At 44.7% G+C, this 57671-nt stretch carries 45 protein-coding genes and 3 pseudogenes (1 of these 48 running past the window's edge); 40 read left to right on the top strand and 8 right to left on the bottom strand.

Annotated features, from left to right (window positions below):
* Window positions 1–578: pseudogene (locus tag BTR1S_RS10530) on the bottom strand (glycosyl hydrolase); it reaches 356 nt to the left of the window's first position.
* 301 nt (window positions 579–879) lie between these two features.
* Between BTR1S_RS10530 and BTR1S_RS10525 the strand changes: the two are divergent.
* On the top strand, window positions 880–1926 hold the full coding sequence (locus BTR1S_RS10525) for a 2,3-butanediol dehydrogenase (protein ID WP_006637362.1): 1047 nt from the start codon (window positions 880–882) through the stop codon (window positions 1924–1926).
* 65 nt (window positions 1927–1991) lie between these two features.
* Here the strand turns inward: BTR1S_RS10525 and BTR1S_RS10520 are convergent, their stop codons facing one another.
* On the bottom strand, window positions 1992–2831 hold the full coding sequence (locus BTR1S_RS10520; protein ID WP_029419890.1) for a TetR/AcrR family transcriptional regulator: 840 nt from the start codon (window positions 2829–2831) through the stop codon (window positions 1992–1994).
* A 146-nt stretch (window positions 2832–2977) separates the two neighbouring features.
* Between BTR1S_RS10520 and BTR1S_RS10515 the strand changes: the two genes are divergently transcribed.
* Window positions 2978–6133: an efflux RND transporter permease subunit gene (locus BTR1S_RS10515; RefSeq protein WP_029419889.1), complete on the top strand. Its 3156-nt coding sequence runs from the start codon at window positions 2978–2980 to the stop codon at window positions 6131–6133.
* A 21-nt stretch (window positions 6134–6154) separates the two neighbouring features.
* Here the strand turns inward: BTR1S_RS10515 and BTR1S_RS10510 are convergent, their stop codons facing one another.
* Window positions 6155–6712, bottom strand: a complete 558-nt coding sequence (locus tag BTR1S_RS10510) for a GNAT family N-acetyltransferase (RefSeq protein ID WP_006637365.1) — start codon at window positions 6710–6712, stop codon at window positions 6155–6157.
* A gap of 14 nt (window positions 6713–6726) precedes the next feature.
* Window positions 6727–7677: a nucleoside hydrolase gene (locus BTR1S_RS10505; protein WP_029419888.1), complete on the bottom strand. Its 951-nt coding sequence runs from the start codon at window positions 7675–7677 to the stop codon at window positions 6727–6729.
* A gap of 198 nt (window positions 7678–7875) precedes the next feature.
* Here BTR1S_RS10505 and BTR1S_RS10500 point away from each other — a divergent pair, with 198 nt between their 5' ends.
* The 16 genes and pseudogenes from BTR1S_RS10500 to BTR1S_RS10440 all read left to right on the top strand — a co-directional run bounded on the left by BTR1S_RS10500 (window position 7876) and on the right by BTR1S_RS10440 (window position 28290).
* Window positions 7876–8787, top strand: a complete 912-nt coding sequence (locus tag BTR1S_RS10500; RefSeq protein ID WP_006637367.1) for a diacylglycerol kinase — start codon at window positions 7876–7878, stop codon at window positions 8785–8787.
* Between the two features lie 52 nt (window positions 8788–8839).
* Window positions 8840–10228 (top strand): 23S rRNA (uracil(1939)-C(5))-methyltransferase RlmD, encoded by a 1389-nt coding sequence (rlmD, locus tag BTR1S_RS10495; protein ID WP_029419887.1) that lies wholly within the window; start codon window positions 8840–8842, stop codon window positions 10226–10228.
* Between the two features lie 270 nt (window positions 10229–10498).
* Window positions 10499–11068 (top strand): restriction endonuclease subunit S, encoded by a 570-nt coding sequence (locus BTR1S_RS10490; protein WP_029419886.1) that lies wholly within the window; start codon window positions 10499–10501, stop codon window positions 11066–11068.
* A 20-nt stretch (window positions 11069–11088) separates the two neighbouring features.
* Complete coding sequence (locus BTR1S_RS10485; RefSeq protein WP_029419885.1) at window positions 11089–12681, top strand: type I restriction-modification system subunit M; 1593 nt, start codon at window positions 11089–11091, stop codon at window positions 12679–12681.
* Complete coding sequence (locus BTR1S_RS10480) at window positions 12671–13915, top strand: restriction endonuclease subunit S (protein ID WP_029419884.1); 1245 nt, start codon at window positions 12671–12673, stop codon at window positions 13913–13915. The genes BTR1S_RS10485 and BTR1S_RS10480 overlap by 11 nt, the downstream gene beginning before the upstream one ends.
* Before the next feature lie 22 nt (window positions 13916–13937).
* Complete coding sequence (locus BTR1S_RS10475) at window positions 13938–17096, top strand: type I restriction endonuclease subunit R (RefSeq protein WP_029419883.1); 3159 nt, start codon at window positions 13938–13940, stop codon at window positions 17094–17096.
* Window positions 17097–17278: 182 nt separating this feature from the next.
* Window positions 17279–18424, top strand: coding sequence for a hypothetical protein (locus BTR1S_RS10470; protein ID WP_029419882.1), 1146 nt, complete (start codon window positions 17279–17281; stop codon window positions 18422–18424).
* A gap of 264 nt (window positions 18425–18688) precedes the next feature.
* On the top strand, window positions 18689–19804 hold the full coding sequence (locus tag BTR1S_RS10465) for an MrcB family domain-containing protein (protein WP_029419881.1): 1116 nt from the start codon (window positions 18689–18691) through the stop codon (window positions 19802–19804).
* 305 nt (window positions 19805–20109) lie between these two features.
* Window positions 20110–20214, top strand: a pseudogene (locus BTR1S_RS23710) (hypothetical protein); the annotation flags it as partial.
* 252 nt (window positions 20215–20466) lie between these two features.
* Window positions 20467–22332, top strand: coding sequence for a beta-glucoside-specific PTS transporter subunit IIABC (locus BTR1S_RS10460; protein ID WP_029419880.1), 1866 nt, complete (start codon window positions 20467–20469; stop codon window positions 22330–22332).
* A gap of 5 nt (window positions 22333–22337) precedes the next feature.
* On the top strand, window positions 22338–23804 hold the full coding sequence (locus BTR1S_RS10455; RefSeq protein WP_006637376.1) for a glycoside hydrolase family 1 protein: 1467 nt from the start codon (window positions 22338–22340) through the stop codon (window positions 23802–23804).
* Between the two features lie 29 nt (window positions 23805–23833).
* Window positions 23834–24682 (top strand): PRD domain-containing protein, encoded by an 849-nt coding sequence (locus BTR1S_RS10450; protein WP_029419879.1) that lies wholly within the window; start codon window positions 23834–23836, stop codon window positions 24680–24682.
* On the top strand, window positions 24683–24808 hold the full coding sequence (locus BTR1S_RS23220) for a hypothetical protein (protein WP_255265711.1): 126 nt from the start codon (window positions 24683–24685) through the stop codon (window positions 24806–24808).
* Between the two features lie 79 nt (window positions 24809–24887).
* Window positions 24888–24974, top strand: a pseudogene (locus BTR1S_RS21875) (PhrK family phosphatase-inhibitory pheromone); the annotation flags it as partial.
* Between the two features lie 167 nt (window positions 24975–25141).
* A complete protein-coding gene (locus BTR1S_RS10445) occupies window positions 25142–28015 on the top strand; it encodes an AAA domain-containing protein (RefSeq protein ID WP_029419878.1) in 2874 nt (957 codons plus the stop codon).
* A gap of 20 nt (window positions 28016–28035) precedes the next feature.
* The gene (locus tag BTR1S_RS10440; RefSeq protein WP_006637379.1) at window positions 28036–28290 is read left to right on the top strand and encodes a hypothetical protein; all 255 of its coding nucleotides are present in this window, start codon (window positions 28036–28038) and stop codon (window positions 28288–28290) included.
* A gap of 17 nt (window positions 28291–28307) precedes the next feature.
* Here BTR1S_RS10440 and BTR1S_RS10435 read toward each other — a convergent pair whose 3' ends face one another.
* A complete protein-coding gene (locus BTR1S_RS10435) occupies window positions 28308–29183 on the bottom strand; it encodes a DMT family transporter (RefSeq protein WP_029419877.1) in 876 nt (291 codons plus the stop codon).
* Window positions 29184–29315: 132 nt separating this feature from the next.
* Here BTR1S_RS10435 and pdxR point away from each other — a divergent pair, with 132 nt between their 5' ends.
* The 5 genes from pdxR to BTR1S_RS10410 all read left to right on the top strand — a co-directional run bounded on the left by pdxR (window position 29316) and on the right by BTR1S_RS10410 (window position 33184).
* A complete protein-coding gene (gene pdxR / locus BTR1S_RS10430; RefSeq protein ID WP_029419876.1) occupies window positions 29316–30764 on the top strand; it encodes a MocR-like pyridoxine biosynthesis transcription factor PdxR in 1449 nt (482 codons plus the stop codon).
* Between the two features lie 38 nt (window positions 30765–30802).
* Window positions 30803–31708, top strand: a complete 906-nt coding sequence (locus BTR1S_RS10425; RefSeq protein WP_029419875.1) for a DMT family transporter — start codon at window positions 30803–30805, stop codon at window positions 31706–31708.
* 109 nt (window positions 31709–31817) lie between these two features.
* The gene (locus tag BTR1S_RS10420; protein WP_006637382.1) at window positions 31818–32537 is read left to right on the top strand and encodes a YebC/PmpR family DNA-binding transcriptional regulator; all 720 of its coding nucleotides are present in this window, start codon (window positions 31818–31820) and stop codon (window positions 32535–32537) included.
* 130 nt (window positions 32538–32667) lie between these two features.
* Complete coding sequence (locus BTR1S_RS10415) at window positions 32668–32877, top strand: helix-turn-helix transcriptional regulator (protein ID WP_006637383.1); 210 nt, start codon at window positions 32668–32670, stop codon at window positions 32875–32877.
* Complete coding sequence (locus BTR1S_RS10410) at window positions 32870–33184, top strand: DUF2178 domain-containing protein (RefSeq protein WP_029419874.1); 315 nt, start codon at window positions 32870–32872, stop codon at window positions 33182–33184. Before BTR1S_RS10415 ends, BTR1S_RS10410 begins: the two co-directional genes overlap by 8 nt.
* 39 nt (window positions 33185–33223) lie before the next feature.
* Here BTR1S_RS10410 and BTR1S_RS10405 read toward each other — a convergent pair whose 3' ends face one another.
* A complete protein-coding gene (locus BTR1S_RS10405) occupies window positions 33224–34177 on the bottom strand; it encodes an AEC family transporter (RefSeq protein WP_006637385.1) in 954 nt (317 codons plus the stop codon).
* A gap of 252 nt (window positions 34178–34429) precedes the next feature.
* Between BTR1S_RS10405 and BTR1S_RS10400 the strand changes: the two genes are divergently transcribed.
* From BTR1S_RS10400 to BTR1S_RS10365, 8 genes are all read left to right on the top strand, one after another.
* The gene (locus BTR1S_RS10400; protein WP_029419873.1) at window positions 34430–35872 is read left to right on the top strand and encodes a DASS family sodium-coupled anion symporter; all 1443 of its coding nucleotides are present in this window, start codon (window positions 34430–34432) and stop codon (window positions 35870–35872) included.
* A gap of 27 nt (window positions 35873–35899) precedes the next feature.
* Window positions 35900–37519: an NAD-dependent malic enzyme gene (maeA, locus tag BTR1S_RS10395; RefSeq protein ID WP_006637387.1), complete on the top strand. Its 1620-nt coding sequence runs from the start codon at window positions 35900–35902 to the stop codon at window positions 37517–37519.
* Between the two features lie 82 nt (window positions 37520–37601).
* Window positions 37602–38489, top strand: a complete 888-nt coding sequence (locus BTR1S_RS10390; RefSeq protein WP_006637388.1) for a LysR family transcriptional regulator — start codon at window positions 37602–37604, stop codon at window positions 38487–38489.
* A 147-nt stretch (window positions 38490–38636) separates the two neighbouring features.
* Window positions 38637–40094, top strand: a complete 1458-nt coding sequence (gene yfmT / locus BTR1S_RS10385) for a benzaldehyde dehydrogenase (RefSeq protein WP_006637389.1) — start codon at window positions 38637–38639, stop codon at window positions 40092–40094.
* A 15-nt stretch (window positions 40095–40109) separates the two neighbouring features.
* On the top strand, window positions 40110–40958 hold the full coding sequence (locus BTR1S_RS10380; protein ID WP_006637390.1) for a methyl-accepting chemotaxis protein: 849 nt from the start codon (window positions 40110–40112) through the stop codon (window positions 40956–40958).
* A gap of 148 nt (window positions 40959–41106) precedes the next feature.
* A complete protein-coding gene (locus tag BTR1S_RS10375; protein WP_029419872.1) occupies window positions 41107–41988 on the top strand; it encodes an LXG domain-containing protein in 882 nt (293 codons plus the stop codon).
* A 321-nt stretch (window positions 41989–42309) separates the two neighbouring features.
* A complete protein-coding gene (locus BTR1S_RS10370; RefSeq protein WP_029419871.1) occupies window positions 42310–43734 on the top strand; it encodes an SLC13 family permease in 1425 nt (474 codons plus the stop codon).
* A 101-nt stretch (window positions 43735–43835) separates the two neighbouring features.
* Entirely contained in the window at window positions 43836–45725 is a 1890-nt protein-coding gene (locus tag BTR1S_RS10365; RefSeq protein WP_029419870.1) for an ABC-F family ATP-binding cassette domain-containing protein, read from the top strand.
* A 44-nt stretch (window positions 45726–45769) separates the two neighbouring features.
* Here the strand turns inward: BTR1S_RS10365 and BTR1S_RS10360 are convergent, their stop codons facing one another.
* Window positions 45770–46078 (bottom strand): ArsR/SmtB family transcription factor, encoded by a 309-nt coding sequence (locus tag BTR1S_RS10360; RefSeq protein ID WP_006637394.1) that lies wholly within the window; start codon window positions 46076–46078, stop codon window positions 45770–45772.
* 124 nt (window positions 46079–46202) lie between these two features.
* Here BTR1S_RS10360 and BTR1S_RS10355 point away from each other — a divergent pair, with 124 nt between their 5' ends.
* Window positions 46203–47366, top strand: coding sequence for an MFS transporter (locus tag BTR1S_RS10355; RefSeq protein WP_029419869.1), 1164 nt, complete (start codon window positions 46203–46205; stop codon window positions 47364–47366).
* Window positions 47367–47405: 39 nt separating this feature from the next.
* On the opposite strand, the gene folE2 is transcribed toward BTR1S_RS10355, so the two are convergent.
* Window positions 47406–48308, bottom strand: coding sequence for a GTP cyclohydrolase FolE2 (gene folE2, locus BTR1S_RS10350; RefSeq protein ID WP_029419868.1), 903 nt, complete (start codon window positions 48306–48308; stop codon window positions 47406–47408).
* 120 nt (window positions 48309–48428) lie between these two features.
* Here folE2 and BTR1S_RS10345 point away from each other — a divergent pair, with 120 nt between their 5' ends.
* From BTR1S_RS10345 to bioB, 8 genes are all read left to right on the top strand, one after another.
* Window positions 48429–49544, top strand: coding sequence for an NAD(P)/FAD-dependent oxidoreductase (locus tag BTR1S_RS10345; RefSeq protein WP_029419867.1), 1116 nt, complete (start codon window positions 48429–48431; stop codon window positions 49542–49544).
* Window positions 49538–51202 (top strand): nucleoside recognition domain-containing protein, encoded by a 1665-nt coding sequence (locus BTR1S_RS10340; protein ID WP_006637398.1) that lies wholly within the window; start codon window positions 49538–49540, stop codon window positions 51200–51202. Before BTR1S_RS10345 ends, BTR1S_RS10340 begins: the two co-directional genes overlap by 7 nt.
* Before the next feature lie 88 nt (window positions 51203–51290).
* Complete coding sequence (locus BTR1S_RS10335) at window positions 51291–52490, top strand: GTP-binding protein (protein ID WP_006637399.1); 1200 nt, start codon at window positions 51291–51293, stop codon at window positions 52488–52490.
* 168 nt (window positions 52491–52658) lie between these two features.
* Window positions 52659–53441: a 6-carboxyhexanoate--CoA ligase gene (gene bioW / locus BTR1S_RS10330; RefSeq protein WP_006637400.1), complete on the top strand. Its 783-nt coding sequence runs from the start codon at window positions 52659–52661 to the stop codon at window positions 53439–53441.
* A complete protein-coding gene (gene bioA / locus BTR1S_RS10325) occupies window positions 53426–54772 on the top strand; it encodes an adenosylmethionine--8-amino-7-oxononanoate transaminase (RefSeq protein WP_029419866.1) in 1347 nt (448 codons plus the stop codon). The genes bioW and bioA overlap by 16 nt, the downstream gene beginning before the upstream one ends.
* Window positions 54762–55946: an 8-amino-7-oxononanoate synthase gene (gene bioF, locus BTR1S_RS10320; protein ID WP_029419865.1), complete on the top strand. Its 1185-nt coding sequence runs from the start codon at window positions 54762–54764 to the stop codon at window positions 55944–55946. Before bioA ends, bioF begins: the two co-directional genes overlap by 11 nt.
* The gene (gene bioD / locus BTR1S_RS10315; protein WP_029419864.1) at window positions 55918–56625 is read left to right on the top strand and encodes a dethiobiotin synthase; all 708 of its coding nucleotides are present in this window, start codon (window positions 55918–55920) and stop codon (window positions 56623–56625) included. Before bioF ends, bioD begins: the two co-directional genes overlap by 29 nt.
* On the top strand, window positions 56622–57638 hold the full coding sequence (bioB, locus tag BTR1S_RS10310; RefSeq protein WP_006637404.1) for a biotin synthase BioB: 1017 nt from the start codon (window positions 56622–56624) through the stop codon (window positions 57636–57638). Before bioD ends, bioB begins: the two co-directional genes overlap by 4 nt.
* The last annotated feature ends 33 nt before the right edge of the window (window positions 57639–57671 follow it).

Here is a 57671-nt window from a genome sequence, read left to right as displayed (position 1 = left end):
GCGTCAGGCGCATACACCCATAACAGATTGTCCAATCCTCCATCCTTCAGCTGCTGTAGACCATCTGCAATTTTGCCCAGCATGGCGTCAAGCCGTTTTCCCACTGTTGTGGATGAGTCTAATATGTTTTGATATTGGCTATTTGAAATTGGAGTTTTAAAATGGCCGGTGCTGTAAGCCGGATTAGCAAGGTGCATGCTGATTTGCGGGATGCCGCCGCTTTTCCAGTAAGAAATCAACTCGCTGTTGCAGCTGTAGCCAATCGTATCGGCGATATTTTCCGGCTCAAGCCAGCCTCTTGCATAATCACAGCCGTAAACGGCGGGGAGCTGCCCGGTTGCATGTTTCAGGCGATCAGCTTCCGCCACTGAAAACGTATCGCGGCTGTATCCGTCGAATGCGCCTGACATGACCCTGTTGTCTGAACGGTTTGGCAGATGGGCCAGCCAGTTCATGCCGGCTTTGGTTGTTTGCCCGGCATCCGAGTTGACGGGTGAAACAGTGTGAGCATAGCTGGTCTGTGAGGCAGCCGAAAAACATAATAAGGCGATAACAATAGAGACAGCACGTTTTTTCATACTGTAAACCTCCTATTTTCTTTACCTCTGAATGCTACAAAATACACCTTATTGTACTAAACGGAAGAAAAACAAACATAAGCCATTGGATATGAATGGCATTATTCTGAAAGCGTATTTTTGCTGTCCTGTCAGCTTTGCCGGCATCTCATTCTTGAATCCAGCAAAACATGGGGCGGAACATTTTTTCGAAAATTATCGTTTGAATTTTATTTTTTTCTGTTACTTTTTACATGTTTTTTATAGGAAATAGGAGTATAATGGTCATGAGAAAACAAATATTTTAATAGGGGATGAGGAAATGAAAGCGCTTAGATGGCATAATGCTAGGGATATTCGCTTAGAACAAATCGACGAACCGCAGGCACTGAAGGGGAAAGTCAAAGTAAAAGTGGAATGGTGCGGAATTTGCGGAAGCGACCTGCACGAATATACGGCCGGCCCTATTTTCATTCCGACGGAAACACATCCGTTGAGCGGTGATAAAGCCCCAATCGTTTTGGGACATGAATTTTCCGGACAGGTCGTTGAAGTTGGTGAAGGAGTTACAAACGTTCAAGCCGGTGACCGTGTAACGGTTGAACCTATCTATGCATGCGGAGAATGTGAAGCTTGTAAACAAGGAATGTACAACCTTTGCGATAAAATGGGATTCTTCGGTCTTGCCGGAGGCGGCGGCGGGTTTTCCGAATATGCGGCCGTGCCGGCAGAGATGATTCATAAATTGCCGGAAGCGGTGTCATTTGAACAAGGTGCGCTAGTTGAACCGTCAGCCGTCGCGCTTCACGCTGTCCGCCAAAGCAAATTGAAAGTCGGTGACAAAGCGGCCGTTTTTGGGACAGGCCCTATCGGTTTGCTGGTGATCGAAGCATTAAAAGCATCCGGCGCATCAGAAATCTATGCGGTTGAATTATCTGACATCCGCCGCCAAAAAGCAGCAGAGCTTGGCGCGATCGTCATTGATCCAAAACAGTGCGACGCCGTCAGCGAAATTCAAAAACGGACAGACGGCGGTGTGGATGTAGCTTATGAAGTGACTGGCGTGCCGCCTGTTTTAAAACAAGCGATCCATGCAACGAAAATAAACGGGGAAACAATGATTGTCAGCATTTTTGAAAAAGAAGCGCCAATCCATCCGCATGATATCGTCATGAAAGAACGCTCATTAACCGGAATCATCGGATACCGCGACGTGTTTCCGGCTGTCATCAGTTTAATGGCCCAAGGATATTTCCCGGCCGACAAATTGGTAACGAAACGAATTACACTTGATGAAGTCATCGAGGAAGGCTTTGAAGGATTATTAAAAGAAAGAGACCAGGTCAAGATCCTGGTCAAAGCCGAATAAATCAAAAAACCAGATTCCCGTTTTATGGGAATCTGGTTTTGATTTGCCGGCAGGATGATCTGTTGTCAACGATCAAGAAACCGGGATAGCATCTGAAAGACATGACCGACGTTTTCCTGCTGCTCCAGGTTTGTGAGCATTCCTTGAATAACGGGCTTTCTAGGCGCTGTTTTAGTCAGCTCTTCTTCGATGACATCAAGCGTGATCATGATGTCTTCAGAAAAGGCCTCGCGTTTTTTTAATTCCGAAATTTCCTCCAGAATCATTTGTTTATCTATATCCTTTTGTCCGCATTTGAAAAAGCCGTCGGCAAGAATCGGCTCTTCGCCGCTTTGAAGCAGGCCGCCGACCATCTCGTCAACTCTCCTGATGATAAAGGCGGCAAGCTGATCAAAGTCAATATCAAGCTCATAAAAGATAAATAGGTTTTGATAGGCTTGCACGATTCCCTGCACCATAATCGACAGATCGGGCAAATACGGCTGAACGGCGCCGCCGTAAGCTCCCAGCAGCGCATTTTGGTAAGCTTCATGAAATTTTTTGCCGATGTCTTTAAAATATTCCCCGATCTTGCTGTTTTCCGGGATGCTGTGCTCGCTGATCATCACAAGGATGAAATCTCTGTGCTCCCTGCTTTCTTTAAATTGATAAGCAATCTGTTCTTTGAAAATCTCCTTCGGCTGGAAATTTTTTTGCTGTATGGCCTTCATATTTTCGGTGGTTCTATCGATATAATACTTAATGATTGCGAGCAGCAGCGCATCTTTGGATTTGAAATGCAGATAAAACGCTCCTTTTGATATGTCGCATTCATTGGCGATCTCCTGAATCGTCGTTGAGGCAAAGCCGTTTTTCGCGAACAGTCGGAGGCCGGCCTGAATGATTTTTTCTTCTTTTTCTGTCATGAACGTACTCCTTTAAAACAACATTAAAATTGGTTAAATTTTAACATATATAAGTTGACGCTGTTTACTGATGAAGTTTATTATTGTATAGAATGACCAGTCAGTCAACAAGTAATCTGAAAAGATATGAAAAAATGGAGGTCGTAATGAATTCTATCATTAATTTTGTGCTGAAGAACAAGTTCGCTGTGTGGCTGATGACGATTATTGTTACGGTTGCCGGCCTTTACGCGGGTTTGAATATGAAGCAGGAATCCATTCCTGATGTGAACATGCCTTACCTTACGATTAACACGACATATCCGGGCGCTACTCCAAGCCAAGTGGCCGATGAGGTAACAAAGCCGGTTGAACAGGCGGTGCAGAATCTGGACGGAGTGAGCGTTGTCACCTCTACGTCCTATGAAAACGCCTCATCCGTGATGATTGAATATGATTATGAGAAAGATATGGACAAAGCGAAAACAGAAGCGGCTGAAGCGCTTGAAAACGTAAAGCTGCCTGATGACGCGAAAGATCCGGAGATTTCACGCTACAGCATGAATTCCTTCCCGATCTTGACGCTCAGCGTCTCAAGCGACAAAGACAATCTTCAAGAACTGACGAAAAAAGTGGAAGACGGACTTGTGTCTAAGCTTGAAGGCATCGAAGGCGTCGCTTCCGTCCAAGTGTCAGGACAGCAGGTTGAAGAGGTTGAATTCTCTTTTAAAGAAGACAAAATGAAAAAATACGGGCTTGACAAAGACACAGTCAAGCAAGTGATTCAAGGATCAGATGTGACAACTCCGCTTGGATTGTACACATTCGGAAAAGAAGAAAAATCCGTCGTCGTCAGCGGCGATATTGAAACAATCAAAGACTTAAAGAATATGAGAATCCCGACCGCATCTGCTTCCGCGGGCTCAGCAGCAGCGGCGCAGAGCGGACAAGCGGCGCAAAGTGCACAAGCGGCACAGAGCGCGCAAGCAGCCGCACAGGCTCAGCAAAGCACAGAAGTGCCGACGGTCAAGCTTTCTGATATTGCAACTATTAAAGACGTCAAAAAAGCTGAATCCATTTCACGCACAAATGGAAAAGACAGCATCGGCATCAACATCGTCAAAGCGAATGATGCCAATACGGTAGAGGTTGCCGATAATGTCAAAGAGGAACTGAAACAATACAAACAAGACCACAAAGGCTTCCAGTACAGCGCAACGCTGGACATGGCCAAACCGATCACAGAATCAGTCGAAACGATGCTGAGCAAGGCCATTTTCGGGGCGATCTTTGCGGTTGTGATTATCCTCTTATTCTTAAGAGACATTAAATCAACTTTAATTTCGATCATTTCGATTCCGCTGTCATTGCTGATCGCACTGCTTGTGCTGAACCAGCTTGATATCACATTGAATATCATGACGCTCGGCGCCATGACGGTCGCCATCGGGCGGGTCGTCGATGACTCGATCGTCGTCATCGAGAACATCTACCGCCGCATGAGGCTGAAAGATGAACCGCTCCGCGGAAAAGCACTGGTTCGCGAAGCGACGAAAGAAATGTTTTTACCGATTATGTCATCAACGATCGTAACGATTGCGGTATTCCTGCCGCTTGCACTTGTAGGCGGTCAAATCGGCGAATTGTTTATCCCGTTTGCCTTAACGATTGTCTTTGCGCTTGCCGCATCCCTTCTGATTGCGATCACGCTCGTGCCGATGCTCGCGCACAGCCTGTTCAAAAAATCGTTGACGGGAGCGCCGTTAAAAGCGAAAGAACATAAACCGGGAAGACTTGCAAACGCCTATAAAAAAGTCTTGAACTGGGCGCTCAGCCATAAATGGATCACATCGATCATCGCGATTCTCATGCTGCTGGGAAGCTTGTTCCTTGTTCCGTTGATCGGCGCAAGCTACCTGCCTTCAGAAGAGGAAAAAACGGTGCAGATCACATACACGCCAGAACCGGGTGAAACGAAAAAAGAAGCTGAAGATGAAGCTGAAAAAGCCGAAAAAATCTTATTGGACAGAAAGCATGTCGATACGGTTCAATATTCCTTAGGCTCAAGCAGCCCGCTCGCCCAGGGAAATTCAAACGGCGCGCTCTTCTATATCAAATATGAAGATGATACGCCTGACTTTGATAAAGAAAAAGATGACGTGCTTAAAGACATTCAGAAAACATCCAAACGAGGAGAGTGGAAAACACAGAATTTCAACTCTTCAGGAAATAACAATGAATTAACGTATTATGTGTACGGTGATTCAGAAAAAGATATTAAAGGCACTGTCAAAGACATCGAAAAAATCATGAAAGATCAAAAAGATCTGAAGAACGTCAACTCAGGCCTTTCCAGCACATATGACGAATATACATTTGTCGCTGATCAAGAGAAGCTGAGCAAGCTTGGTTTAACGGCTTCGCAAATTTCACAGACGCTCATGACAGAAACATCACAGGCTCCTCTGACAACCGTCAAAAAAGACGGCAAAGAGCTCGATGTCAACATTAAAACCGAAAAAGACGAGTATAAGAGCGTCAAAGATTTAGAAAACAAAAAGATCACAACAGCGACAGGCCAGGAAGTGAAAATCGGCGATGTGGCAAAAGTGAAAGAAGGCACGACATCCGATACCGTCTCAAAACGCGACGGAAAAGTCTATGCCGATGTCACCGGCGAAGTCACATCAGACAATATCACAAGCGTATCTGTCGATGTACAGAAGAAAATCGACAAGCTTGACCTCCCTGACAACGTCACGATTGATACAGGCGGTGTTACCGCGGATATCGCAGATTCCTTTACAAAGCTCGGCTTAGCGATGCTTGCGGCGATTGCGATCGTCTACCTCGTGCTCGTGATCACATTCGGCGGTGCGCTCGCGCCATTTGCGATCCTGTTCTCGCTGCCGTTTACCGTTATCGGCGCATTGGTCGGACTTTATGTATCAGGTGAAACGATCAGCCTGAACGCGATGATCGGAATGCTGATGCTGATCGGTATCGTCGTGACAAACGCGATTGTCTTAATCGACCGCGTCATCCATAAGGAAGCGGAAGGACTGTCTACGAGGGAAGCGCTCTTGGAAGCCGGCTCGACAAGGCTCCGCCCGATCCTGATGACCGCGATTGCGACAATCGGCGCCTTGATTCCGCTGGCGCTTGGATTTGAAGGCGGCAGCCAGGTCATATCAAAAGGGCTCGGCGTCACCGTTATCGGCGGTTTAATCAGTTCGACGCTGCTGACTCTCTTGATCGTGCCGATCGTATATGAAGTATTGGCCAAATTCCGGCGGAAAAAGCCGGGAACGGAAGAAGAGTAAATATAAGAAAGCCTCAGCTATTCAAAGCTGAGGCTTTTTTTCATCATTGGGATTGATGATCGCCAGCACCTGATGATCTTCCCATTTGCCGTTGATCTTAACGTTTTTCCGCGCGATCCCTTCTTTATGAAAGCCCGCTTTTTCGAGGACGCGAATTGATGCAATATTATGCGGCATGACGCCGGCTTCGATGCGATGCAGTTTTAAATCATGGAACGCATAATCGATCATCAGTCTGACCGCTTCCGTCGTATAGCCTTTGCCATTATGCTGCTGATCTAAAAAATAGCCGATAAAGGCGCATTGCAGAGCGCCGCGCAGCACTTGAAAGAGATTGATGGTTCCAATCAGCGCATCATCATTCCTGTGAAAGATACCAAAGTAATAATCTTCGTCTTTCTGCATGTTGTCATAAAAAGTTTGCAGCCGCTTTTTTTGCGCTTCAAGCGTATAAAAATCAGGGGCGCGCTCCATCGAAAATTGCTCGAAAAACGCGCGGTTATCCGTCTGAAGCTTAAGGCATGCTTCAGCATCATCAGCGGTCAGCGGCCTGATATAAATGGATTGTCCTTTTTTCATGTCATCGCCCCTTATCAAGATGGAATGCCATCAGCCTTTTTCATCAGTTCTTCAAAGTACGCAAAAAATGCCTCCCTGTCCACCTGCTCGACGACTTTGACAGGCCTTCCGCCGGGATGCTCCTCTGTCGTTCCCTGGCGCGGGCTTTCCGTATGTACAATGGTGTTGACGCTCCGCGAACGGATCATCTCTTTCTTGCCGAGCGTCAGCGTTGTCAGCACATCCCACAGATAGTAGGTGGAATTTGTCTCAGTATGTACAAGCGGCGGGCACAGCGCATAGCATTGGCCGATAAAATCGATTCCGACATGCTTCCGCAGGCGCGCCCAATGCAAGCGGACATCATTTGTCAAAGGCACCTGATTTGTGCTTTCCAGTGCGACCATGTCGATTTCAATATCATGCTCAAATACCGCCTTCACACTGTATGGGTCCCAAAACGCGTTCCACTCCGCCGTGCCGTCGTGTTCAGGCTCTTCGACATTCCCTTTTTCAAGGAAAGTGCCGCCCATCCAGACCAGCTTTTCAATATGCTTTTCGATCGACGGATCTGCTTCAAAAGCGCGCGCCAAATCCGTCAGCGGACCGGTAAACAGCAATGTCACCGGCTCTTCACTGTTCTTTAATGCCTCAATCAAGTGCAGGTGGGCCGGAAGATCGGAAACTGGAGCTTCAACAGCCCCTTTTTCATTTAAAATCGGCAAGGCGTCGACATAAAAAGCGTGCATGCGCCATTCCTTCGGAAAAGGATTGACCCCTCTGGAATCGGAAGCCGCAGTTTCAACACGGTAGGAGCCGAAGCGGTCAATGATCTTTCGGCTCGCGCTTAACGCGGGCTCCAGGTAGCAATCAGCGGGAATGACGGACGCCCCGATCAAGTCGATATCCTCCATTTGCAGCAGCAAAAATAGAGATACGAGGTCATCCACCCCTCCGTCATGGTTGAAATAAACAGGTTTACTCACAGCATCAGCCCCTTTTTTCATACTATTTATGATTTTACAACAATTACTTCGCAAAGTCTCTTTTACCATTTTTTAGTGCAATTTATCTAATGTTAAACAAAGATCACCCCCATTTTGTTGCGATTTTTTTAACAACTAGTATAATTAAAGGTTGTTGGTAAAGAAATGATACGGATACTCTAATAGGATGATGAAAACATGAAACGTGCACGAATCATATACAATCCGACTTCCGGACGCGAACTTTTTAAAAAAAACCTTCCCCAGGTGCTGCAAAAATTCGAACAGGCCGGCTATGAAACCTCATGCCATGCCACAACAGGGGAAGGAGACGCCGTTCAGGCCGCCAGAAGCGCCGCTGAGAGGCAATTTGATTTAATTGTCGCAGCGGGCGGGGACGGGACGTTGAACGAAGTCATCAACGGATTGGCGCCTTTGGAAGAGCGTCCGAATCTCGGGGTGATTCCCGTCGGGACGACAAACGACTTCGCGAGAGCCCTTGGCATTCCGAGAGAGGATATTTTAAAGGCCGTTGACACAATACTAGAGGGTGAAGCCCGGCCGATCGACATCGGACGCGTAAACGGCCAATACTTCATCAATATCGCCGGAGGCGGACGCCTGACCGAACTGACATATGATGTCCCCAGCAAATTAAAAACGATGCTCGGGCAGCTCGCCTATTATCTCAAAGGTATGGAAATGCTTCCTTCATTAAAGCCGACCGAGGTGGAAATCGAATATGACGGCAAGCTGTTCCACGGCGAAGTGATGCTGTTTTTGGTGATGCTCACCAATTCAGTCGGCGGCTTTGAAAAACTCGCGCCGGACTCGAGCCTGAACGACGGCATGTTTGACCTGATTATTTTGAAACGAACGAATCTTGCGGAATTTATCCGGCTGGCCGGACTCGCTCTCCGCGGCGAACACATTCATGATGAGCATGTCATTTATACGAAGGCGAACCGCGTCAAGGTAACGCTGAAGGATAAGATGCTCTTGAATCTTGACGGCGAATACGGCGGAGAACTGCCGGGCGAATTCGAAAACCTCTACCGCCACATCAACGTCGTCATGTCCACTGAAAAAGCACAAAGACTCGATGATTGAACTTGGTCTCAAGGCTACGCGGGCCAAGTTTTTCTTATAGCAGGTGAAAATTATGAAACAAAAAGCCCCCGTACAAAAAAATGAATATTATGATGTTGTATTTGAAGATTTGACACACGAAGGCGCAGGAGTCGCCAAAGTCGACGGCTTCCCGATTTTCGTCCCGAACGCCCTGCCTGACGAAAAAGCGCAGATCAAAGTAACACGGGTCAAAAAAGGCTTCGCCTTCGGCCGCCTCATCGACCTGAAAGAAGAAAGCCGCTTCCGCACTGACGCGCCGTGCCCGATCTACAAGCAGTGCGGCGGCTGCCAGCTGCAGCACATCAATTACGAAGGCCAGTTGCTTTATAAGCAGAAGCAGGTCAAAGACGTGCTCGAACGAATCGGCAAACTCGACCTCAGCCGCGTCACCGTCCATCCGACCCTTGGCATGGAAGACCCGTGGAACTACCGAAACAAAGCGCAGGTCCCTGTCGGCGAACGGGAAGGCGGACTTGTCGCAGGCTTCTACCAGCAGCGCAGCCATGACATCATCGACATGAACGAATGCCTGATCCAGCAGTCGGAAAACGACCGCGTCGTTCAAGCGATTAAAGAGATCTGCGGCAAATACGGCATCAAAGCGTACAACGAAGAACGCCACAAAGGCTGGCTCAGACACATCATGGTCAGATACGGCGCCGCGACAGGCGAAATGATGGTCGTCTTCATCACAAGGACAAACGACTTCCCGCACAAAGCGAAAATCGTCGAGGAGATCACCGCGGCATTCCCGCACGTCAAATCGATCGTCCAAAACATCAACCCGAAAAAAACAAACGTCATCTTCGGCGACGACACAACCGTCATCTGGGGAGAAGAATACATTTACGACACCATCGGAGAGATCAAATTCGCCATCTCCGCGAGATCCTTTTACCAAGTCAACCCCGAGCAAACAAAGGTGCTCTACGACAAAGCGCTCGAGTACGCTGAACTGAACGGCGAAGAAACCGTCATCGACGCCTATTGCGGCATCGGCACGATCTCGCTCTTTTTGGCGAAGCAGGCGAAAAAAGTATACGGCGTCGAGATTGTCCCGGAAGCGATTGAGGACGCAAAGCGAAACGCCGAGCTGAACGGCATTGAGAACGCTGAGTTTGCCGTCGGTGAAGCAGAAACGGTGATTCCGAGGTGGTATGAGGAAGGAATTTCAGCTGACACGCTAGTGGTCGACCCGCCGCGCAAAGGCTGCGACGAGGCATTGCTGCGGACGATTGTTGAGATGAAGCCGAAGCGTGTTGTGTATGTATCGTGCAACCCGGGAACCCTGGCGCGCGATTTGCGGGTGCTTGAGGATGGCGGGTATGAGACGCTTGAGGTGCAGCCTGTTGATATGTTTCCGCATACGAGCCATGTGGAGTGTGTGGCAAAGTTGGTGTTAAAAGGTACAGTCGATTAAACTGTGCCTAATAGTTTAAAACTTTACGGATGACATCTTTTCTTCTTCAAAGACTTAATCTTTATGATGATTCGACAAGACTCGTTTCATTTATTGTTCTCTTTCATTTGATAACTTTTTTGAAGGCCCGGATTTTATCCTGGTCTTTTTTGGTGTAATTAGTAAAAATTACACGGTGAATTGTTGACGGGGTATTTTTAGAGTGATATGATTCAAATTGTAATTAGATTGAGTAATTTTATAGAAATACTCTATCGATGAGGGTGGGATATGAAACTTGAAGATATTGTAACGGTTAAGATAGGAAGAAACCTTTCTAGAGGCAACGTTAAAAATGATCATACATTAGTTGCTTATACATATGAAGATTTAATGAATGATTTAGATGGCTCATTTCTAGACTCGCAAGCTAGTTTTGATGCTGGACATTCAAATCATAAAGAAAGCTATTTGAGCAATGCCGGAGACGTTGTTTTCAGCTTTGTTAGTTCCAAAGCTGGAATAGTGAGTGACTTAAACCGAGGGAAAATCATCAATCAGAATTTTGCGAAACTCATGATCGAACATGATGAATTGGATCGTAGCTATTTATGTTATGCGTTGAATGAATCGTACGCAATGAAAAGGCAAATGGCAATTTCCATGCAAGGAAGTGCTGTGCCAAAATTAACTCCAGCGATTTTAAAAGAGTTGGAAATCCAGTTACCAAGTATTGAGAAACAAAGAATAATTGGAAAAGCTTATTTCTGTTTAAGAAAGCGTCAAGCTTTGGCAAAGAAGCAAGCAGAACTTGAAGCGCAACTTTTTTTAGAAGTATTAAAACAATTAGACCAACAATAGAAAAAGTGAGGAACACAACCATGGCTGAATTACACTCAAAACTATTTAGTGCCGCAGACAACTTACGAAGTAAAATGGACGCATCAGAATATAAAAACTATTTATTAGGTTTAATCTTTTACAAGTACTTATCTGATAAGTTATTAGAAAAAGTAGTAGAAATAGCGGGTGAATCGTTAGAAGAATACAACACACAAGACAAACAAACTCAATTGTATATGGAATCCTTAGCAGATGAAGAGATAAAAAATGACTTGATTGAAACGTTAGTCGATACATTGGGCTATGATATTGAACCAAAGTATTTATTCAGTGTATTAGCCAACCAAGCGAAACAAAATACGTTTCAGCTGAATGACTTGAATAAGGCATTTATCGATTTGTCTACGAAGTATGATCAATTTAATGGGTTGTTTGATGATGTAGATTTGACATCAAAAAAACTGGGATCAGATGATCAACAGCGAAACATTACGATTACAGAAGTACTGAAGAAACTAAATGATGTCAATGTAATCGGTCATGATGGAGATGTGATTGGGGATGCCTATGAGTACTTAATTGGCCAATTTGCCTCAGAGGCTGGTAAGAAAGCGGGGGAATTTTACACACCTCATGAAGTATCTGACATGATGGCGCGTATTGCCGCAATCGGTCAAGAAGACAAAAAATTGTTTAGCGTATTTGACCCCACGATGGGATCTGGTTCTTTGATGTTGAATATTCGAAACTATATTAATTATCCAGATAGTGTGAAATATCATGGGCAAGAACTAAACACAACAACTTTTAATCTAGCGAAGATGAACTTGATTTTGCATGGTGTTAATAAAGAAGATATGCGTTTACGCAACGGGGATACATTGAATAAAGATTGGCCGACAGATGAGCCTTATACCTTTGATGCCGTTCTTATGAATCCACCATACTCTGCAAAATGGTCTGCAGATACAACATTCTTAGATGATTCACGTTTCAATCGTTACGGAAAGTTAGCACCAAAATCAAAAGCAGACTTTGCTTTTCTTTTACATGGATTCTACCATTTGAAAGATTCGGGAACAATGGCCATCGTCTTACCGCATGGGGTCCTGTTCCGTGGAGCTGCAGAAGGTGTGATTCGTAAGAAATTATTAGAAGATGGCAGCATTGATGCTGTAATCGGTATGCCAGCAAACTTATTCTTTGGAACCTCGATTCCAACAACAGTCATCATCTTGAAGAAAAATCGTAGCACTCGTGATGTATTATTTATTGATGCCAGTAAAGAGTTTGTCAAAGGAAAAAACCAAAATAAACTTTCTAAAGAACATATTGATAGGATTGTCGAAACGTATAAGAAACGAGAAGATGTCGAGAAATATGCCCATGTTGCAACATTCGAGGAAATCAAAGAGAATGATTTCAATTTGAACATCCCTCGATACGTAGATACCTTTGAGGAAGAAGAGCCTGTGGATATGGCTGCAATTGGCTCAAAAATCAAAGACATTCGAAAAGAAAAAGCAGAACTAGAGTCTAGCCTTTATGACATGATTTCTTCACTACAATATGATGAAAAAAATGCAGACTGGATTAAGGCTGCGTTAGAGGTGTTTAATCGTGGAAAATAAACGATCGCCAGAGATTCGATTTTTAGGATTTACTGGAGAATGGGAACAGCGTAAGATAGGAGATCATGCAGAAATATTGACAGGTGGAACTCCAAAAACTCAAATTAAAGAATATTGGGAACCAAGTGAAATTCCGTGGATGTCATCTGGTGAGGTTAATAAAAAACGTCTCTCATCAACGGACAACATGATTTCCATTCTAGGATTCAAAAATTCAAGTGCTCGTTGGGTAAAAGAAAATTCTATTTTAATTGCATTAGCTGGCCAGGGGAAAACTCGTGGAACAGTGGCTATAAACGAGATACCACTAACAACGAATCAATCTATTGCAGCAATTGTTCCGAAGGAGGAACTGCACTACGAGTTTGTGTTTCAGAGTCTAGAAAAAAGATATGAGGAGTTACGATTAATTTCATCAGGTGATGGAACCCGTGGAGGTCTTAACAAACAATTAGTTGCTGATGTAGTAATAATATCACCATCAATTGCAGAACAATTTAAAATCGGAAACTTTTTCAAACAACTAGATGACATGATAGCTCTTCACCAGAAAGAACTAACCACCCTCAAACAAACAAAACAGGGATTCTTGCAAAAAATGTTTCCAAAAGAAGGGGAGTCCGTGCCGGAGGTTCGGTTCCCGGGATTTACTGGAGATTGGGAAGAGTGCAAATTGGGAGATATTGGTAAATTTAAAAATGGAATGAACTTTGATAAAAATGCTATGGAACATGGTCATCCATTTGTGAACTTACAAGATATTTTTGGAAGGAATATTGTAGATAATTCAAATCTTGGTTTTGCAGAAAGCAGTGAAAATCAAAGAAAAGAGTACAATTTAAAAAAAGGAGACATTCTATTTATTCGTTCATCTGTTAAACCAGAAGGAGTTGGAGAAGCAGCACTTGTACCCAAAGATTTAAAAGACACAACATATTCAGGTTTTATTATTAGATTTAGACCGACGATCGAGATGGATAATCAATTTAAAAGATTTATTTTTGGGACAAAGTCAATAAGAAAACAAATTTTGTCACATTCAACAAGCAGTGCAAATACCAACATTAATCAAAAGGCGCTGGAAAAAATTAAAATTAAAATCCCTTTATGTGAAGAACAAAAAGAGATAGGGGGATTTTTCCGAAATCTTGATAATACTATCGCTCTTCATCAACGTGAATTAGATGCCTTAAAAGAAACGAAAAAAGCATTTCTACAAAAGATGTTTGTCTAAGCCGAATAGAGGAGAGAGAATCATGACAAAGATACCGCATAAAGATGAAGCTCAAGTAGAACGTCGCCTGATTGAAGTGTTAGGTGAAGGGCATAATCAGTGGAATTATCGTCCTGATTTAAAAACTGAAGAAGATCTATGGAAGAACTTGCGTCAAAAGATTACACAAAATAACTTATCAGAAATTGGGGAACATCCAATTACTGATAAGGAATTTGACACGATAAAGACAGAGTTATTATCGAAAACACAGACCCCCTTTGATGCTGCTAAATGGCTCAAAGGGGAAAATGGAATTGCCCGGATTACGATTGAACGTGAAGATGTCTCTTTAGGTTCGATATCTTTAGTGCTGTATTCTAACCAAGACATAGGTGGCGGAATCTCTACATATGAAGTTGTTCATCAGATTGCGAAACAGAAGGCTAACGTTGATGGTCGTGATCGCCGATTTGACGTGACACTCTTAATCAATGGGTTACCAATTGTTCAAATTGAATTGAAGCAGGTCAGTGCCAAAGACGGCGTATTTCAAGCCTTTAATCAAATCAAGAAATACTCAGAAGAAGGGATGTTTAGAAATAATATCTTTTCTACTCTTCAGTTATTTGTCATTTCCAATGAACAAACGACTCGCTATTTTGCTAATGCGATGCCAAAAGACATGCATAAGAAATTAGTCTTTAGCTGGCGGACAACGGACAATCGAAAAGTAGAAAATCTCTATGAATTTGTAAAACGCGTCTTAAATATTCCAGATGCCCATCGGTTGATTGCCGATTATACAATTGTAAGTGAGGACCAAGACAACAAAGCTGTAATAGTATTAAAACCATATCAAATTCATGCGATTCAAGCTTTGTTTACATCTGCCATGAAACATCAATCCGGCTATGTTTGGCATGCGACTGGTTCAGGAAAAACGTTGACAAGTTTTGTTTCTACGAAGTTATTAGCTCGCAAACCAGGTGTAAATCGTACCATTATGCTGATTGACCGAAAAGACTTAGACAATCAAACGACGACTGAATTCACCAAATTTGCTTCCGAGTTTAATACCGGTATTTCTTCTGGTAATGCCAAGTCTAATAGCTTGATTGTCGGAACCGGAAGTGCGAAAGAGTTAAGTGATACTCTACTATCTGATGCCAATTCCAATACAGTGATTATTACCACCCGTCAAAAATTAGAAGCTGCCTTGCGCTATGCCCAAAGGCAAGAGGAGCAAAAAGGTACTCAGCGCTTTAAGAAACTGCTAGGGCAACATATTGTCTTCGTCGTGGATGAGTGCCATCGTGCGTTAAGTGCAGAAGGGATGCAAGTCATTAAGGAGTTCTTTCCAAATTCAACTTGGTTTGGGTTTACAGGTACACCGATATTTAACGAAAATAAAAAACAGGCAAAAGGTCAATTAGCTCGCACCACTCGGGATCAATATGGAGAAGTTTTGCACACCTATACCATTAAAAATGCATTGGATGATGGTGCTGTTTTAGGGTTTCAAGTAGAGCACGAAGATACGATTGATCCAACATCATTAAATAATTATATTTTTAATCAACTGCGTCAAAATGAAAAATACGCCAATTTGACTGCAGATGAAATTAATCACATCATTGATCAAATGGACGGAATAGAAAAGGAAGCATATCTTGAACCATCTTCGTTTGAAAGTGATGATCATATTCAAAAAGTTATTCATAAGATTTTCAGGCCGGATAATGCCTATACTAAATTTGATTTCCAAAACGGCCGCCCGCAAAAGTCTGCCATTTTAACAACCAGTTCCATTGAAATGGCGAAACGCTACTATCGGGCAATCAAGGAAATGACGAAAGATCCAGAATGGTTGACGAAAGAGTTTGCTGGGCATCCGATTCGAACGGGGCGTACGATTGAAGATCCGGATTTTCCACGAATTGCAATCACCTATTCGATTCAAGAAAACGAAGACAATTCGAAACAAATTCAAGATGAAATGAAAGAGATTATTAAGGAATATAACGATTATTATCACACTGCTTGGTCGATAGAAGATATTGAACGATATAATGGTGATATTAACAATCGTTTAGCTCGTAAGAAAGCAGAGTTCAAAGAATTTGGTAAACAAATTGACCTTGTCATTGTTGTCGATCGGTTATTGACTGGTTTCGATGCACCAACGATACAAACATTATTTGTGGATCGAAATTTAAGTTATGCGAATTTGATTCAAGCATTCTCTAGAACCAATCGTACTTATCCAGGAAAGACAAAAGGATTAATTGTGACATACCGGAAACCTTCAACAATGGAGCAAAATGTAAAGAATGCGACGAAGTTATATTCACAAGCACAAGAGGAATCTAGTCTTGTTTATCCGACTTATGATGAATCGAAGAAACGCTTTAAAAAGGCTCACAAAGCGCTAACTACGTTAGTTCCAAACCCAACCGATATTGATGAGAACACATCTCTTGAAACCCGAATTGAGTTCGTGAAAGCATTTCAAGAGCTAAACAATTCATACGAAGCTTTAGTTACATATAATGACTACAACGATGATATGGAGAAATCAACAGCACTTCAAGAACAGGTGAAAACTTTAGAAGAATATATTGGTATATATAACACGGTTAAGGGTTCACTCGAAGATGAAGGAAACCAAGATGGACCGGGACCAGATTTCTCAGACATTGAATTCTATGGAGAAAATGCAGTTAAGATCTATGATATCGACTCAACTTATATTGACCGACTATTAGAAACATACTCGGCCAATAATCAGAACATCCGCGACGAAATCGAAAATGCCCTTCAAAAACTGAAGAAATCAGAAATTGTTAAGGACGTATACCGCACAATGTTAAATGCTATTGATACCAATGAAATAGATGGAGAGCAAGATATTCTTGCAGTGAAACGAAGCTTCTTCACTAAAGCACGTGACAAAGCGATTCATGAATTTGCGAATACATGGTTTGTGGAAGAAGATGAGCTGCATCTATCTGCAATTCAATATGTGATAGGAATAAATTCTATTCCTAATATTGGTAAAATCAACAATAGTGGGCAATTTGATAAGTATAAAGCCGTACATCCAGATGCAAAACCATTGAAATATAGACCAGAAATGAAGCGTCAATGGAAAAAAACATTAGATGAAGTCATTGTACCTTTGAATGATGAGTTGAGATAAAGTCGTTTTGAAATTAATGCCTTTCTTTAAAAGAAGCTAGAGTCGCAGGATTTTCAAACCGACTTTTGCTTGGAATCATAATCGGGTGAGCAAAATGAATGGCAACACATTAAAGTTATCTAAAGACAGATCTAATCAGCAGAGGTAAATAAAATAAAAAATTAGAGCAAGGAGGATTGATAATGGTAACAATTGACTTAAAAGAATTTCAGAAAAAACTAGCTCAACATAAAGTTTATGATACTTGGCAATATGTTGAGAGCTTGAATGAAACCCTTGTCTTTATGAACGTTTCGTACCGATTATTAGAAAATGGATATAGCCAAAGAATAAAAGCTTTGTCTGATAAGGGACAAAAAATAATTGAAAAGGCAGTTGATACTGGATCAGCGTCTATAACAGGAGAAGACTTAAATTGTACTAATTTAAATATTGCAGGGCTGGAAATCGACGACATTATCTTTTTGCAGAAAAATACAATGGAGTTTTTTCACTATGCAAGAATAAGTATGGATGTTTTGTTTCAAATAATTAATGCAGCACTGTTTGGTGATCAGTCTAGTGATCCCACTGATAGAAAACTAGTTCAAAATGTACTACGCACATTGGATAGTATAACCGCTTTTTCAAAATTAAGCTCTTTACTTAATAAAAATAAGAATGATAAAAATTATAAGTATTTGCAGGCTTTTGATAATTACATAAAGCATATAAAGACTATTCTAGTTACTGTGAAAAACAGCTTAATAATAGGAAATTCTAATGAATTTTTAATTAGAGAATTCATTTATAATGGTGTGACGTTTCCAACAGTAAATGCTCTTGATAAAGTTAGAGAGATAAATGATTATGTGATAAAGACAATTAATGATATTTTAAAAGAAGTACAGAATCAGTTAAACAACTGCCTTGACACCTCTAAACGAATTCATACTATAAATTTTAAGCTACAAGTTAAAGAAACAACAGATTCTAAGATTGTGGACTTTATATCGTTTTTTATAGACGTGGAAAATGATATTAGTGAGCTGCCAAATGAAATTAAAGTTTTTCCTCTTATTGTAAAGCCTAATGATGAAATATATAGCTTTGATTTTAGATTTCATAAAATATTTATCAAGAAAAAAGGATGCGCTGATGAAAAGATAATTGGATGTGCTGAATTACGAAATGGTTTAGAAACAAATGAGTTTTATAGAATATTTGATGTTAGACCTTGCGATTATTCTGAGTATATTGAATATATTTCATCTTTCAGAAATAAGTATCGCAAAATATCTATCAATTATTACGCAATGGAAGGCTCAATAATAGTGTACAAAGGATAGTGAAATGAAAACTGTTGATATATTCCCGCACGTAAGATTAAAAATCTGCACAAGATATCAATGCCATCAACTCGAGTCATGTGGAGTGTGTGGCCGTGCTTGTCAAAAAAGATAAATAAAAATTTAAAAACATAAGCCTCTCCAACCCAGGAGAGGCTTATAATATTATATGAAGGTTCCATTTCTTGCATAAAGTCCTACTGAATAAAGAGGTGTATCAAAATAGAACACAAAATATCAAATCAACTAACGATTAGTGAACAAATGAAGCGCGTTTTATCAGCATATCAACAAGCAAAAAATGAGGAGTTTAAGAGGCACCCGTTGTCACACCTTATTTGTCATAAAATAAAGGATACTCTTTTTAATGTTGTTGACTTAGATCCTAATATATATCATATAGCAGGTTCTGTTGGAAAAGGCCGTTGGGCTGAGATTCCTTGGGTTTCAATTTTTATAAAGAACTTAACGACTACGGCGACAAGAGGCTACTATATTGTTTACTTATTTAGTGCAGATGGAAGCAGTGTTTATGTTAGTTTGAATCAAGGATGGACCTACTTTAAAGAAAAGTATGGAACAAAAATAGGTAGGGCCAAAATCCAAAAAACAGCTTCAATTATTAGAGAAAAACTAAATACCATCCGTCAAAATATGAACCTTTCAAATATCGATTTAAAGGGTGAAGGTGATCTTGCGAGGGGCTATGAGTTAGGACATGTATGTGGTCGTTTTTATGATGTAAGCAATTTTCCAAGTTCAGAAGACATTATAAGCGATTTACAAGCTTTATTAGTTACATACAAAGAAATAGAAGGTCTTATCGGAAACCGATCGATAGAACAGTTTAATGATTTTATTCTGTCCCAGGAAGATGGCCAATTTTTAGAAGACCGGAATAACGAAGAGGAGTATCAGATAGCGGCTCAAACCTTCATCATATCCGAGAATTCGAATGTCGGATATGAAGTCAATCAAAAGAGAGAACGTCCGCAACCAATCATTAATCAAGGTGGTCAAAGGCAATGGACAAGAAATGCAAGTCTGGCTTCAAAAGCTATGGTGCTTTCAAACTATACATGTGAAATTGACTATTCCCACAAAACTTTTATCTCTAAATCTACCAACAAGCCTTATGTTGAATGTCATCATCTTGTCCCTATCGCTAAGCAAGAGGAGTTCAAATATGACTTAGATCAACTGGCAAACTTGGTAAGCCTATGTCCACACTGTCATCGTCTTATTCATTATGGTCAAGATGAGGAGAAGGAAAAACTGTTGAAAAAATTGTATGATCATCGGAAAGATCACTTGAAAAAGGTAGGAATTGAAATTACCTTTTCAGAACTTAAACGAATATATGAAATGTCGAATATTTAGAGTCAGATTAAAAGCTTTGGTCAAGCGCTACCAAGGCTTTTTGATGTTTAACCTAATTGACAAAAGACCCTTACAAAAATTTACACATGTGATAAGATCTTTTTAAAGATAGATAACAATTTTAAAGAGAAAGAGGGAGTTCGGCATAAGCAAGGTCGCTTCAAAAGTGGTTGCGGGGGTTGTTGAACGAATTCCATTTGGCAATGAAAAAGCATAAATATTGCACAGGCGAAGTCAATGTTTTTCGAAATGGAAGAGAATTAGAATGTGCTTGTCTACTTCTCGCTGCTTGAGGAGCGGTGTCGGATGAGGCTTTGCTGCGGACGATGATTGAGATAAAGCCGAAGCGTGCAGTTTATGTGTCCTGTAACCCTGGAACTTTGGCGCGCGATTTGCGGGTGCTTGAGGATGTTCATGATCGCTATTAGGAATAAATTGTAGGCCATTCGACCAGGAAATTTCTTCTTTTAAAAAAACAAAATAAATGTTGACGCTTTCATAAAACCGATATATACTTTAATCAAATCCAATATTGATAAATTAGACATGTGACTGGTCATGCAGGCAGGATCTAAAACCGATAAATTTTTTAATTTGTCGGTTTAGGTCCTTTTTTTATTGCCTAAATACAGGTCTCATGTTTCAGAAAAGGGGGAGAAGCAGTGAATTACACACAAACAGCAAGAGATGTATTGCAGCATGTAGGCGGTAAAGAGAATATTGCCCACTTGGAGCATTGTTCGACACGACTCCGTTTTACATTGATTGATCAAAACAAGGCGGATGTACCGGCACTTGAGAAAACACCAGGTGTCATCGCTGTCCGTATGTCGGGCCAATGCCAGGTTGTGATTGGAAACGATGTCATTGAAGTCTATGAGAAATTGACCGGCCTTCTCGGCGGGGCACCTTCTGGACAAAATGGGTCTTCCAATCAGCCGAAGGAAAAGCGAAAAGCGGGGACTGTACTATTAGACTTCATTGTCGGCGTTTTTCAACCGCTTGTTCCAGCCATTGCGGGCGGAGGGATTTTAAAATCGTTTCTCCTCCTATTCTCGTTATTCGGATTAATGGATGCCAAAGGGCAAACGTATCAGATTTTAAATATGGTTGGCGATGCGCCGCTTTACTTCCTGCCATTGCTGGTAGCGGTGACGACAGCCAATAAACTAAAAGTGAATCCGCTTGTTGCATTATCGGCAGTCGGCGCTCTTATTCTGCCAAACATGACGGCGATGCTGACAGAAGGCGCTCAATTGTTTTCATTCGATGTGAAAAATATTGCGTATGCCTATCAGGTGTTTCCGGCGATTTTATCTGTCCTGCTGTATGCACAGATGGAAAAATGGTTTACTCGTATTTCGCCAAAACCCATTCGTATTTTCTTCGTACCGATGATGTCATTGGTGATTACAGTTCCGATCACTCTCCTGCTGCTGGGGCCAATCGGTTTTACAGCAGGGCAAGGCTTCACAGCACTTATCCTTGCTATGTTTGACAAAGTGGGCTGGGTTGCAGTTGCGATCCTGGCAGCAGTCCTTCCATTTATGGTCGCATCGGGGATGCACAAAGCGATGGTGCCATACGCTGTCACAACAATGGGCAATCTCGGAAAAGAAGCGCTTTACTTGCCTGCGTCGCTGGCACACAATCTCGCTGAAAGCGGGGCGTGTTTCGCAATTGCCCTTCGTACAAAAGATAAAGTGCTTCGTTCAACTGCCATTTCTGCAGGGATTTCCGCATTCTTTGGGATTACCGAACCGGCATTGTATGGGGTGACGTTACAAAATAAACGTGTGCTTAGCAGTGTCATGATCGGTTCTTTCACCGGCGGCATCTTCGTTGGACTTGTCGGGCTTCAAGCGTTTGTTCTTGTTGGACCTGGTCTTGCAAGTATGTCGATGTTCATATCTGACGAGCTTCCGCGCAACTTCATGTTTGCAGTGATCGGTTTTGGCATCTCATTTGTTGTTGCGTTTGCTGCTGCCTTTATTTTAGGAAAGGATCGAAAGACAGAAGAAACGGAAAAAGAAGCAGAGCCAGGTGCTTTCGCTGAAAAACTTGGCGCAGATGAGACGTTCAAAAGTCCAGTCATCGGTCAAATGATTTCACTATCTGATGTAGAAGATGACATATTTTCTTCAAAGGTAATGGGAGAGGGAATTGCCGTTATTCCTTCAAAGGGTGAACTATATGCACCGGTAGATGGCGAGATTTCGCTTCTCTTTGAAACAAACCATGCCCTCGGTATGAAAACAGCAAACGGAGTTGAGGTTCTTTTCCACATTGGAATCGACACCGTTCAGCTAGAGGGCAAGTTCTTTAAACCATTGGTAAAAGTGGGGGATAAAGTCAAAGCAGGTGATCTGCTCATTCAATTTGACCTGGAAAAAATTAAAGAAGCAGGTTATGATCCAGTTACACTAGCAGTTATTACAAATACGGATCAATATGATATAAAAGTAACGCATTTAAAAGAGGTCAATCGTCAAGATACATTGATGGTTGTTACACAATTGGGAGGGTAATCATGATGACAAAAACAAAAGGATTTCCAAAAGATTTTTTATGGGGCGGTGCGATTGCCGCAAACCAGGCAGAAGGAGCTTGGAATGTTGATGGAAAAGGACCGTCTGTTGCAGATATTGCCATGTACCGTTCGAATTTGAGTGTAGAAGATTACGAAGGACACCTTGCTGTTTCTTCTGAAAACATTGATCGCGCAATGAAGGACCCGGACGTAAAAAAATATCCGAAGCGCAGAGGCATTGACTTTTACCATCACTATAAAGAAGATGTGGCTCTCTTTGCAGAAATGGGCTTTAAAACATTGCGTATATCGATTGCATGGAGCCGAATTTTCCCGACAGGAGAAGAAGCGGAGCCGAACGAGAAAGGTCTTCAGTTTTATGACCGTCTGTTTCAAGAAATGAAAAAACATAACATTGAACCAATCGTGACTCTGTCACATTATGAAATGCCATTAGCACTTAGTCTGAAATACAACGGATGGGTTGAAAGAAAAGTGATCGACCTCTTTGTGAAGTTCGCCAATGTGTGTTTTGAACGGTATAAAGATGTTGTGAAATATTGGCTTACCTTTAATGAAATAGACAGTATACACCGCCATTCTTTCATTACAGCGGGAATTATTCCTGACCGCTGTCCGGAGGGGAAAATAGAGGAAACCGTTTATCAGGCATTGCATCATCAATTTGTGGCATCCGCTCTTGTGACAGCAGATTGCCATCGCATCATTCCGGACAGTCAGGTGGGATGTATGCTAACGAAACTCACGACATACCCGCACACTTGCCATCCGAATGATGTTGAACGCGCACTGAAGCAAAACCTTGATAACTATTTCTATGCAGATGTTCAAGTGTTTGGCGAATATCCGCCATTGATTAAACGCATGCTGGAACGAAAAAATATCAATATTAAGATGGAAGCGGACGATCTTGCCATTTTGAAAGAACATACGGTAGACTTCATTTCATTTAGCTACTATATGTCCCTGACAGAATCTGCACAGGAAGGGCTGGAAAAAACAGATGGCAATACGATTCGCGGTGTGAAAAATCCGTATTTGCCCTCAACAGATTGGGGCTGGCAAATCGATCCGGTCGGTTTAAAAATTTCGCTCATTGAATTGTATGATCGCTATCAAAAACCTCTCATTATTGTGGAGAACGGCATGGGTGCGAAAGATGTCGTTGAAAGCGATGGATCAATCCATGATGACTATCGTATTAGCTATTTCAGAGAGCATTTCCGTCAGATGAAAGAAGCCATTGAAGAAGGTGTAGATCTCTTTGGATATACCAGCTGGGGACCCATTGACATTATTAGTGCGGGAACATCTCAAATGTCCAAACGATATGGATTTATCCATGTTGATCAAGATGACGATGGCAACGGGACATTGAAGCGCTCACGTAAAGATTCATTCTACTGGTATAAGAAAGTGATTGAGACAAATGGAGAAGTATTAGACTAAAAAACCGCATTCATGAAAAGGTGATGGCGATGTTTAAAATAAAAAAAGTTTTAAACTCGAGTGTGGTACTGGCTGAAGATCAGAACCGTCAGGAGATGGTTTTATGCGGCAGGGGCATCGGTTACGGGCAAAAGCCCGGGAATATGATTGAAGAAAAACAGGCTGATCAAGTGTTTATGCCAGTAGACAATATGAAGGCAAAAGAATTTCTCCAACTGTTGGATTCAATACCGCAAGAATTTATTGAGTTGACCCAGCAAATTGTTCAGCACGCAGAAGAAAAATTAAAAACAAAGCTGAATTCCGGCGTATACTTCACATTAATGGATCACTTGAATTTTGCAGTAGAGCGTTATAAAAAGAACATCAATATTACGAATCGCGTCTACTGGGAAATTAAAAACTACTATACGGCAGAGTTTGAGGCAGGGAATTATGCGCTGCAGCTCATCAATGAAACACTGGGGATCCAATTGCCGAAAGAGGAAGCGGCAAATATCGCGTTCCACTTAATCAATGCGTTAGGTGAAGAGACAGAATCAAAAGACGGAATGAAATATGCAAAAATGATCGGGAGTATTGTCAATCTTGTCCGTTATACATTAAACATGAAATGGGATCAAGAAAATATTCATTACAGCCGATTTATCACACACGTTAAATTTTTCGTTGAAAGATTTTACGCTGATAAATTGCTGGCAGATCAGGAGAATGAATTGTTTGAGCAAATTGCTAATTTATACCCGCAAGCAATGGATGTAGCTTTCAAAATTAAGGATTATATCAAGCAGGTACACGGAATCGTCATTCCGAATGATGAACTAACGTACTTGGCGGTCCATATTCATCGATTGATTTCTTATCAGCAATTAAAATAAATGATAATTGAACCACTTGCCTTTGTGGAAGGCGAGTGGTTTCTTGTTTTTGAAAAGAAGGAGCGTTTCCCAAATGAAGATAAAGGAGATTACAAGAAAGTACTGGAATTTGCCAAAATAGCATGAAAGCCGAAAATAAAATGAGATCATTAGGGAGTGAGGAATTGTAATGAAAAAAGTCATTCTTTGCTGAGCGTTAACGGCTGCAGTCTTAGGCGGAGCTGCTTTATCCCAAAGCCACAATATGGCGTCAGGGAATGTTCAAGCAGCGGAATTGCCTGCAGGGGGGTAATATCGGTTTGTAGGCTTCTTTTTTTGCCGGAAATTCAAACCGGCTCAAACCGCTTTTTCCCATTATCAATATTTATCCCGATATTCATTTAGGATATAATTGTTATTAATTATTATCATTACCAATACGATGTAGTATTACTTCTTCATACATCAGGAGGAAAAGCGATGTCACCCCAAACTGTAACCAAGTATTTTCGCGATAGCGTGGCTGCGAAACTAAAAATAAACTTTAAAAACAGTCGTTTTATGATTTCAGATTTAGACAGCATCATTCAAGGAAGGATCGACAGTAAGCACTACGCCGCCCTCTCAGATCGCAAAAATGTTTCAGGAAAACTGGATGTTATCATTGTGGCAAAGACGATAAAAACGAATTTTGACGGGCAGCAGAAGGTTGATACGAATATTGAAGACATGAGCGGCATTCTTTATATTCCGGCGGTTTTGACTGTTAATGGTGTATTGTTGCCGTCAGAAGGCAAATATCCGTGGATTCCGAGAGAGCATCTTCATCCGATCATTGACAAGGAGCTTGCAATCGGCTATGTCAATGATTTTGATGAATTTATGAGCAACAATTATCAAAGGCTGGAAAACAATCTTACTTGGAAAAGCTATTTTGATTTTGCGAAAGATCTGTATGAGACCGTTACTGAAAGTAACATCAGCTCAAATACAATTAACGATATTGAATTGGAGAATAATGTTTACATTATGAAGGACGATTCCGTCAACGCAACTAGAAATATATTAAAGTTATATGATCACCTCTTATCCAGCCAGCCGGACAATCTGCGGCTTTATCAAAATTTTCTCAACCAGGAGTTCACCACTTTATCGCCCCTTACTCCAAACCGGATGTCAGAGATGCAGAAGCATGTCGGGCAAATGGGCGGGGAATATCCTTTATCACCTTCGCAAAGGGAGTGTCTGAACCATTTCAATCACATGGAAGAGGGAGAGATTCTGGCTGTCAACGGTCCTCCGGGTACAGGGAAAACGACGTTATTGCAATCGCTTGTTGCCAATCTCTATGTCAAAAGAGCATTGAAAAAAGAAAAACCTCCTGTCATTGTCGCTTCATCAACAAACAATCAGGCGGTCACCAATATTATCGAATCATTCGGAAAGATCAAACCAAAGTGGAAAAACAGCAATCTTGAACAGCGTTGGGTCGAAGGAGCAGACAGTTTTGCTGTTTATTTTCCGTCCGGCAGCAAGGAGAAAGAGGCTAAAGAAAAAGGGTTTCAATATACGAATCCTCGGGGAGAGAACTTTTTTGAGGAAGTTGAAGGCAAGGAAAATATCGAGCGATCCGCCGAAAAGTTGTTCAAAGAATGCAATCGTTATTTTGGCATAAACCACACTGACATTAAGCAATGCGAGCAGACGATTTCAAATCGATTAGCAGCGATTGAGGAGATCAGACAAAAGATTTTGTTCCTATTCTCTGAATATGATCAAATGGCTCCAAAGGGAGTATCCATGGATACATATCTTAGGCAATTAACGGCTGAAAAAAGCGAGTGGGAAAACACATTTCAAGCAATTCAACAAAGAATAAAAGCGTGGCAGACGCACTTTTCAAACCTGCCATTTTTCGTTCGCTTGTTCAAGTTTTTTCCGTTCTTTAAGAAAAAATTAGTCAGTCATGTCCGGTATTTTATCCAGCCTGATGAAGGTTTCATTGATGAGTCGATGAATCTTGATGAAATTATTTCTCTATACAGCAAGAAAGCAAAAAAGGCGAGAGAAAAAATAAAGCAGGTTGAAGCGACATATCAACAAATCAGAGAATTAACCAAAAAGTATAAGAAATTAATAGAAGAACTCATATCCCTAAACATTCTTGAAGAATATCCTGGTTCATTTGCTTCTTTAGATCAAGTTAACGAATTTTTAGATACAACGATCAAATACGCTTCCTTTTGGCTGGCCGTTCATTACTATGAGTGCAGATGGCTTTCGGAGAAAAGGCTGTCGGAAAAACAAAAGGGCAGAAATTTCGAAAACGTGTTAAATCAGTTTTATACAAATTTAAGTATGTTGGCCCCTTGTTTTGTGATGACCTTTTATCAGCTGCCGAAAATGCTTTTGTCTTATGATAACGGGAAAGAGCATTTTCTCTACAATTATATTGATTTGCTAATCGTAGATGAGGCAGGGCAGGTGACCCCTGAGATTGCGGCATGCTCATTTTCGCTTGCCAAGCGGGCTGTCGTTGTCGGAGATGTCTATCAGATTGAACCTGTGTGGAATATCAACGAAACATTGGATATGTCATTAGCGCTTTCTAATGATGTCATCACATCGGTTGGCCGATTTGAGAAGCTTCGCGAACTTGGATTGAATACGTCGGAGTCAAGTGTGATGAGGGTGGCGTGCAAAAGCTGCAAATACGAAAAACATCAGCAGCGCGGTTTATTTTTAAGCGAGCACAGGCGCTGCTATGATGACATTATCGATTATTGCAATAAGCTTGTCTACAAAGGAAAACTTGAGCCAATGAGAGGGAGGGCGGCTGAAGATGATGAGTTTCCGTTGGCTCAATTATCGATTCCCCCACTTGGCCATATACAAGTTGATTCGCAACAGTCGAGCAAAAAAGCGGGCAGCCGATATAATGAAATAGAAGCAAGGGCTATCGCCGCATGGATTAACGAGCACTTCTATAAAATTCGAAATGCTTATCATAAAGACAATCCGGAAAGTGTAATCGGGATCATCACCCCTTTTAAAATGCAAGTTCTCGCCATTAAACGAGCATTGTCGCCGGATATAAAACCGTTTATCGACGTCGGAACGGTACATACGTTTCAAGGCGGAGAAAGAAAGGTCATTATCATGTCGACAGTATACGGCAAAAATGACGGCTGCTTTTTCATAGACGCGAATAAAAGTCTTTTAAACGTTGCCGTCTCCCGGGCGAAGGACAGCTTTCTTGTTATGGGGGATATGAATTGTTTATCAGACAGCGCGAATAAACCGAGCGGATTGTTGAAGAAGATGCTTTTAGAAAATGATGTCGTTTATTCTTAATGAACGTAAGGAGCGCAGCCATGTATCTCTTTCAATTACACCATCAAGATCTAAAAGAAATCCGGGAAAAACCATTTAGGAAAGAAAAAGACATACCGGACCTATGTGAGAAGAATTTAAAACAATTATTAGGCATCAGGTTGATTGCGTCTGAGTTTCGAGTGGCCGGCTTTCGGATCGATACGCTGGCATTTGATGACCAGACGCAATCGTTTGTCATTATTGAATATAAAAACAAGAAGCACTCAAGCGTGATTGACCAGGGCTATGCCTAGCTTGATTGGCTTCAGTGCTATTGGTATTTTCCCATTTTGCAGTATGCAAACAATACACCGGCTATCGTCATCACCCCTCCAAGCAACGAAAAAAAAGAGGGAACTTCACCGACCCATACCCACGCGATGATAAGCGTTAAAGCAGGTGTTACATACAACGAAACCGTCGCCTCCGCAGCACCGACCCGCGACGTAATATAGGCAAGGGCAAAATACGGCACCACAGTCGGCAGCAATCCTAAATACAGGACACTGGCTGTAGAATGAAGCGGCGCATTGATCAGCTCTTCGCCTAATCCAGGCAGAAACGCGAGCATCGGAATGGTTCCTCCCCAAATTGTATAGATGACAAACGGAATGAAGCCGTATTTTTGGATATAGCGCGTTTGCAGGACGAAATAGACGCTTTCAGAAAAAGCGGCCAGCAAGATCAGTAAAATTCCCGCGGCTGATTGTTTGAAATTCCCTGTACCGAGCGAGATCAAGCCGATGCCCAAAAAGCTGAAGCAAGACCCGGCCCATTTTACAGATCCGAACTTTTCGCGGAAAAACAGACCGGACAATGCGGCGGAAAATAGAGGCGTTGTCGCAACGAGCAGGCTCGCAATCCCGGCGCTCACCGTTTGTTCGCCGATGTTGAGCAGCATGTGATAAGCGGAAAATCCTAAAAATCCGAGCAATAAGATCATCGGAACATCCTTTATCTCCGGGAGGCGAATGCGGGTGAATACGGCGATGAGCAAAAGCGCCAAAGAGCCTATAAGCAGGCGAAGCAATGCGAGATGCTCCGGGGTATAATGCGTAAGACCTGCGCGGATTCCGGGAAACGCGGAGGCCCATAAACCGATCATGATGCAGTATGACAAGGTGAGCTGAATCGTTTGTTTTTGCATGTATCCTCAAACTCCTTTTTAAAAACCAACCAGTTGATTTGTGTGGTATCCATCTTAATAAACGTTTGGTAAAATGGCTTCAACCAGTTTGAAAAAAATAAAGCCAACCACTTTGCGTCAGGGAGATCGATCATGAAACGTCCAAAATACAAACAGATTATTGAGTATATAAAAGAGAAAATCGGAAATGGCGAATGGCCGATCGGAAGCAAGATACCGAGCCAGCGCACACTTGCGCGGCAATTCAATGTGAACAGAAGCACGGTGATCACGGCTTTGGAGGAGCTTGCGGCAGACGGGCTGATTGAAGGCAGAATGGGGAAAGGGACGGTCGTCGTCAGCAATACGTGGACGCTGTTGGCCAACCGTTCGTCGCCTGATTGGGGGAAGTATGTCGCCGCCGGGTTTCAGCAGCCGAGCCGGAAGACGGTTCAGGAAATCAACCAGTCGGAATCAAATCCGGCTTTGGTCCAGCTTAGCAAAGGCGAGCTTTCCAAAGACATGTTTCCATTGTCTGTGATGAAGGAGATGATGGGGAAGGTGGCTCACCGTCTGGAGGCTTTCGGTTATGAGGAGCCAAAGGGCTATCTTCCTTTACGAGAGGCGCTCAGCCGTTATTTGCGAACGATCGGGATTCAAGCGTCCCCGGCTTCGATTCTCATCGTTTCCGGTGCGCTTCAGGCTTTGCAGCTCATCTCCATGGGGATTTTGCAAAGCGGATCGACCGTGTTTTTGGATCGCCCGTCCTACCTTTATTCTTTGCACGTCTTCCAATCGGCGGGCATGAAGCTTTCGGGGCTGCCGATGGATGAAGCCGGGCATTTGCCGCAAATGATCGGAGCGGCTCCGCGGGGCAGGTCGATTTTGTACACCAACCCTTGTTTTCAAAATCCGACCGGCGTGTTAATGTCCCAAAAGCGGAGGGAAGAGGTTTTGGGTTTGAGCGAAAAGGAACAGCTGCCGATCATTGAAGACGATATCTACCGCGAGCTGTGGATCGATCAGGCCCCGCCTCCTCCGATCAAGTCAATGGATCAAAACGGGCATGTCTTATACATCGGAAGCTTTTCAAAAACGCTGAGCCCGGGACTCAGAATCGGATGGATCGTCGGGCCTGAGCCTGTCATCGAACGCTTATCAGATATTAAAATGCAGACAGACTACGGTTCAAGCTCGCTGTCTCAAAGAGTGGCGGCTGAATGGCTGACAAACGGACATTATCAGAAGCACCTTGAAAACGTCAGGGAACAGCTCAAAAAGAGAAGGGACTTTGTCTTGGAGGTTTTGGAAGAACACTTGAAAGGATTTGCGTCATGGAACGTGCCGAAGGGCGGCTTTTTTATTTGGCTGAACATACTGCCGACCCTGTCGATGAAATCTCTTTATGCCAAAGCATTGGCAGAAGGCATTCTGCTGAATTCCGGGAGCATCTATGCGCAGGAAAACGGGAATTTTATCAGGTTATCCTATGCTTTTGCTTCTCTTGAGGACCTTGAAAAGGGAATCTATCAACTGAGCCTGATCATCAAGGTATTAGCGAAAGAAAGCGGAAAAAAATCCAAAATGCCGCCCGGAATTTGATACAATTTTCCTAAATACATAAAGACAGGAGAAGATGGATGAAGCATCAACTGAAGGCTTACATCTCAATGGCGCTCGCGATGGCGATCGTCGGCAGCTCGGTCGTCGTCGGGAAGCTGATGGTCGAAACGATTCCGGTGTTTCTTTCGTCAGGGATTCGATTCTTGATTGCGGCGGCCGTTTTGATCGTGCTGCTTATTGTTTTTGAAAAGGGGTTTCCGGCGCTGACGAAAAAAGACGTGTTTGTACTGCTGATGCAGTCGTTTACCGGCGTTTTTCTGTTCAGCGTCTGCATGCTTTACGGCGTCAAGCTGACGACGGGGATGGAAAGCGGAATTATTACGAGCACGACGCCGATGGCTGTCGGGATTTTGGCTTTTTTTCTATTGAAAGAGCGAATCGAAAAGCGGATGGCGATTGGAATCGTGCTCGCTGTCATGGGCGTGATGACGATCAATCTGTTCGGGGCAGACGGAGGCGGAAGCCCGCACGTTTTAATCGGGAACCTCTTGATCGCGGCGGCGGTGGTTGGCGAGGCGCTGTTTACGCTCTTGGCGAAATTTTTGTCCCCGCATATTTCGGCATTGGCGATTGCAACGTTTGTGTCGCTGTTCGGGTTTTTGTTTTTTCTTCCGTTTGCCGTCATCGAAGCGCTGTCTTTCGATTTCACGACGCCGGGTGTTCTTGATTGGTCATATGTACTCTATTATGCGCTGATCGTCACGGTGCTTGCCTTTTACTTGTGGTACAGCGGCGTGACGAAGGTTTCTGCCGGGATTTCCGGGATTTTCACGTCGGTATTGCCCGTTTCCGCCGTCGTCTTATCCGGCCTCGTCCTGAAGGAGCAATTTACCGTGATTCATCTGATCGGAATCATGCTTGTGATCGCCGGGATTTTTGTCACCGTGATTATGAAAGAAGACAGCCAAAATCTCGCATCCTAGCAGATTTCCAAAAAAATGTCGCAAATTCGATGCATCAATTTGATGAAATCGCACAGCCCTGCGGTATAATAGATTTTGTGAATGAAAGACGAAAGAGAGTGGTTACATCATGGGCCGTAAATGGAACAATATAAAAGAAAAGAAAGCGTCGAAGGATGCGAATACGAGCCGGATATATGCCAAATTCGGACGTGAAATATATGTGGCGGCAAAGCAGGGCGAGCCGGATCCCGAATCAAATCAGGCGCTGAAGTTCGTGCTTGAGCGGGCGAAAACGTACAATGTCCCGAAAGCGATTATTGAGCGGGCGATCGAAAAGGCAAAGGGCGGTTCTGAAGAGAACTATGACGAGCTGCGCTATGAAGGATTCGGGCCGAACGGCGCGATGGTGATCGTTGATGCGCTGACGAACAATGTCAACCGGACTGCGGCTGATGTTCGTTCCACATTTGGAAAAAACGGCGGAAATATGGGTGTGAGCGGATCTGTCGCATACATGTTTGATCCGACGGCTGTCATCGGCTTTGAAGGCAAAACGGCGGATGAAACGCTTGAATTGTTAATGGAAGCCGATCTCGATGTCCGCGATATTATCGAAGAAGACGACGCTGTAATCGTCTACGCCGAGCCTGATCAATTCCATGCCGTGCAAGAGGCGCTGCAAAACGCCGGAATCACCGAGTTTACCGTCGCAGAGCTGATGATGCTTGCGCAAAACGAAGTGACGCTTCCGGAGGATGCCCAAGCTCAATTTGAAAAACTGATCGATGCCCTGGAAGATTTGGAAGATGTTCAGCAAGTCTACCATAACGTCGATTTAGACGCGTAATAAAACAGCAGTCCAATTTAAAGGATAGATGAGCAGGAGGAACACCTGCTTGATCTATCCTTTTTTGCATTTTGTGTTGTAAAGTAAACTTGACGTATGGTCAACTTTACATTTTTCATCTGGAGGTCATATGAAGACGTTAATAAAGGAAAAGCGCACTTCGTTCAACATGACGCAGGAAGAACTGGCAAAAAAGCTAAACGTGTCCAGGCAAACAGTCATTTCGCTTGAAAAGGGAAAGTATAAGCCTTCACTTGTTTTGGCGCATAAACTGGCACAAATTTTTGAGTGTTTGATTGAAGATTTATTCATTTTTGAGGGGGATGAAAACATTGACTGAACATATGCTTAACATGTTGGTTGCTCTGTCTGGTATAGGGATTGGGGTGGCAGGTATGATCATTGCTTATTTTATTAACAAACGTATTAATCAAAAAATGAGGCTGTTCAATGAGCGTCATCAAAAAATTCGTTATCAGGCAAAAACGCTTTCTTGGAACATCACAATGGTTGGAATCTTAATAGCCTGGGTATTAGCCATCCTTTACAAAGGAATCTCTTTTTCATTCTTTTTAATAACGGGTTTATATATTCTGCATTGTGTATCCATGCTTATTTCCACCGTTTACTTTGCCGGCAGGAATTAAAAAATAAGGAAGAAGGTCAGCCTTCTTCCTTATTGATGTTTATACAAACTGCAAAAGCTGCATCAATATCGGTACGACGAACATGAAGAGGATCGTGCTTGTCGCAACGGTATTGGTCGCAAAGTCGACATCCCCGCCTGCTTCTGCGGCAAGCATCGGGGTGACGGTCGGCGTCGCTGTAGCCGATTGTACGATCAATGTTTGCTTCAGCAGTGAAGAAAGCGGGATCGGCAAGAGCAGCAAAAACAGCACGAGCGGCGAGATGACAAAGCGCCCCAATAAAACGCCGATCGTATCCTTGTCAAAACGGATGCTTTTCAGGCCGGATTCATTTAAGACGATTCCGATAAAAATCAATGACAGCGGTGTGACCAGGTTCCCGACATATGTCAGTGCTGAGCTGGCGAACTCGGGAACCGGTATTTCAAACCAGAGGAAAACGATCGAAATGATAAAGCCGAGAAGCGGAGGCGGCAACAGCTTGGACAATAATTGTTTGAACGCAATCTTTTGGGTTCCGTGGTCTCCGCCGATGCTGTCTTTGGCGATTAAAAAGGCGCCTAATGACCAGAGTGAAACGGTATTTATAATATAGTAGACAAGAAAATATGGAAGACTTTTTTCACCGAACAAGGCGATGTTCAGCGGCAGTCCGATAAAAATGGCGTTCGCATTGACAAATGAAGCCCTGAATGTGCCGATTCTGCCTTGTCTGGTGCGCAGCATTTTAGAAAATAAAAAGGCAATGATATAGGAAATGATGACTCCGCATAGCGGCCAGATCAAGCTGCCGGATAAGTCGATCAGCTTTTCTTTTGTAAAAAATTTCAATACCGATACGAAAATGGAGCAGGGCAACGCTATTTTTGTGATCAGGTTTGAAATGCTCCCCTTAAATCCTTCCACAAACCAGCCTTTCTCATTTAAAACAAATCCTAAAGAAATCAATAGCAAAATAATAATGACGCTTGAAATCGATGTCCAAATGTTCATATGCATTCCTTCTTTTCTTTATTTATTGAAATGAAATATTCCCTACGTTAAATCATAATGCGGCCGGGAGAAGACTCTCAAATAGCGTTTATTTATAGGCCGATAAGAAAGATTTATCAGTATGCCATACAGCCTTGCGGGACGGGCTGCATTAGTTTTATTTATTATCGTATAAAAATTTTATAGGGGTTTTTGGCCGGGCGGCGTGACTACAATATCAGCGTACCCAAAATGAATAAGGAGTTGATACTTGTGGCTGAGGGAAGCGATCCTGAAAGAAAGGCCCGGCAGATGGCGTTTAAACCTATTCCCTTTCTGATTTCCATCATGATCGGAACGGCGTTTTGGTTTATCCACTATCCGTCAGGCATTTCTCCTCAGGGCGGTCATGTGCTGGCCTTGTTTTTGGCAACGATTGTCGGCTGCATTTTAAATGCGGCTCCGCTTGGACTTTATGCATTTATTGATGTCATCATTTTGACCGTGACGCATACAGTCAGCGCTGAAGTTGCCTTTTCAGGCTACAGCGACAGCACGATTTGGTTAATCGTCGCTGCATATTGCGCGGCGATCGGATTTACAAAAACAGGACTCGGATTAAGAATTGCCTATCTGTTTGTCAAGTTGTTCGGTAAACGGACGCTGACGCTTGGATATGCGCTGGTGTTATGCGAGCTGGTGATGTCGCCCGCCATTCCGAGCAATACGGCGCGGGGAGCGGGGATCATTTTTCCGATTATCCAGCAGCTCGCGAAATCATACGGATCTGATCCGAAGCTTGGTACATCGCGGAAAATTGGCTCATTTCTGATTTTCTTAGGATTCCATACGAATTTGCTGACATCGGCCGTGTTTTTAACGGCGATTTCGACGAGTCCGATTGCGGTGTCTTTGGCAGAGCAAGCAGGCATCCATATTTCCTGGGGGCTGTGGGCTTTGGCGGCTCTCTTGCCTGCGGCAGTTTCGTTAATCGTGATCCCGCTGGTTATCTATGTTCTATATAAACCGGAAATCACGGAAATGCCTGATGCACCGGTAATGGCCCAAAAAGAATTGGAGAAGATGGGGCCTGTGAAACGTTCGGAAATCTATATGCTGCTCTCTTTTCTTGTGATGATTTTATTGTGGATATTCGGGAATGCGCTCGGCGTCTCGACGACGGTTGCAGCCTTTATCGGCGTGACGATGCTCGTCTTCTTCGGCGTCATCAAATGGTCTGACATCCCCGAACAAAAAAGCGCCTGGAATCTGCTTGTCTGGCTCGGGCCGCTATTAATGATGGGCGCCCAGCTGAACCGCTTCGGCGTGATTAAATGGTTCAGCCAGACGGTCGGTGCTGAAGTCCACGGTTTGTCATGGGGCGTGGCATTCGTTGTATTGGGGTTTGTTTACTACTATAGCCATTATTTCTTTACAAGCCTGATCATTCATGTCAATGCCTTCTATGCGCCGTTTTTGGCGATTTTGGTCGGCATGGGGGCTCCGCCTGTTGCCTCGGCGTTGTATTTGGCTTTTTTGACGGCGCTTTGCGCACAGCCGACGAACTACGGAACGCTGGCCGGACCGCTCTATTTCAGTTCTGAGTATGTTTCAACAAAAGCGTGGTTTGGATTGGGCTTTGCCGTCTCTCTCTTGACGTTTGCGATTTGGACGGGCCTTGGTTTGCTTTGGTGGAATATCATCGGAATCATGTAAAAAAATTGATAAAGCGAGGTTTTTCATATGTCAAATGTGAGCATTTTAGCTAACCCATTATTAAATAAAGGAACCGGATTTAAGCAGGAAGAACGGGACGAAATGGGACTGAACGGTTTAATTCCGCCGGTCGTTCAATCGATTGAAGAACAGGAGCGGCAAGTCTACAGCCAATATCAAAGCAAGTCATCACGGCTTGAACAACGAATCTTTTTAATGGATATTTACAAAACAAACCGCACCCTGTTTTACTATACGATGGAAAAACACCTTGTCGAATTTATGCCTGTCGTCTATGATCCCGTCGTAGCAGATGCCATTGAGGAATACAGTGACCGCTTTGTTTCTCCAGATGCCGTCTATCTTTCGATCCATGATCAAGAACATATCAAAGACGCTCTTGAAAGCTTTGCCGATGGCCGGGATATCCGCCTGATCGTCGTCACGGACAGCGAAGGGATTTTAGGAATGGGCGACTGCGGCATCAACGGCGTTGAGATTGCGACAGGAAAATTAGCCGTTTATACAGCTGCGGCAGGCGTCGATCCAAGCAAGGTTTTGCCCGTTGTCCTTGATGTCGGAACAAACAACAAAGAACTGCTGGACAATCCAAATTACCTGGGAAATAAACACGAACGGATAAGAGGCGGGGCTTACGATCAATTTATCGACAAATTTGTGAAAGAAGTCACAAACTTATTTCCGAAAGCATTGCTTCATTGGGAAGATTTCGGCCGCTCCAATGCCGCCAAGATTCTCGAAAAATATCAATCAACCATCTGTACGATCAATGACGATATTCAAGGAACGGGAATTGTCATTTTGGCGGCGCTGTTAGGGTCTATGAAAGTGTCAAAGCTCCCGATGAATCAGCAAAAAGTGCTGATTTTCGGAGCGGGTACAGCGGGCATCGGAATCGCCAATCAAATTTTGGAAGAGATGCTGCGGACGAATGACATCACGCATGAAGAAGCGAAAAAGCGGTTTTATTTAGTGGATCAACAGGGGCTTCTGACAGATGATTTGCCAGATTTGACGGACGGACAAAAGAAATTCGCGCGCCCTCAAGCTGAATTAAATCGCAAAACACTTAAAGATTTGAAAGACATTATCGCATTTGTGAAGCCGACCGTTTTGATCGGAACGTCAACAACGCCGAACGCCTTTACCGAAGAGGCCATAAAGGAAATGGCGAAGCATGTCGAGCGTCCGGCCATCTTCCCGATTTCAAATCCTACAAAACTGATTGAGGCAAAAGCGGCTGACGTCATCAAATGGACGGACGGCAAAGCGCTGGTGTGCACCGGCATTCCGTCTGATGATGTCGAATACAATGGCGTCACATATCAAATCGGCCAAGGCAACAACGCACTGATGTATCCTGGACTGGGCCTCGGAATCATCGTGGCCGAAGCGAAGATCGTCACGCAAAACATGCTTTCGGCTGCCGCCCGGGCAGTAGGCGAATTGGTCGATCCTAAAGTGGAAGGCGCTTCTATTCTTCCTCCTGTTGCGGATTTGCAAAACGTATCAAAAGTCGTCGCGGAAGCGGTTGTTGCTCAAGCGATAAAAGACGGCATCAATCAAAGAGACATCGCCGATGTGAAAGAAGAAGTCAGCCGTTCCATCTGGAAACCGCGATATTAACAAAACTGTCACTTGTAAGCATTCCGGTAAGGAGGCTATCATTTGTAAATGATAGCCTTTTAATAAAGGAGACACCTTTGAGATGAACTTAAAAGATTTAGAGTATTTTCAGACGCTTTGCTATACGAGAAGTTTTACAAAGACCGCAGAAGCCCTCTATGTGTCACAGCCCTCTGTGACGTTTGCGATTCACCGCCTCGAAGATGAACTCGGCGTTAAACTGTTCGAGATCAATAAATCGCACCGTTCCGTTGAACTGACGATTGCCGGTCAGTACTTGCAGAAAAAAGCCGAACATATTTTAACAGAAGTCGAAAATACCGTCAGGGAAATAAGAGAGTTTAATCATCCGACGATTCGCCTTGGTCTGCCGCCGATCATCGGAGGCTATTATGCCGCCGGTATAATGAAGCAGATTGATGATCAAGGGCTTTTGCCGTTTATCAATTTGGTTGAAGACGGTTCAGAGCTGCTCATGAAAAAAATCGAAGACAATAAGCTTGATTTGGCGATCATCGGCTCGTCCTCGCCTATCCAAAACAGCAAGATCATCAGCATCCCCATCACGCGCTCAGAGCTTGTGATCTGCACCTCCGCACAGCATAGGTTCAGCGGGCGCGAGTCCATCAACTTTCAAGAATTAGAACATGAAAAGATGCTGGTTCTCGGCCAATCATTTGTACACCGCACAGCCTTTCAATATTTTTCAAAAAAATATCGTATCAAGCCGAAAGTCGTCTATCAAACGGATAAAATCCAGACGCTTAAAGCTTTGATTGCCGTCGACTGCGGGATCAGCCTGTTGAGCAGAATGGTCGTGTCAGATGCGGAGGAGATTGCGGAAATCCCTCTTGACGAAGAGGTCATTCCATACTTTCACGTGTCGATTTGCTTTAACAAAAACCATACGCTAAGCGAAGAAGAAAAATCAATTATCGAACTGTTCAAAGCTCATGAAAATAAAGCTTGACGATCATATCAGGATTTTGCCGAACTCAAGGTAAAATCTTTTTTTATATCAAAAGACCTACAATATTGAATTTTCTTGAAAGTAAGCCGATACATATGTTGTGTAGTCTAACTTTTCCCAAAACTGTTTGATAGGAGATGTCCTGACATGATTCAAATAACCGATCTCAACCGTCAATACATCGGAGGGGAGTGGAGGGACGGCCAAAGCGAAAGCGTCTTGGCTGATATAAATCCCTATACCCATAAAACGATTACCTCTTTTCAGAAAGCCACGCCGGATGACATCGACCAGGCCTATAAGGCGGCGTTGGAGGCGAAACAGAAATGGGACCGCGTCGGCCCGTATGAGAAGCGGGCGATTTTGGAAAAAGCGGCAGCCTATATTGAAGAGCATAAAGAAGCGATCGTCTTTCTCATTATGGAAGAGCTTGGCGGAACAAGATTAAAAGCCGCTTTTGAAATCGATCTTGTCATTAATATGATCAAAGAAGCGGCCGGATTTCCGCTCAGAATGGAAGGGAAAATCCTGCCTTCGCCTGTCGCTGGAAAAGAGAACCGGATTTACCGGATTCCCGCGGGCGTCGTCGGGGTGATCAGCCCATTCAATTTTCCGTTCTTTTTATCTGTCAAATCGGTTGCCCCTGCGCTTGGAGCGGGGAACGGCGTCGTGTTGAAGCCGCATGAGGACACGCCGATTTGCGGCGGAACCTTGATTGCGAAAATTTTTGAAGAAGCCGGACTTCCAAAGGGGCTTTTAAATGTTGTGGTGACGGATATTGAAGAGATCGGTGACAGCTTTGTAGAGCATCCGATTCCGAGAATCATTTCATTTACAGGTTCAACAAAGGTTGGCAGTTATATCGGCCAGCTTGCGATCAAGCACTTTAAAAAGCCGCTGCTTGAGCTTGGCGGCAACAGCGCGCTGATTGTTCTAGAAGACGCTGATTTGGAATATGCCGTCAATGCCGCGGCCTTTAGCCGTTTTACCCATCAAGGCCAAATTTGTATGTCGGCCAACAGGATTCTCGTTCATAAAGAGGTTTATCCGCAATTTTTGAAATTGTTTTATCAAAAGGTATCCGCGTTCAAGTCGGGAGATCCGATGGATCCGGAAACGATTATCGGCCCTGTCATTAATGAACGCCAGGCGGAAAATCTGCGGAAGGCCATTGAAAAAGGAATTGAAGAAGGGGCCGTTCCGCTGATTAAAGGCGATATTAAAGGAAATCTCGTCGAACCGACGATTTTAACGGATGTGAAGCCAGACATGTCGATCGCCCGGGAAGAGCTGTTCGGACCGGTCGTCTGCGTCATTCCGTTCCAGACGGAAGAAGAGGCGGTCAGAATCGCAAATGACACGCCGTTCGGGTTGAGCGGCGCCGTCCATACAGGAAATGTGGAACGCGGCGTTGAAATCGCCAAACAGATTGAAACGGGCATGATCCATGTCAATGACACAACGATCAACGACGAGCCGCACATTGCTTTCGGCGGGGAAAAACAGTCCGGCCTCGGAAGGCTGAACGGAGAATGGAGCCTTGATGAATTTACGACATTAAAATGGGTCTCTGTTCAGCATCAAAAAAGAATGTTTCCATATTAAAAGGAGGTTTATGATATGAGTGAAGTAAAGACAGACATCCATCCTCTGCTGGATGCGTTTGTGAAAGTCGCGCCTTTCCTGAATCAGCTGATACAGGATGATGTGACAGTGGGGATATATGACACGGAAAAACTGATCATCAATATTCCCGGGAAAACGTTTTCCCTGAATGTCAAACCCGGCGATCCATTGCAGGAAGGAGACATTATCACGGAAGCGATCCGTCAGAATCAAAAGAAAGCCAGCCTGGTGCCAAAAGAGCTGTTCGGCTTCCCGCTTGCCGCAAGGGCGATTCCGCTCCATGACGAAAGAGGGCGGGTCATCGGCGGCGTAGGACTTGGCACAAGCCTGGAAAAATCAGATCAGCTTCACCGCGTCGCGGAAAGCCTGTCGGTCATCGTCGACCAGACCGCTTCAGCCATACAGGATATCGCCGAATCTGTCAGCGGTTTTTCCGAGCAGATGTCCGGCATCTCCAAGCAGGCAAAGCAAGTCAGCGAAAGCGCGGGAGAAATCGAAAAAATATCTGTTACCGTAAAAGGCATATCAGATCAAAGCAATCTCCTTGGGCTGAATGCAGCGATTGAAGCGGCCAGAGCGGGTGAATCAGGAAAAGGGTTCTCCGTCGTGGCCGACGAAATCAGAAAGCTTGCGACGCATTCCAAGGAAAATGTCGGCCAGATTGATGAAATCACGAAAAAGATTCACGCTTTATTGAAAGAGCTTGAGCATTCGATTGAAGTGATTAATGAACATACAAGCGGTCAGGCTGCCGGCGTCGAACAAATTTCGGCGACCATGCAGGAAATCAGCAGCAACGCGCAAAACCTCGCGAAAATGGCCGAATATCAATTCGAAAAATAAACAAAAAAGAGGAAAGCTGCCGGAGAACCGGGCAGCTTTTTTTCTATAGTAAAATGCCATTTTAATGGATATTCAGGATGCATTCACCAATTCCCTTCCGCGAAATGGTAAGATAGTCTTGAGCAAGGCTTTAGGAAGGGTTGTCTCCATGAAGGTATATGAAGCAAAAACACTAATAACTGCAATGGAAGCTCGTTCAGGTGAATACAGGAAAATAAGGGGAAAGTTTGTCGAATTGAGAAAAGCGTTGATGGGAATGGCAGATTTGGGTGACGATTTTCAAGGAAAAGGTGCTGACAATATCAAAGCATTTTACAGGGAGCATGCCGCAATTGTTGATGAATGGCTGGATATGATCGACATGCAGATCGCTTTTTTGGACAGTATATCCGCCGCCGCAGAAGAAGCCGGGCTGGGTGAAGACACTTTTGTTGATATTGCTTTTTTGGAACAAGAATTAGCCCAAGCGGATGAAAAATCAAAGGCAATCGTTGCACGGCAGAAAAAAACACTTGAAGCCATTTTTCAGGGCATTACCGATATGATCGATTTACAAGCCTTTTCGACTGCTGATTTCAACCGGCACATGAGCGCTTCAAAAGTGAAGCGGGAATGTACGGTTGACAAGATCGAACAACTGGATTCACAATTCAAAAAAGAATACGGGACATCAGAAGCCAGCCAAGACCATATATCAGCCAGAGGAAAAGCGTTAATGGAGGCTGCGGGGCAAGGAAAGAAGGCACAGCCGATTCACTTCAATGAGAAAGCCTATTATGGCAGCAAGGCATTCAAGCAAAGCGATGAAATACTGAAGAAGACGCGGGAATATCTCGCCATAAAAAAAGAAGTAGCCGAAAAACGGAGGATGAAAGAGCTGAAGGCAAAGCTTGAGAAAGTATCTGATCCGGACGAATACCTTGAAATTGTAAAAGAAATAGGCTATGAAAATCTCGATTTGGCTGAGAAACAATATGTGCTGCAGCTGGAGCAAATGAACAGCAGAAAAAGAAACGGGGAACAAGCATAGCAATGGGGATACGGGAGTCCGGATGTAAGTATATTGTCAGGAGAGGGACTGCATCTTTCTTTATTGTATTTTATTTTTAATCAAAAGCTAATGTCCGCCGGGAAAGCAAGTGATTGTTTCCATTTCCTTTATTGAAGCTCTTTTTGCTCTGGTGATGGTTTATGACATTTTTATAAGCCCGATCAAGGCTGATCTTGATCGGGTTTTTTAGTATTTTCGATTCCGGTATATAATTAAAATTTTATTTTAAATTTTTAAAAGGAATTTCCCTGACCCTAATCGAAAGTGTTTAATAGAAACCGCTTTCAAGGGGGAAGGGATATGAAAGTATACACAAAAACAAAGCTGACCGGGCTGCTATTGGGGCCGATCGGTTTTTTGCTGATTTTTGGCCTCATTCCCGAGGCTGAACTGGCGCACGCCCCCCGGATCGTTCTGGCTGTAACGGCATGGACGGCCGTCTGGTGGATCACGGAAGCCGTGCCGATTCCGGCGGCATCTTTATTGCCCGTCATTCTGCTGCCGACATTAGGCGGTTTGGATATGGACACGGCCGCTAAAGCATATGGCGATCCGATTGTGTTTATGTATATGGGGGGCTTTATCATTGCGGTCGCCATTGAGAAATGGAGTCTGCACAGACGGATGGCGCTTCACATTTTGAAGCTGATCGGTGCGGAAAGCCACCGGATCGTGCTTGGCGTGATGCTGGCGACGGCGTTTCTGTCAATGTGGATTTCAAATGCGGCTACCGCGCTGATGATGCTGCCGGTCGCCCTCGCCGTCATTAAAGAAGTGCAGGAAAAAGAAATATTAAAAGGGGATTCGCTTCAGAAATTCAGCAAAAGCATTCTTTTGGCCGTGGCATATGCCGCTTCCATCGGCGGGCTCGCCACACTGGTCGGCTCCGTTCCGAATGCGGTATTTGCGGCAATGTCCAGACAAATGCTGAATCGCGACATTATGTTTTTTGAATGGTTTTTATTTGGTTTTCCGATTACTGTCATTTTTTTAATCATGTTATACGTGTATTTAACGAAGGTGCAGTTTAAAGTCAGCCGCTTTGAAGGAAAAAAGCCCGATTTTATCGATCATGATCTCAAAGCGCTTGGCGCGATGACACGGGAAGAAAAATCGGTGCTGGCCGTTTTTTTGCTGACGGCATTTTTATGGATGTTTAAATTTCTGCTTCCATTTGCCATCACTGATACATCGATCGCGATTCTTGGGGCGGTTCTGCTTTTTTTGATTCCGAGCACGAGTGACGAGCGGATTTTGGAATGGAAGGATATGCAGTCGCTGCCTTGGGGAATGCTTCTCTTGTTCGGGGGCGGTTTGTCGCTTGCGGCCGGTTTTTCCAAAACGGATCTAACGGGGTGGATTGCCGGAAAGCTGAAGCTTTTGGAAGGACATCCTTACTTGTTTGTTTTAATCGTATTAACGGCGGCGATTTTATTTATGACGGAGATTATGTCGAATACGGCTGTCGCCAATATGGTAATTCCGATGACGGTCGGACTCGGAGCCGCGCTTCATGTTGAACCGTACGGGCTGATGGCGGCAGCGGCGCTTGCTTCATCATGCGCCTTCATGCTGCCGATTTCGACTCCGCCGAATGCCGCCGTCTTCAGCGCCAATGTATTGAATATGCGGGACATGATCAAAGCCGGTTTTTGGCTGAATGTCGCAGGCGTTTTGATCATCGTCGCAGGCGTTTATGTCTGGCTTCCGGTCGTTTTGCGGTAAGCTCATGCCCTTTGTTGACATATTCATATACCTCTCACTAGTTTTCTTTTCATAACTGATTTACAATAAAGTTATGAATTTAGGTGAGGATTGGTAGACACATGAGCATTTTAAAAGCGGAAGGTTTATATAAAACATACGGAGACAAAACACTGTTTGATCATATATCATTTCATATCGAAGAAAACGAACGGATCGGCTTGATCGGTCCGAACGGAACAGGAAAAAGCACGCTGCTGAAGGTGATCGCCGGCAATGAATCGACGGAGAAAGGCGTGTTGACGAGAAGCGGCAGCCTCCATACCGAGTTTTTGCATCAAGAGCCGGACTTGGACGGCGGACAAACGGTGCTTGAGTATATATATTCGGGAGATTCCGTCATGATGCGGACGATGAGGATGTATGAAAAGGCTTTGCAAGAGCTGAACGCGTCTCCGGAAGATCCGGAGAAACAGAAAAACCTCCTGGCCGCACAAGGAAAAATGGATGAGCATGGCGCCTGGGACGCGAACACGGCGGCGAAAACGATTTTGACGAAGCTGGGCGTCGGAGATGTGGCTAAAGACGTCGGCACCCTTTCCGGAGGGCAAAAAAAGCGGGTGGCGATTGCGAAGACATTGATACAGCCCGCCGACCTCCTGATTTTGGATGAGCCGACAAACCATCTTGACAATGAAACGATCGAATGGCTTGAAGGTTATTTAAGCGGCTACCCGGGCTCAGTTGTTCTCGTGACTCATGACCGCTATTTCCTCAACCGCGTGACAAACCGGATTTATGAGCTGGATCGCGGCCGCCTTTATACGTATAAAGGGAATTATGAAGTGTTTTTGGAAAAGCGGGCTGAACGTGAAGCACTCGCTGAACAGAACGAAACGAAGCGGCAAAACTTGCTCAGGAGGGAGCTTGCCTGGCTGAGGAGGGGGGCAAAGGCACGTTCGACAAAACAGAAAGCGCGAATTCAGCGCGTGGAAGAGCTGAAGGAGCAGGACGCGCCTGAAGCCGCTTCATCCCTTGATTTTGCGATCGGTTCCTACCGCCTTGGAAAGCAGGTGATCGAGGCTGAAGGAGTCGGCATCAGCCGCGGCGGAAAACAGCTCATCGCCGGATTTCAGGAGCTGATCGTCCCCGGCGACCGGGTCGGCATCATCGGACCGAACGGCATCGGCAAGACGACGCTGTTAAACGCTCTCGCCGGACGTTTTGAGCCTGAAGCGGGCTCGATTACGATCGGCCAGACTGTCAGAATCGGCTATTATACACAAGACCACAGCGAGATGGATGATACGCTGCAAGTCATTGAGTATATCAAAGAGACGGCTGAGATCGTCAAAACAGCCGATGGACAGGTGATTTCCGCCGAGCAGATGCTGGAAAGGTTCCTGTTTCCGCGCCGGATGCAGCGCAGCTACATTCGCAAGCTGTCCGGCGGGGAAAAACGCCGCCTCTATCTATTGAAAGTGCTGATGGAGGAGCCGAATGTCCTGTTTCTCGATGAGCCGACAAACGATTTGGATACCGAGACGCTTGGCGTGCTGGAAGACTATCTTGAGCAGTTCCCGGGCGTTGTCATTACAGTATCCCATGACCGCTACTTCCTTGACCGGGTCGTCGACCGTCTTCTCGTGTTTCAAGGAAACGGGATCATCTCGCGCTTTCACGGCTCGTACAGCGAATATATGGAAAAGCAGAAGGAACTGAACCGCCAGAAACCGGCTGCTGAAGAAAGCGCCCCTGCTAAGCCTGAGAAAAAGAAAAGGAAAAAGCTTTCCTATAAGGATCAGCTCGAATGGGAAGGCATTGAGGATAAAATCGCACTTCTGGAGGAAAAACATAAGCAACTGGAAGAGGAAATCGCCGCTGCGGGCAGCGATTTTGAAACAATTCAGTCCTTGATGGAGGAGCAAAACAAAACGGCCGCAGAGCTTGACGAAGCAATGGAGCGCTGGACCGAGCTTTCTCTGCTGATCGAAGAGCTTGAACAATCATAAAAAACCTGCCGGATAAACGCCGGCAGGTTTTTTATGTGAAAGATTTACAACGGCTCGGCTGCCTGCAATATAGCTTGAAGCAAGCCTGGAAAGCGGCTGTTCAAGTCATCTTGGCGAAGCGAAATAAAGCGCTGTGTGCCTTCTATTCTCGTATAGATCACTCCCGATTCCCTCAGCACTTTAAAATGATGGGAAAGGGTTGATTTTGGAATGGGGATATTGACAGCGCTGCACGATTGTTCGCCGGCTTCTGCTAGATGTTTAATGATTTGAAGTCTGATTTGATCACTAAGGGCGTAAAGAACAGCAGATAAGCTGATGTCGCTCCGGTTTGGATGGTAAAGCGTCCTCAATGTGATTCACCTTCCTTGCGTAAATATACTTATGATTTGAATGGTAGCATACAAGATGATATTATTCTATTGTTCGAATATATTCGAACAATAGAATAAGAGATAACCGAAAGGGTGACAGTGATTGAAAAAAGTGCTTCCGCTTTTCTTTGGAATCATGTTTATGATTGGCACGGATACATTTTTAATTTCTCCATTGCTTCCGACTTTAAGGGAACTGTACGGCGTTCCGTTGGAAATCTCGGGCTGGCTAGTGAGCGCATATGCGCTTGGCTATGCTTTATTTGCTTTAATCGCAGGTCCGGTTTCTGACGGGCTGAATCGAAAAACGGTGATGACCTGGGGAATGGCCGCTTTTGGAACAAGCACATTTTTAAGCGGATTTGCTCCTGATTTTGGGATTATGATTTTCCTGCGTTTTGCGGCCGGGGTCAGCGCCGCGTTTGTCACTCCGCAAGTGTGGGCTTCGATTCCAGCTCTCGTTTCCAAGGAACGAATGGTGAAAAGCATGGGGATCGCCGCGGCAGGCTTATCCTTCTCGCAGATGCTGGGCTTGCCGATCGGAGGGTACCTGGCTTCCATTCATTGGTCTGCCCCATTTTTGATTCTTGGCGTTTGTTCGTTTTTCTTTGTATGGTTCATTCATCTCGTTTTGCCTGATTTGAAGCCAAGTCAGAAGACGGCGGGAAACATTCCGATCGCGGCCCGCTACAAAATGCTGCTTTCGGAGCCAAAGGTGTTTAAAACATTTTTCGCGTATTTTATCTTTCAAACAGGGAACTTTGCGGCTTTTTCTTTTTTGGGGACATGGCTTGCGGATGATTTTCGGTTAAATGTCAGCCAAATCGGAACCGCGATGCTTATTCTTGGATTGGGGAATGTGTTTGGGAGTACACTGGGCGTTCATGTAGCGGCAAAGCTGGGCAAGGCGTATTCGTTGTATGCCGGAATTGCGGTTTTGGCCGTGCTGTATGTCATCCTTTCGCAAACGACGCGGATTTCGCTTTTCGAAGCCATCTTTTTTGTGATGTTTTTCATGACAGGTATGATTTTCACTTTGATGATGAGCCTGTTGCAAAGCTTAGCGCCTCAAGCGAGAGGGACGATTGCGTCACTGGCAAATTCCTGCATGTACATAGGGCAAACGGCCGGGGCTTCAGCGGCCGGGCTGTTATATTCCCAATTCGGAGGATTTTTCGCGGTTGCACTGTTTACAGCGGTGTTGTACTTGTTTTCCATGCTGCTGTTTAAAAACAGCCGTATACTGGCTCGATCAAAGCCTGCTTAACGCCTAAATGGCTGCCGGAACATCCGGCAGCCTGTGCTTTTATATTTTGGAATACGCCAACCTCGCGGCGGCATCATGCAAATGAATCGATTCTTCATTGCGGCATTCGATCTCAAATGCCGCAATCCAATCCATTTCATACAAATCAGCCGCTATCAGGCGAATGAGGTCTTCGACAAATCGCGGATTCTCGTAGGCCTGTTCGGTCACTTTTTTTTCGTCGGGTCTTTTTAAGACGGGATGGAGCTTCGCGCTGGCATTCGTTTCCGCTGCGGCCAGAAGCTCTGTTTTAAAATCTTCGGGCATGGCGGCCCTGTCATTGATGTGCGCTGTGATCTTGATGACGCCCCGCTGATTGTGGGCGCTGTACTCGCTGATTTCTTTTGAGCAGGGGCAAAGTGTCGCCACTTTAGCCGTGATGCCAACGGTCCCGGTCCAGCCTTCTTTTTGATGATACGAAACATTCATATGAATATCGGCGTGCATCAGTCCGGGGAATTCGAGTTCCGGGCTGAGCCGCTCAAAATACCATGGAAATGCGAGAGACACTGCTGCGCCTTGCTGTTCCATGTTGACCGCCAGTTCCTTCGTAAAGTCTTTGAGTGAATCAAGTCCGACGATCCAGTTTTCCGTATGGTATCGCTGCAATTGTTCAGTCAGCCGGCTCATGTTGATGCCTTTCCTGCCGCGCTCAAGATGAGTCATTAACGAAAATGAACCGATCGTCGTCTGGGAAAACGGCTTGACTGCCGATGTGATGCGGATCGGGTGGGAAACGTTTGTAATGCCGACCTGGTCAATGTCAAATAAATAATCGTTCGGTGTATTTTGAATATCTTTCATCTGTTCTTTATCGGTTGGTTTTGTTCCTTTTACCGCCTCGACAGATCCAAAAAGGCGGTGTCGTTCCGGTTTTGCCGGCAATTGAAGGTCGTATTTCATAGAAGAGACTCCTTTCGCTGTTAAATCGTAATTATTACTATTTATTTTGAGGGACAGCTGTGATAAAATCAAGTGGTCGTGTTTTAAATCGAAATGATTTCGTTTAAGGAGTGGTTGATATTGCAGGACAGCGAAATCGTTATTGTCGGAGCGGGTCCCGCAGGCATTGGAATGGGAATCGTTCTGAAAAAGCTCGGTTTTGAATCGTTCGTGATTTTAGAAAAAGATCGTGCAGGAGCCTCGTTTTATCGCTGGCCCGAAGAAATGAGACTGATTACACCTTCCTTTACAGGACAGGGATTTGGCGCTTTAGATTTAAATGCTGTCGCCCCGGGGACATCGCCGGCTTTTACGTTTCAGCGCGAGCATTTAAGCGGATCTGAGTACGCGGAGTATTTACACCTTTTAGCCCGCCATTTTCAGCTGCCTCTAGCAGAAGGCACGGCGGTGCGGAAGCTGCATAAAGACAAGGACGGCTTTTTGGTTGAAACGGATCAAGGAGTTCTAAAAGCCAGATCCGTGATTTGGGGGACGGGGGAGTTCCAGTTTCCCAAGCATTCTTTTCCGGGCGCAGAACTTGGACTGCATAACAGCAAAGTCGCCTCATGGAGTCAATTTGAAACAGCCCATTATTATGTGGTCGGCGGTTATGAAAGCGCAATGGACGCCGCTTTTCAGCTCGCAGAGTATGGAAGTGATGTGACGGTGGTCATGCCGAATTCGATAAGGGAAAACGATGAGGCCGATCCGAGCCGGGCGCTATCGCCGTATACGCGGGAGCGTATTGAAGCTGCTTACCAAAAAGAAAAAGTGCATTTTTTAGAAAACGCCAGGGTCGCGAAAATGACGAAAAAGGAAGACGCAGCATATGATCTGCATTTGGCCGACGGCCGAAAAATCCGCTCTGAAACACAGCCGATTATTGCGACTGGATTTTATTCAGGCACCAAACAGATCAAACATTTATTTGAATGGGCGGAAAACGGCAAACCGCTGCTGACAGACGCGGATATGTCGACAATTACGGCAAACCTGTATGTAATCGGGCCCAGTGTCCAGCATCAAAAAGCCGTCTTTTGTTTTATTTATAAATTCCGGCAAAGATTTGCGGTGATTGCGGAGCACCTGTTGAAAAAATTAGGGCATCCGCTGGATGAAAAGGTGCTTTCAGAATACAAGGAAAACCAAATGTTTCTGACTGATTTGAGCTGCTGTGAGGTTCAGTGCGAATGTTAAAAAAACCGAAGCAACAGCAACGGCTGCTGCTGGTCGGATTGGAGTCGGTCGGAAAAACGACGCTTTTTTCCGCCATCACAGACCAGCAAGCCGGAGAAGAGACCAATGTCAAAGGTTCGACGGTTTTTGTTACCGAAAGGGAGATCAAGAGCCTTCAAGGCTGGGTGGTCGTGGATGCGCCCGGGCTTCGGCCGGATGACAGCCTCACACAAAGAGCGTTGAAGAGAGAAATTGAAAAAGCGGATCACACGATTGTCGTTTTAAGAGGCACGCATTTTTCTGAAGAGCTTCAAACGATCATCGGGCTGATTCCCCCTGAGTGTCAACATGTCTATTTTATCGTGACCTTTAAAGACAAAATGACGCGGGAGATGCGCCTTGCGCTTTCTGATCACATCGAACGGTACGATTTGCCGGTGATGCTCATCGATTCGCGAAGGATGACGGAAAGCAAAAAAGAGCGACTCTTTGCTTTTTTGAGAAAGGATGCTTCATTTCATCCGCTGAAACGCAAACAGATGGAATGCTTAAAGCTTGCATCTGCGCCTCCCCGACACATGTGGTTTGACCATCGCATCTGGGGGCCGCTTCTTTCGCTCACTGTTTTATGTGTGTTGTTTATGCTGCCGGTGATCGCGGCTTATCATGTTTCCGGATGGGGGCAGCAGTATGCGGACGAATGGCTGATCGATCCGCTGAAAAAAGCGGCGGAAGGCTGGCCGTCCTGGCTTGGAGCGATATTTGCGGGGAACTATGGCCTTTTTACTCTCGGCATTTATTCATTCGTTTGGGCGTTCCCGGTCGTTTTATTCATGTCGGCAGCCAATGCTGCGGCAGATGATTCGGGCTTAAAGGATCGAATCGTTGATTCATTGGATCCCTTGATGAGAAAAATCGGCATGAACGGCCAGGATTTAGTGCCGCTGATAACCGGGTTTGGCTGTAATGTCGTGGCTGTTCAGCAGACCCGTTCATGCAGCATATGCACCCGGAGGCAATGTGTTTCAATGATCTCATTCGGTTCTGCATGCAGCTACCAAATCGGTGCTTCCCTTTCGATTTTTCATGCGGGAGGAAAAGAGTGGCTGTTTATTCCATATCTGCTGACTCTCGTCACAGTCGGGGCCGTGCATAATCGCTTTTGGTATCCGGCAGAACAAAAGTGGTCCTCTTATTTTAAAAACAGAGCATCCTTTTTGCAGCGGCCTTCATGGAAAGGAACTGCATTTCGGGTGAAAACGGTGCTTAAGCAGTTTATGTTTCAGGCCATGCCGATCTTTTTCATCATCTGTCTGGCGGCAACGGTATTGCATGAACTGGGTATCATTCGTTTTTTCACAATGCTGGTGTCGCCGGTTTTGAAAGCGTTCGGAGCCCCGGCGGAAGCTGCGCCCGGCCTTGTTTTTTCAATGATCAGGAAAGATGGAATTTTACTGTTTAATGAAGACGGGGGTGCACTTTTGCATTCTTTATCCGGAGGCACGCTTTTTTTATTGGTTTATCTGGCATCGACTTTTTCGGCCTGCATGGTGACGGTCTTGACAATCGCAAAAGAATTGGGAATGAAAGCTGCTGCAGGCCTCGTGGGAAAACAGATGGTGACAGCTGCTGTTTCAGCTCTAGCTCTGCTGTGCATATGGAAGCTGCTGTTTTCATGAATGGTTTTGCATTTTGGATTGAAATGTGATGAAATAACATATAAATCGTAATAATTACGATTTATAAAAGTGAAGAAGGAGAATGACAATGAACAACAAAATTCCTGTAACAGTATTAAGCGGCTACCTGGGGGCGGGCAAAACGACGCTCTTGAATTACATATTGCAAAACCGCCAGGGACTGAAGGTTGCCGTCATCGTCAATGACATGAGCGAAGTGAACATCGACGCCGGCCTTGTCAAACAAGGGGGAGGTCTTTCAAGGACAGATGAAAAGCTCGTGGAAATGTCAAACGGTTGCATTTGCTGCACGCTGAGAGAGGATTTGCTCGTCGAAGTTGAAAAGCTTGCCACACAAGGGAATATCGATTATATCGTGATTGAATCGACCGGGATCAGCGAGCCGATACCGGTCGCGCAAACCTTTTCCTACATTGATGAAGAACTGGGGATTGATTTAACCCGGTTTTGCCGGCTGGATACGATGGTGACGGTTGTCGATGCCAATCGCTTTTGGCGTGACTTTCAATCTGGGGACAGCCTTTTGGACAGAAAAGAAGCCGTTAGTGAAGAGGATGAACGGGACATTGCCGATCTGCTCATTGATCAAATCGAATTTTGCGATGTCATGATTTTGAACAAATGTGATCTTGTTTCTCAAGAGGAACTGGAAAAACTTGAAAAAGTGCTGAGAACATTGCAGCCGGCTGCGAAAATGATCAGGGCGGTAAAAGGGGAAGTTGACCCGGGGGAGATTTTGAATACAGGATTGTTTGACTTTGAGAAGGCAAGCAATTCGGCGGGATGGCTGAGGGAATTAAATCAAGGGCATCAGCAGCATACGCCTGAGACTGAAGAATACGGAATTTCCTCCTTCGTCTATGAAGCGCGCCGTCCGTTTCATACAGAGCGGTTTTATAACTGGATTCATTCACTGCCGGAAAACGTGGTCAGGGCGAAAGGAATCGCCTGGTGCGCGACGAGAAACAGCCTCGCCCTGCTGATGTCGCAGGCCGGTCCGTCCGCCAGTCTTGAGCCGATTTCGTATTGGGTCGCGGCCTTGCCGAAGCAGGAGCAGGAACGAATTTTGAGAGATGAGCCCGAGTTTTTGCAAGAATGGGATCCCGAATTCGGAGACCGCCATACAAAGCTTGTTTTTATCGGACTCGACCTTTCTCCAGAAGAGATTTCGGCTGAAGCGGATCGATGCCTGCTTACGGATTCCGAGATGGCGGATGATTGGTCGCTTCTGCCCGATCCGTTTGATTGGCAGATTAAAAAAGTATAATTCATAAGATCTAACAAGACAAAAGAGGAGCCTCCTGTCCTCTTTTGTCTTTTTTATTATGGGGCGGATTGTCCCTGTGATATTGACATAACATGCAGTCGATACTAATATTCTATTTATAATGTTAACTTAAAATAAAAACAAGTTAACATTTAAGGGGGTGATCAGATGCAGGGAGAAACATATTTCAGCGTGAGAATGAGAGCTTCTCAAAACGGTTCGCATGAAAATGGCGGAAAACATATTTCCGGGGGAGAACGGCTCGCCTCTTTCAACGGTTTAAAGGATGCGGTAAATGCTTTATTGGATAAAGGCTTATCTCATTCACGGGGGAAACCGGACTTTATGCAAGTTCAGTTTGAACGTGTGGACGAACCGATAAGGCCGCTTCAGCCTTTACAGATTGAAACAAATGAAGTTTGCACGGCAGAAGACGGAAGAGTGTTGGCGGCTGCACTGCTTAGCAAAGCAGGCGTTCCTGCACAGAGCATTGACAAAGTGTTTCAGGAAATCGATCAATACTCGGATGTGAGGGGGGCCGTATTGTTTGATATCGATTCAGGCAAGCGGATTGATGGGAGAGAAGAAAAAGGTGTGCGGGTCTCCAGGCTGGATTGGCCGGAAGCCGATTTTGCACAATGGGCGGCCAGTCATGGAGCACCGCTAAACTCACGAATCAAAGAGGCGCTTGCCATTGCAACTAAGGTATGCAGGCATCCGGCCGTCATCGCCGAATTATGCTGGTCAGATGATCCGGATTACATAACGGGATACGTCGCCGGCCAAAAGCTGGGCTATCAGCGGATTACAAAGATGAAAGAATATGGAGACGAAAGCGGCTGCCGCGTTTTTTTTGTTGATGGATTAACAGATTTGAAGACTTGCATCGATGATTTGGAAAAAAAGCCTGTATTGATTCAAGCGGGAGGTAAAAGATGGGGCGATCATTAATTGAAAAAAGCAAAGAGCACCTTTGGCTGCCTTTTACACAGATGAAAGACTATGATGAACATCCGCTCATCATCGAAAGCGGAGACGGAATCAAGCTGAAAGATATCAATGGAAAGGAATACTACGACGGTTTTTCTTCAGTGTGGCTCAATGTGCACGGGCACCGTAAAAAGGAATTGGACGAGGCAATTATAAAACAGCTTGGCAAAATTGCGCACTCGACATTATTGGGGATGACGAATGTTCCAGCAACAGAGCTTGCCGAAGCGTTAATCAAGATAAGCCCGGAAAAGCTGACGCGCGTTTTTTATTCTGACAGCGGGGCTGAGGCGATGGAAATTGCTCTGAAAATGGCTTTTCAATATTGGAAAAACATCGGGAGGCCTGAGAAGCAAACGTTCATCTCTATGCGAAACGGCTATCACGGTGATACGATCGGCGCCGTCAGCGTCGGTTCAATCGAGCTTTTTCATGATGTGTACGGTCCTCTCATGTTTGACAGTTTCAAGGCACATGTCCCTTATGTATACCGTTCTGAAAGCGGCGATCCTGACGAGTGCCGCGATGAATGTCTGGCTGAACTCGAACAGCTGCTGATGGAGCATCATCGAGAAATAGCGGCACTGTCAATCGAATCGATGGTGCAAGGAGCATCCGGCATGATCGTAATGCCTGAAGGATTTTTGTCGGGGGTTCGCAAGCTTTGCACGACATATGACGTCTTAATGATTGTCGATGAAGTGGCGACGGGGTTTGGCCGCACCGGAAAAATGTTTGCCTGTGAGCACGAAAGCGTTCAGCCCGATTTAATGGCGGCAGGGAAAGGAATTACCGGAGGGTACTTGCCGATTGCCGTGACATTTGCAACAGAGGAGATTTACAGTGCATTTTACGATGACTATGAAAAACAAAAAACGTTTTTCCACGGACACTCCTATACAGGAAATCAGCTTGGGTGTGCAGTTGCGATTGAAAATTTGCGTTTATTTGAATCTGAAAACATCGTTACACAGGTAGCGGAAAAATCGAAAGTCCTTTATTCGCTTCTTCAGGACCTCAATAGGCTCCCTCATGTGGGCGATATCCGGCAGCTCGGTTTTATGTGCGGGATAGAGCTTGTGCAATCAAAGGAGACGAAATTAGCCTATCCTTCTGATTGGCGGGTCGGGTACCAGGTTTCTTTAAAAATGAGAGAGCTGGGGATGCTGACGAGGCCGCTGGGTGATGTCGTTGCCTTCCTGCCTCCGCTTGCGAGTACTGTGGAAGAGCTGGAGGCGATGGTTTCCATCATAAAACAAGCGATCGATAAGGTGACAAGCCGTGAATTTTAATGAATGGTTAAGCAGCCGGCTTGACAGGACGAAAACGGAGGGGCTTTTTCGAACGCTGCAGACGGTGGAATCTAATGCGGACATCCATGATAGACGACAAGTCAACTGGGCATCAAATGATTATTTGGGCTTGTCGCAAGATCAACGATTGATTTCGGCCGCGGAAACGGCGCTGCTCCAATACGGGGCGGGGAGCAGCGGCTCACGGCTGATGACAGGCAACACAGACTGGCATAAAAAACTCGAGCGGAAAATCGCGGATTTTAAACAGACGGAAGCGGCGCTTTTGTTTTCAAGCGGATACTTGGCCAACATCGGCGTCCTTTCTTCATTGCCTGAAAAAGGAGACGTGATCTTAAGCGATCAATTCAATCATGCCAGCATTATTGACGGTTGCCGCCTCTCAAAAGCCGACACGGTTGTTTACCGCCATATTGATATGAATGATCTTGAAAAGAAGCTTGCAGCGGTGCAAGACTGCTTTCGTCGCTTTATTGTAACAGACGGAGTCTTTAGCATGGATGGGACGATTGCGCCTCTTGATAAGATCATCCCGCTCGCTGAGCGCTACAAAGCCTTCGTTATTGTTGATGATGCGCATGCGACAGGGGTTCTGGGGAAAAACGGAGGAGGGACGAGCGAATATTTCGGCGTCCGCCCCGATGTTGTCATCGGCACGTTAAGCAAGGCTGTTGGCACGGAAGGCGGTTTTGCCGCAGGTTCTCAAGTGCTGATTGATTTTTTGCTGAATCATGCCAGAACGTTTATATTTCAGACGGCGATCCCGCCGGCGAGCTGTGCGGCTGCATATACAGCCTTGAAGATCATAGAGGACAGCCGGGAGAAGCGGCGCTTAATGCTTTCATCTGTAAAAATGATAAAAGCCGGTCTTGAACAGATGGGATTTGCGGTAAGAGGAGGACAAACGCCGATTTTGCCCGTCATCATCGGCGATGCCCAAAAAGCCGTTTTGCTTGCGGATGGTTTAAAGGAAAAGGGACTGTTTGCGCCGGCTATTCGTCCGCCGACGGTTCCGGCGGGAGAAAGCCGGATCAGGCTGACAGTCACCGCTGACCGCAGTTTGGGCGACATAGATGATTTGCTAGAGGGATTTCAATCAATGAGAAAAGAGTTGATATGGGAACATGAAGGGTTTTTTTGTGACAGGAACTGATACGGGTGTTGGGAAAACGGTCATTTCTTGCGGCATTGCTGCTTTATTGAAGAAGAAAAAGGTGGATGTCGGGGTGTTTAAGCCGTTTTTGAGCGGGATTTCGCGGAGTCATCCGACCAGCGATACAGCGCTGTTGAAGGAAATGTCGCAATCGTCTCTCTCTTACGAAGACATCACGCCTTTTGAGTTTAAAGAGCCGCTTGCTCCGTACACCGCTTCAGTGCTCGAAGGAAAGCCGGTCGGCTTGAAAGAGGCCGTGGATCATTGGCAAAAGATAAGGGATCAGCATGATTTGTTCATCGTCGAGGGAGCAGGCGGGATCGCGGTCCCGCTCGGAAACGATTATTTGGTCAGCGATTTGATCAAGGCGCTGGAATTGCCGGTCGTCATTGTCGCAAGGCCTGATCTTGGCACGATCAACCATACTTACTTAACGGTTCAATATGCGAAAAGCATGGGTCTTCAGCTGCTCGGCATCGTTATCAATGGAATCAGCGGCCGTCCGGGCCTTGATGAAGAAACCAATCCCAACATGATTGAAACATTATGCGATATGCCGATTTTAGGCATAACGCCAAAGCTTAAACAGATAACAGCAGAAAACATTCAACACATGATAGAGGAACATGTAGATATTTCCTTGATCATGAATCAAATGCAAATGGGGGCAGAACGATGAATCAATGGATGGATCTTGCCGAAAGAGTATTAGACGGCGGGGAAGTAACAGACCAAGAGGCACTTGCGATCTTAGAATGTCCAGATGAAGAAATCCTCTTGCTTATGCATGCCGCTTTTCAAATTAGAAAACATTTTTATGGAAAAAAAGTGAAGCTCAATATGATTATGAATGCAAAGTCCGGCCTGTGTCCGGAAAATTGCGGCTACTGCTCACAATCTGCAATCTCAAAAGCGCCGATTGATTCGTACCGGATGGTGGACAAAAAGACATTGCTTGAGGGGGCAAAGCGTGCACACGATTTAAATATCGGAACGTACTGTATCGTGGCAAGCGGCAGAGGGCCGTCAAATCGGGAAATCGATCAAGTCGTTGATGCTGTACAAGAAATTAAAGATACCTATGGTTTAAAAGTCTGTGCATGCCTTGGGATCTTAAAGCCGGAGCAGGCGCTGCGGCTGAAAGAAGCAGGGGTTGATCGATACAATCACAATGTCAATACGTCAAAAAACAATCATTCAAATATTACAACTTCACATACATATGATGATCGGGTCAATACAGTGGAAATCGCAAAACAATCGGGCATGTCTCCATGTTCAGGCGTCATTGTCGGCATGAAGGAGACGAAGCAAGATGTGGTCGATATGGCGAAAAGCTTAAGAGCGCTTGATGCCGATTCGATTCCGGTTAATTTTTTACATGCCATTGACGGTACACCGCTAGAAGGGGTCAATGAATTGAATCCGCTCTACTGTTTAAAGGTTTTAGCCTTATTCCGTTTTATCAACCCGACAAAGGAAATCCGCATTTCCGGGGGCAGGGAAGTCAACCTTCGCTCTCTTCAGCCGTTAGGGCTGTATGCCGCCAATTCTATTTTCGTCGGAGATTATTTAACAACGGCCGGGCAGAAGGAAACAGAAGACGAAAAAATGCTGCATGACCTGGGGTTTGAGGTCGAATCGGTAGACGAAATGAAAGCCAGTTTACTGGCGGAAAAAAGCAATCGGTGATCCGCCGATTGCTCAGCGTGTCGACAAACCCCC

Source organism: Bacillus sonorensis NBRC 101234 = KCTC 13918, from assembly GCF_001592005.1.
Classification (GTDB): Bacteria; Bacillota; Bacilli; order Bacillales; family Bacillaceae; genus Bacillus; species Bacillus sonorensis.
This window is presented reverse-complemented; position numbering and strand designations above follow the sequence as displayed.

Excerpts from the sequence above, each read along its gene's own strand:
- BTR1S_RS10525 (WP_006637362.1), top strand. The coding sequence starts at position 880 with ATGAAAGCGCTTAGATGGCATAATGCTAGGGATATTCGCTTAGAACAA.
- BTR1S_RS10520 (WP_029419890.1), bottom strand. The coding sequence starts at position 2,831 with ATGACAGAAAAAGAAGAAAAAATCATTCAGGCCGGCCTCCGACTGTTC.
- BTR1S_RS10515 (WP_029419889.1), top strand. The coding sequence starts at position 2,978 with ATGAATTCTATCATTAATTTTGTGCTGAAGAACAAGTTCGCTGTGTGG.
- BTR1S_RS10510 (WP_006637365.1), bottom strand. The coding sequence starts at position 6,712 with ATGAAAAAAGGACAATCCATTTATATCAGGCCGCTGACCGCTGATGAT.
- BTR1S_RS10500 (WP_006637367.1), top strand. The coding sequence starts at position 7,876 with ATGAAACGTGCACGAATCATATACAATCCGACTTCCGGACGCGAACTT.
- rlmD (WP_029419887.1), top strand. The coding sequence starts at position 8,840 with ATGAAACAAAAAGCCCCCGTACAAAAAAATGAATATTATGATGTTGTA.
- BTR1S_RS10490 (WP_029419886.1), top strand. The coding sequence starts at position 10,499 with ATGAAACTTGAAGATATTGTAACGGTTAAGATAGGAAGAAACCTTTCT.
- BTR1S_RS10485 (WP_029419885.1), top strand. The coding sequence starts at position 11,089 with ATGGCTGAATTACACTCAAAACTATTTAGTGCCGCAGACAACTTACGA.
- BTR1S_RS10475 (WP_029419883.1), top strand. The coding sequence starts at position 13,938 with ATGACAAAGATACCGCATAAAGATGAAGCTCAAGTAGAACGTCGCCTG.
- BTR1S_RS10470 (WP_029419882.1), top strand. The coding sequence starts at position 17,279 with ATGGTAACAATTGACTTAAAAGAATTTCAGAAAAAACTAGCTCAACAT.
- BTR1S_RS10465 (WP_029419881.1), top strand. The coding sequence starts at position 18,689 with ATGAAGCGCGTTTTATCAGCATATCAACAAGCAAAAAATGAGGAGTTT.
- BTR1S_RS10455 (WP_006637376.1), top strand. The coding sequence starts at position 22,338 with ATGACAAAAACAAAAGGATTTCCAAAAGATTTTTTATGGGGCGGTGCG.
- BTR1S_RS10450 (WP_029419879.1), top strand. The coding sequence starts at position 23,834 with ATGTTTAAAATAAAAAAAGTTTTAAACTCGAGTGTGGTACTGGCTGAA.
- BTR1S_RS23220 (WP_255265711.1), top strand. The coding sequence starts at position 24,683 with ATGATAATTGAACCACTTGCCTTTGTGGAAGGCGAGTGGTTTCTTGTT.
- BTR1S_RS10445 (WP_029419878.1), top strand. The coding sequence starts at position 25,142 with ATGTCACCCCAAACTGTAACCAAGTATTTTCGCGATAGCGTGGCTGCG.
- BTR1S_RS10440 (WP_006637379.1), top strand. The coding sequence starts at position 28,036 with ATGTATCTCTTTCAATTACACCATCAAGATCTAAAAGAAATCCGGGAA.
- BTR1S_RS10435 (WP_029419877.1), bottom strand. The coding sequence starts at position 29,183 with ATGCAAAAACAAACGATTCAGCTCACCTTGTCATACTGCATCATGATC.
- pdxR (WP_029419876.1), top strand. The coding sequence starts at position 29,316 with ATGAAACGTCCAAAATACAAACAGATTATTGAGTATATAAAAGAGAAA.
- BTR1S_RS10425 (WP_029419875.1), top strand. The coding sequence starts at position 30,803 with ATGAAGCATCAACTGAAGGCTTACATCTCAATGGCGCTCGCGATGGCG.
- BTR1S_RS10420 (WP_006637382.1), top strand. The coding sequence starts at position 31,818 with ATGGGCCGTAAATGGAACAATATAAAAGAAAAGAAAGCGTCGAAGGAT.
- BTR1S_RS10415 (WP_006637383.1), top strand. The coding sequence starts at position 32,668 with ATGAAGACGTTAATAAAGGAAAAGCGCACTTCGTTCAACATGACGCAG.
- BTR1S_RS10405 (WP_006637385.1), bottom strand. The coding sequence starts at position 34,177 with ATGAACATTTGGACATCGATTTCAAGCGTCATTATTATTTTGCTATTG.
- maeA (WP_006637387.1), top strand. The coding sequence starts at position 35,900 with ATGTCAAATGTGAGCATTTTAGCTAACCCATTATTAAATAAAGGAACC.
- BTR1S_RS10390 (WP_006637388.1), top strand. The coding sequence starts at position 37,602 with ATGAACTTAAAAGATTTAGAGTATTTTCAGACGCTTTGCTATACGAGA.
- yfmT (WP_006637389.1), top strand. The coding sequence starts at position 38,637 with ATGATTCAAATAACCGATCTCAACCGTCAATACATCGGAGGGGAGTGG.
- BTR1S_RS10380 (WP_006637390.1), top strand. The coding sequence starts at position 40,110 with ATGAGTGAAGTAAAGACAGACATCCATCCTCTGCTGGATGCGTTTGTG.
- BTR1S_RS10375 (WP_029419872.1), top strand. The coding sequence starts at position 41,107 with ATGAAGGTATATGAAGCAAAAACACTAATAACTGCAATGGAAGCTCGT.
- BTR1S_RS10370 (WP_029419871.1), top strand. The coding sequence starts at position 42,310 with ATGAAAGTATACACAAAAACAAAGCTGACCGGGCTGCTATTGGGGCCG.
- BTR1S_RS10365 (WP_029419870.1), top strand. The coding sequence starts at position 43,836 with ATGAGCATTTTAAAAGCGGAAGGTTTATATAAAACATACGGAGACAAA.
- folE2 (WP_029419868.1), bottom strand. The coding sequence starts at position 48,308 with ATGAAATACGACCTTCAATTGCCGGCAAAACCGGAACGACACCGCCTT.
- BTR1S_RS10340 (WP_006637398.1), top strand. The coding sequence starts at position 49,538 with ATGTTAAAAAAACCGAAGCAACAGCAACGGCTGCTGCTGGTCGGATTG.
- BTR1S_RS10335 (WP_006637399.1), top strand. The coding sequence starts at position 51,291 with ATGAACAACAAAATTCCTGTAACAGTATTAAGCGGCTACCTGGGGGCG.
- bioW (WP_006637400.1), top strand. The coding sequence starts at position 52,659 with ATGCAGGGAGAAACATATTTCAGCGTGAGAATGAGAGCTTCTCAAAAC.
- bioA (WP_029419866.1), top strand. The coding sequence starts at position 53,426 with ATGGGGCGATCATTAATTGAAAAAAGCAAAGAGCACCTTTGGCTGCCT.
- bioD (WP_029419864.1), top strand. The coding sequence starts at position 55,918 with ATGAAGGGTTTTTTTGTGACAGGAACTGATACGGGTGTTGGGAAAACG.
- bioB (WP_006637404.1), top strand. The coding sequence starts at position 56,622 with ATGAATCAATGGATGGATCTTGCCGAAAGAGTATTAGACGGCGGGGAA.